Genomic DNA, 57671 nt, shown 5'->3' with positions numbered 1-57671 from the left:
TCGGCAGCTTTACGGCTGCTGCCGATAAGGTCGGTCTGACGCAGCCTGCCGTCAGCCTGCAGGTGAAGCTGCTGGAGCAGCGCCTCGGCGTGAAACTGATCGAGCGCGTCGGACGAAGGGCACAGCCCTCGCCGGCCGGACTTGATCTGCTGCCGCATGCGCGGCGCATCATCGAATCCTGTTCTTTGGCGGAGGATGCGATGACACCTTTTCGCGAGGGATCGGTCGGCCGTGTTCGGATCGGCAGCGGCGGCACGGCCTCGATCCATCTTTTGCCGCAAGCCATCGCCATCGCAAAGAAACGCATGCCTGATCTCGAGATCATCGTGCGCATTGGCAATATCGACGAGATTCTGCGGGATCTCGAAGCCAATGCACTGGATCTCGCAGTAGTGGCCCTGCCCGCCGCCGGCCGTTCGCTTGAAGTCGAACCGTTCCATGAGGATGAGCTTTTGGCCGTCGCCCCCAAAGGAAGCGTAATGCCGGATAGTGGGCCTGATGTGGAATTCATGAAAGACAAGACGCTGTTGCTCTATGAAGGCGGCAACACACGCCGCGCGACAAACGAATGGTTCGGGGCAGGAGGCGTCCGTCCAGAACCGGCCATGGAGTTCGGTAGCGTCGAGGCTATCAAGGAACTGGTCGCCGCGGGTCTCGGATGGTCCATCCTCCCGGACATGGCGCTGAGACGCGACAAGTCCGATCTTCTGGTGACGTCACCGCTCAGACCGAGACTGGTTCGGCAGCTCGGGATAGTCCTGCGCCGGGACAAGCATCTCACCAAGGGCCTTCGGGAGATCATGAAATCGCTGCGTGAAATCCGGGCAATGGAACACATGGAATGACCGCGGCTAGACGCTCGTCGAAGACCTAACCGCGGCCAGATCGGTTATTGGAGCCGCTTGCGGCGCTCAATCTCCTCTTCGGACGGATTCGGCCCGACGAAGGAGCCGGTCTTCACCGGGCCATCCGGCTGATAGGTTGCAAAAATGACGCCGCTAGAGGACGACTGAGTACGCAGCAGTTTCATTGCGGCGGGAACCGCCCCGCCCGCGAATAGCTTCTTGCCACTGCCCAGCACGACCGGAAAGATCACCAGCTTGAACTCGTCGATCAGCCCGTGACGCAACAGGGTCTGGATAAGGTCGCCACTGCCCTGAATGAGAAGGTCCGGTCCCTCGCCTGTTTTCAGCTCTTTGATCGCCGCCACGACATCCTTACCGAGCGACTGGCTTTTGTTCCATTTCAGCTCGGCATCGCCACGCGTTGCGACGTATTTGACAACGCTGTTGAAGCGCTGGCCGATTGGATCGTCGTCGCCGACAAAGGGCCAAAAGGCCGCGAAGATATCGTAGGTCTTGCGTCCGAGCAGCAGATCGAACGGCTTTTCGAACAGTTCGAAGAGCGCCTTGCCAGTTTCCTCGTCGGCGTGAGGGAATACCCAGCCACCATACTCAAAACCGCCGGTCGGATCCTCGTCCGGACCGCCGGGTGCTTGCATGACGCCATCGAGACTGATGAATGTTGCCGCTATAACTTTGCGCATGATGTCCTCCTTTTCTGGCACGGTGCCCAGAGGACGTCCCGTCGGTTTCGATCCCGACATGTCATCGATTATTTTTTAAACACGCAATCTAACGCTCGCGTTGGACTTGTGACCGATTGACTCTTGAACGCCGCCACGGAATCGGCAAAATTCATCCTATCAATATTTTCCTTGAGATACGAACCCGTCTCGGGCCCGCCTCGTTTAATTATGCCTGGATAAAAGCGTGAGCAGCGATTCATCAAGAAGCGCCGCGAAGCCACTGGCTTCGCGTGCGCATGTCAATGCGGTCGGTTGGGGTCAAGGCCTGTCGACGATCGTCCGGATTACCCATATGACGCTGCGCCATCCCTGGCAGACAAGCTTCGCCATTGGGGCAACTTTTGTGGCTGCAACGTTGCAGCTGACGATCCCGCGCCTGTTGGGCCGTGCAGTCGACCAGACACAGACGGCGGTCGCCGGCGGTGCAGCCGGCCAGATTGCCGAAAATGCCTTGATGACAACCGCTCTGCTGCTGCTCGTCATCAGCGTTCTGCGCGGCTTGTTCACGATGGTGCAGAACTACTATAGCGAAGCCGTCGGCCATCATATGGGCTATGAGCTTCGGCTCGCCTGCTATGAGAAGATCCAGCAGCTCTCCTTCAGCTTCCACGACAAGGCCCATTCCGGCGATCTCATCACGGTCGGCCTGCTCGATCTTGAAGGCGTGCGCATGTACTTCTCGACCGCGCTGGTGCGCATGGTACTATTGACCATGCTGATCGGCGTCGGCGCCTATATGCTGCTATCGACCGATGTCGCGCTCGGTCTGCTGGCTCTGAGCTTTGTGCCTTTCGTGGCGTGGCGCTCTTCCGTCACGCAATTGCGACTGCGTTCGACATGGCTAGATCTGCAGGAGCGCCTCTCGGTGCTGACGCGCGTGATGGAGGAAAATCTCGGTGGCATCCGCGTGGTGCGCGCCTTCGCCGGGCAGGCGCACGAACTCATGAAGTTTGACCGGGCCTCGCACAATGCGCTTTCTCTCGCCCACAAGCGTGTCGGCATCCGTGTCGTCAATACCAGCGCCATGAACCTCTCCTTCTTCGTGTCCATGGGTCTGGTGCTCTGGCTTGGCGGCCTGAAGGTCATTAATGGGGAGATCAGCGTTGGCACGCTGGCCTCCTTCCTGACCTTCATGACCATTCTGCAGATGCCGGTGCGCCAGCTCGGCCTGATGGTGAATGCTTTCGCACGTGCCTCGACCTGCGGTTCGCGCCTGTTTGAACTCCTCGATCTCGATATTCCCATCAAGGATGCGCCGGACGCCAAGCCGCTCGTCGTGACCGAAGGCACACTGCGTTTCGAGAATGTCGACTTCAGCTATCCTGGTTCGGAAATGCGGCCGGTGCTGAAGAATATCTGTTTCGAGGCAAAGCGCGGCGAGACGGTCGGCATTGTCGGCCCGCCCGGCAGCGGCAAGTCCACCATTGCCCATCTCATTCCACGCTTTTACGACGTCACGGCCGGGCGGATCACGCTTGACGGCCAGGATATCCGCAAGGCGACGCTGCAATCGCTGCGGCAGAACGTTGCCGTCGTGCAGCAGGATTCCTTCCTGTTCACGACCAGCATCGAGAACAACATCGCCTATGGCGATCCCTGGGCGAAGGAAACCCGCATAGAGCGCGCCGCAGAGTCGGCGCAGCTGCACAATTACATCCTCGGCCTGCCAGCCGGCTATACGACAATCGTCGGCGAGCGCGGCGTGTCGCTGTCCGGCGGGCAGCGTCAGCGCCTGACGATCGCCCGGACATTGATGCTGAAGCCCGCCGTGATGGTATTCGACGATTCCACCGCCGCGATCGACGCAGCAACGGAGCAGCGCATCCGCAGCGCCATGAAGCGTTTCGCCCGGGACCGAGTAACACTGATCGTCGCGCACAGGCTGAGTTCGCTGATGCATGCCGACCAGATCCTTTTCATCGAGGATGGCGCGATCGTCGAGCGCGGCACGCATGAGCAGCTCCTTGCCGCAGGTGGGCGGTACAAGGCGCTCTACGATCTGCAGGTTCGCCCGGAGGATGATGTCGTCAAGACGTCCGGCGGCACGCTCGAAAGGGCGAAAAGGGAGGTATGACAATGTCGGAAACCATCGAAACCGAGCGCAACGATGTGCGCGAGGATGGTCGTCGCCCTCCCCGTGCCGTGGTCGGCTCCCATCGCGTCGAAGAGGAGATCTTCGGGAAGGTCTTCGACAGCAAGATCATCCGCCGCATCTGGGCCTTCGTCAGCCCCTATCGGCGGCAGATTTACATTTCCGTTGCGGCCGTTCTGCTCTTCACCGCATCGCAAATCGTCATACCGCTCGTCATCCGCCATGCGATTGACAGCGCGATGGCGCCCGGAGCCATAGATTATTCCGCACTCTGGTTGTCTCTGGGAGTTTTCACGGCAGCCATCCTCGTCAATTACGGGGCGAGCTATGTGCAGGAAACCTATGTCGGCCAGGTCGCCGAGGAAGTGCTGTTCGATATTCGCCGGGCGATGTTTGCGCATCTGCAGCGCGTCTCGCTATCCTTCATGGACAAAACGGAAGTCGGTCGCCTGATGTCGCGCCTGCAGGGCGACGTTAACTCCATGCAGGAATTCCTTGAAACTTCAGTGCTTTCCGTCGGCGACATAGCACTGCTTTTCGGCATCGTCATAGTTATGTTGTCGCTGGATTTTCGGCTCGGCCTGCTGACGCTTTCCGTCATGCCGATCCTTTTCATCGTGCGGCTGTTCTGGCTGCCGAAGGCACGGGTCGCCTTCATGAACGCACATGAGACCAACTCCGTCACCAGTGGCGCACTGGCGGAAGCGATCCATGGGGTGCGTGCCGTCCAGGGCATGCATCGGCAGAGCGTGAACTTCTCGCTTTTCGACGAAAAAGCCCACGCGAACCTCCAGACGCACCTGACGGCGGCGCGCTACGCCCAGGTCATGGTGCCGATCGTCGACACGCTGACCGGCATGGCCATGGCGATCGTCATCATCGTTGGCGGTTCGATGGTGCTGAACCACAGGCTCGATGTCGGCATCATGGTCGCCTTCCTGTTCTACATTCAGCGCTTCTTCGACCCGATCCGTTCGCTGACCATGCAATATTCGGTCATGCAGCGGGCCATGGCGTCCGGCCAGCGGCTGACCGAGGTGCTCGACGTTCCGGTCGACATCAAGGATGCACCCGATGCGATCGAGCTGTCGCCGGATATGGATGGCTCGGTCGAATTCCGCGATGTGATCTTCGGCTATAATCCCAAGCATCCCGTGCTGAAGAATGTCAGCTTCAGGGTCAACCCGGGAGAAACGGTGGCGCTGATCGGGCCGACGGGCTCTGGCAAGTCGAGCTCGATGGCACTCATCCATCGCTTTTATGATGTGCAGCATGGCCAGGTATTGGTCGGCGGTCATGACGTACGCTCCCTTACCCAGGATTCGCTCGGACGCCAGATCGCCATGGTGCTGCAGGAGCCGTTCCTCTTCACCGGCACGGTGCTGGAGAATATCCGCTACAACAAGACGGAGGCGACGCGCGAAGAGGTCATCGAGGCCGCCAAAGCGGTCGGCGCGCATGAGTTCATCATGCGTCTTCCGGATGGCTACGACTCCGTTCTCGGCGAACGCGGCGGCGGTCTTTCACTCGGCCAGCGACAGCTCGTCAGCTTCGCCCGCGCCCTTGTCGCCGACGCCAAGATCCTCGTACTCGACGAAGCAACGGCGAATATCGATAGCTACACCGAAATGCTGATCCAGAAGGCATTGGTAAAGCTGCTCGAAGGCCGCACCGGTCTCGTCATCGCCCATCGTCTGGCCACCATCCGCGAGGCCGACCGCATTATCGTGCTGCAAAACGGACAGTTGCTTGAAAGCGGCAACCACAATCAGCTGATGGCGAACGGCAAGCTTTACTCGAAGCTCTATAACCTCAATTATGCGTCCTTCGACGATATTCCGGAGGAAGAGGTCTCCGCTTCGGTGCCGGTGGAGTCGCGAACCTAAAGCAATTCCTGGAAAAGTGCATCGCGGCTTTCGTCCAGAATTGCGTGGAAACAATGAGATAGAGCAGTTCAGAGATTTCGTGAAGCGCTGAACTGCTCCAGACATGTCGCACAAGACTGTGAGGACATATTCAACAATGGCCGACCGTATTCTGGTTCTCTACGGTTCCTACCGCTCGGATCGCGTCGGCATCCGTCTCGCGAATTTTATCGTCGCAGGCCTGATTGAGCGTGGAAACGACGTGGAGCTCATCGATGCGCAGGCGGTCGGACTGCCGATGCTCGATCGGATGTACAAGGAATACCCCAAAGGTTCGGCCCCCCCGGCAATGGAGGCGCTTGCGGCAAAAATCCGGGCTGCCGACGCCTTCGTTTTCGTCACCGGCGAATACAACTGGGGTATGCAACCCGGCCTGAAGAACCTGACCGATCATTATCTGGAAGAATGGTTCTGGCGCCCGGCGGCGATTGCCAGCTACTCCGGCGGCCGCCTTTCCGGCGCACATGCGGCGCCCGCCTGGCATGGCACTCTTTCGGAGATGGGAATGGTCGTCATCTCAAGCACACTTGCCGTCGCCAATATTTCGGCGGCATTGGACGTTGACAGTAAACCTACCGGGAATGGAGGCGATGCGTTGGCAAGAGCTTTTCCCCGTTTTGCCGACGACCTCGCCTGGTGGACCGAGGCAGCAAAACAGCAGCGCGCCCGCAAGGCACCTCCTTACTGAAAACCCGCGGCCTAGCCACGGCCAGGTGCATTTCGCTCATTCCCATCTAGCCTCGCGCGCCAGCAGATTGAGTTCCTGCTTCGCGCAGATCTAGCTGCGTGATAGTAACTTGCATGATGATAGTTACTCGTGCTATCTGCCTCGCCCATGCAGAGAACCAGCTTCAGCAACTTCAAATGCCCCGCCGCCCGTGCGCTCGAAAGCGTGGGCGACTGGTGGAGCATCCTGATCCTACGTGATGCGCTGCAGGGATTGAGCCGGTTCGACGAATTCCAGAAAAATCTCGGCGTTGCACCGAACATCCTGACGCGGCGCCTCAAGCATCTCACAGACGAAGGGCTGTTCGAGCGGCGACTCTATCAGGAGCGGCCGCCGCGCTACGAATATGTGCTGACCGAGAAGGGCCGGGATTTCTTCCCTGTGCTGATGGCGCTCTTCACCTGGGGCAATCGGCACTTGCCTACCGAAGAAGTCGCAATGCGCCTCGTCGACGCCAATACTGGTGAGGATCGCGACCCGCTTCTCATCGACCGCGTCACCGGCCGCGCCTTTCAGCCCGAAGACACGATGCTCGTGCCCGGGCCTGCGGCCGATGACACCGTTCATGAACGCATTGCCCAGATGAAAGCATGGTTTCTGGGCTTCGACGCCTGAGATAATAGGAGCAAAAGATGGATCGTATCGTCGTCACCGGCATGGGACTGGTTTCTCCCCTGGGCGTAGGTGTCAAGGCAAGCTGGAAGCGGCTCGTCGAGGGCCGCTCCGGTCTCAGGCTGCTGCCCGAGGAGATGGTGAGCGATCTCGCGGCCAAGGTCGGAGGCGTCGTTCCCGATATCGCTCGAGATCCTGAAGCTGGCTTCGATGCCGATCGCTACGTGCCCATCAAAGACCAGAAGAAGATGGACCGGTTCATCCTGTTCGCCATGGCGGCCGCCGAAGAGGCAATCCTGCAGGCCGGCTGGCAACCGACTGACGTCGGCGCTCTAGAACGGACGGCCACGATCATTGCATCAGGCGTCGGTGGCTTTCCCGCCATCGCCGATGCCGTGCGCACGGCTGAAACAAAGGGCGTGCGGCGTTTGTCGCCCTTCACCATCCCCTCCTTCCTCGTCAACCTCGCCGCCGGCCAGGTGAGTATCCGCTATGGCTTCAAGGGGCCGCTGGGTGCGCCGGTCACCGCCTGTGCCGCCAGCGTCCAGGCGATCGGCGATGCCGCGCGGCTGATCCGCTCAAGAGAGGCCGATGTCGCCATCTGCGGCGGTGCCGAAGCCTGCATCGACAAGGTGAGCCTTGGCGGCTTCGCTGCAGCACGCGCGCTCTCGACCGGCTTCAGCAACCGCCCGGAAGAAGCCTCCCGACCCTTCGACAGCGCTCGTGACGGTTTCGTCATGGGTGAAGGCGCCGGCATGCTTGTCATCGAGACGTTGGAGCATGCGCTCGCTCGCGGCGCAACGCCGCTGGCCGAGCTCGTCGGTTATGGCACTGCCGCCGACGCCTATCACATGACCGCCGGGCCGGAAGATGGCGATGGTGCGCGCCGGGCCATGCTTGCGGCACTTTCCCAGGCTCGCATTTCACCGTCCGAGGTCAAGCATCTGAATGCGCATGCGACATCGACCCAGGTCGGCGACAGAGGCGAGATGGAAGCCATCAAAGCCGTTTTCGGCCGTGACGGTGAGATTGCCGTCAGCGGTACGAAGGCCGCTACCGGCCACCTTCTGGGTGCTGCCGGCGGCATGGAAGCGATCTTCACGATTATGGCTCTGCGTGATCAGGTCGCCCCGCCGACCCGCAATCTGCAGGATCCGGATTCGGCGGCTGAAGGTATCGACATCGTCGGTGGTACCGCGCGACCGATGGCCATGGACTATGCGATCTCCAACGGTTTCGGCTTTGGTGGCGTCAACGCCAGCGCCCTCTTCCGCCGCTGGCAGTAATCGCTTCTGCTTGCGATCAAAGCGCGCTAAGCTTTCTCCATATGATTGGGACGGACATGCGCGCTTTTTCTATTGCCGCTTTTCTCTGCTGCATCGCCTTTGCACCGGTCGCTTACGCGGAAGATCCGGTGCGGACGGCACAGAGCCTTATTGAGCAACAGATCGAGGCTTTTCTGCATGATGATGCCGCCACGGCCTATTCCTTCGCCGCACCCGGCATCAAGGCGCTCTTCCCGGATAAGGACAGCTTCTTCGCCATGGTGAAGAAGAGCTATCAACCGGTTTGTCATCCCGGCAATTATGCCTTCGGCAAAAGCCGCGCGATCGACAATGGCGCAGTCGTCTATCAGGAGGTGCTGATCACAGGCACCGATGACAAGGACTGGACGGCGATCTATCAAATCACCCGCCAGCCGGACGGCAGTTACAAGATCAACGGCGTGCAGATACTCGCGAAAGCAACGAGCGAGAGTATCTGAGCATGGCTCAGCTCAAATAAAAACAGCGCACCTCTGGGAAAGAGGCGCGCTGCTCGAGGTTTGGGCCAGTTGTTGCTAACCGCGAATTCTAAGCGGATTTCCCGCCGGTGTATTGCCATCGAACTCTGGACGCGGCTGCGGAATGACGACCGTCGATGCCGGCATCGGCGTATTCGTGTAGGTAGTTTCGCCGCTCGAAAGCGGTCCCGAAATTGCCATGTCCGTGGGTGCGGGCGTCGGGATCGGAACGGCAGTTGGGATAACGATGGTACTCTGCGGCATGGTCACCGTCGGGTTCGAGACCGGCGTAAATGCCGCAACGGCAGACGTCGTAGACGCCGGCTGCGTTTCCGGCAGGACGAATGGAGATTGCGGCGTGCCCTGCGTGGGCACGTAATTCATCGCAACCTCGTAAGCCGGAAGCGGCGCAGGCGTTTGCAATTCGCCATCGCGACCACGCTTCTCATAGAACGCGTTGCCGCCGGCATAAGCGACGTAGTGCATATTATCGTATGGGAATCTCAGGCCTTCGGTATGAAAGAACATCGCGTCCTTTACCTGGGGATGCCGCTCGCCACGCAGGATCTTCGCGGCAGCAACTTCGAGATCCGGCTTTGCCTGATCCTTGACTTCCCTGGTCATCACACCCGGGGCGAACTGCTTTTCCTGGGCAACGACGCCGCAGATCGTGGGCGGATATGCACCGGAGGTCAGCCTGTTCATCACAACCGTACCGACTGCCATGTAACCACTCGGGTCGGACCGCTCCGATTCGAAGTACATTGCACGCTCGAGACAGTCCTTGTCCTTGGTCGTGTAATTGTACGTTACTTTAGCGCCACGAATGGGCTTGGTGGTATTGCTGGGGGTGGGGGTTGTCTTCTGTGTCGTCGTGCAGCTGGTAGCGGCCAAACCTACAACCAATAGCCCCGAAAGACATGCCCCGAATTTGCGTTGCGCCCTCAACGGCAAGTGCCTCCTATTTTCGGTAGTACAGCCCTTATCGATTAAGAGAATGCGTTTTAGCCGGATTTTTTCAAAATTCCAAGCGGCCACGCAATCAAATCTGCCAATGACGTTTTTCAAAGGCGGATGGACCGTTTATTCCGATTCGCTATTTTTCCCAATGCTTTATTGTTGCCAAGCTCATTCTGAAACACGGCTGGAAACGGAAATTGCTCAAGGCAAGCCCGTTTCAGCCGGCTCAAAATGATGTTCGTTAAGGATAGCAATCAATCGATAATAAATGATTTACCAACAGAGCGAGGTCCATGCGCCAGCCGACTTCGACGAGGATTCGCCCCGGTGCAAAACAATAAAACGACCAATTGCCACGTATGGCCGAAGGTGGTTTCAAGATTTCGCAGCCGCTCGATTTCGCTCGCTCGAACAGCAGATCGACCGCCTCCCGGGACGGCTGCATGAAGCCGATATGATAGGTATTGCGACCGATGGAGACGGTATCGGCGCCGCCGAATTTCCCGACCGGCTGACTGATGACAAGTTCGAGCCCGGCGTCGTCGCCAAGAATGGCGAGGCCATTTGCGCCGCGCGTTTCCACCTCCGTCAGGCCAAAAACGGAAACAAAGAAATCCCGCGTCGCAGCGACATCGGGAACATGCAGATCCAGGTGGTTCAGTCTCATGACAGCTCCAAAAGGCTTTCCCGCGGAGACATGTCGGTCGATCCGGCCACGCCAACGCGAGACACTCGACCACAATGGTCAAGTTCCGCGTCGCGGGCTCTCATCACCAATGGCAAGGAGCAGTGCTTCCAGACTGGAAGGGGTTGGGCCTACCGAAACCAACCCTGCCTTTTTCGACACGCTTCTGTTAGCGCGAAATCGCCATAGCAGCAAGATCGCGTGGCGCATCCTCATCGTAGCACGATCACACCGGCTCGAGATCGCCCCTCGCCCAATTTTCTATCGTTTCCGCCATGAAATCGGCGAAGCGGCCTTCGGCGATCGCCTGGCGGATGCCCTGCATCAGTTCCTGATAGTAGGCTAGATTATGCCACGAGAGCAGCATGCCGCCGAGCGCTTCGTTGGCGCGGACGAGATGATGCAGATAGGCGCGCGAGTAGTCCCGCGAGGCTGGGCAATTGGATTGCTCGTCCAGCGGGCGCATGTCTTCGGCGTGGCGGGCGTTGCGGATGTTGACCTTGCCACGACGCGTGAAGGCCAGTCCGTGACGGCCCGAGCGGGTCGGCATCACGCAATCGAACATGTCGATGCCGCGCGCGACGGATTTCAAAATGTCGTCGGGCGTGCCGACCCCCATCAGATAGCGCGGCTTTTCCGTCGGCAGCTCCGGAAGCGTGATCTCGAGCATACGCAGCATAACCTCCTGCGGCTCGCCGACGGCGAGACCGCCAACTGCATAGCCCTTCAGGTCCATGCCGCTCAGTGCCTTTGCGGAGCGGACGCGCAGCTCAGGCACGTCGCCGCCCTGAACGATGCCGAACATCGCCTTGCCGGGCTGGTTGCCGAAGGCCACCTTACAGCGGTCCGCCCAACGCAGCGACATTTCCATCGCGCGCTCGATTTCTTTCGGCGTTGCCGGCAAGGCGACGCATTCATCGAGCTGCATCTGGATATCGGAGCCGAGCAGGCCCTGGATCTCGATCGAGCGCTCCGGCGACATATGATGCAAGCTGCCATCGACATGCGATTTGAATGTCACGCCCTGCTCATCCAGCTTGCGCAGACCGGACAGCGACATCACCTGGAAACCGCCGGAATCGGTGAGGATCGGGTGCGGCCAGCGGATCAGCTCGTGCAGGCCGCCAAGGCGGGCGACACGCTCGGCGGTCGGGCGCAGCATCAGATGATAGGTATTGCCGAGAATGATATCCGCGCCGGTTTCGCGCACCTGGTCGAGGTACATGGCCTTGACGGTGCCGACGGTGCCGACGGGCATGAATGCCGGCGTGCGGATGGTCCCGCGCGGCATGGAAACTTCGCCGAGGCGCGCGCCGCCGTCGGTCTTCTTCAATTGAAACTGAAAGCTCTCGCTCATCTCGTCCTAGTCTTTCCGGTGGAGCAGGCTGCCATCGCCATAGGAATAGAAGCGATAGCCCGTCTCGATAGCATGGGTATAGGCCGCTCGCATCGTATCGAGGCCGGCAAAGGCCGATACGAGCATGAACAGGGTCGAGCGCGGCAGGTGGAAATTGGTCATCAGCATGTCGACAGCCTTGAAGCGGTAGCCGGGCGTAATGAAAATGCCGGTAGCACCTTGCCAGGGCTGAATAGTGCCGTCGTCAGCGGCGGCACTTTCGATCAGCCGCAGCGACGTGGTTCCGACACAGACGATGCGCCCGCCCCCCGCCTTGACGGCATTGAGCCTTGCGGCGGTGGCGGCATCGACATAGCCGATCTCGAAATGCATCTTGTGGTCGTCGGTATCATCGGCCTTGACGGGCAGGAAGGTACCGGCCCCGACATGCAGCGTCACGAAATGCCGTTCGACGCCCATGGCATCAAGCTCGGCAAACAGGGATGGCGTGAAATGCAGGCCAGCGGTAGGTGCCGCGACGGCGCCCTCTTCACGCGCGTAAATCGTCTGGTAATCGGCGCGATCGCGCTCGTCTTCCGGGCGCTTCGCCGCGATATAGGGCGGCAGGGGAATATGCCCGACCGCGGCGATCGCTTCGTCCAACGCTGGGCCGGATAGATCGAACCGCAGAGTAATTTCGCCGCCCTCGCCCTTCTCCTCGACAGTCGCATCGAGCGAGCCCAGAACGCAGACATTTTCGCCGTGGCCGAACTGGATGCGGTCACCGATCTTGATGCGTTTTCCGGGCCTGGCAAAGGCCTTCCAGCGATCCGGCGCCGCACGCATATGCAGCGTCGCCGAGACCTGCTGGCCAGGGGCGCCTTCGCGATGACGAATACCTTCCAGCTGCGCCGGTATCACCTTGGTATCGTTGAAGACCATGGCGTCGCCGGGGCGCAGGAAAGATGGCAGATCCCGCACCTTATGGTCGCTCAGCGTGTTGGCACTATCATTCGGATCGACGACGAGCAGGCGCGCGCTGTCGCGCGGCTCGGCGGGCCTGAGCGCGATACGCTCCTCCGGCAGATCGAAGTCGAAAAGATCAACACGCATTCAATTGGTCCAGGTAGTTCATTCAGGCAAAGCGAAACCCGCCCCTCACGCCAGCGGCGCAAGAGGCGGGTTTCAGGAATAATCACGATCAGACGTCGGCGGCAACCCGCGCGGATACGATCGAATCCGGATCCTTTACCGGCTCACCGCGCTTGATCTGGTCGACGAATTCCATGCCGGAGATGACCTGCCCCCAGACGGAGTACTGCTTGTTCAGCCAGGGAGCATCTGCGAAGCAGATAAAGAACTGGGAATTGGCCGAGTTCGGGTTCTGCGAACGGGCCATCGAACAGGTGCCGCGAATATGCGACGTTGCGGAGAACTCGGCCTTCAAATCCGGCTTGGAAGAGCCGCCCATGCCGGCACGGCCAGGATTGAAGGTTTCGCTGCCCTGCTTGCCAAACTGCACGTCGCCGGTCTGGGCCATGAAGCCGTCGATGACGCGATGGAAGACGACGCCGTCATAGGCCTTTTCGCGCGCAAGTTCCTTGATGCGGGCGACATGCTCGGGAGCAACCTGCGGCAGAAGCTGAATGACAACCTGGCCCTTGGTGGTTTCCAGGATGAGGGTGTTTTCTGGATCCTTGATCTCAGCCATGTTCGTTTCCTTGTTCTCTGTGTTTGCGCATGATCCTGGCCGGATCATGCAGCTTGCCTTGGCATGATCTCATCCAAAAGCCGCGCCGCGCCTTTTGGAATCACGCCTGTGAAATCACTTCTTGGTGACGGTGACCTTGATCATCTTGTCCGGGTTGCTCACTTCGCCGTTCTGGCCTTCGCCGCGCTTGATCTTGTCGACGAGCTCCATGCCCGAGATGACCTTGCCGACGACCGTGTACTGGCCGTTCAGGAAATCGCCATTGGCGAACATGATGAAGAACTGAGAGTTGGCGGAGTTCGGGTCCTGGGCGCGCGCCATGCCGACGGTGCCGCGCGTGAATGGAACCTTGGAGAATTCGGCCGGAAGGTTCGGCAGATCGGAACCGCCGGTGCCGGCCTTGTTCGGATCATAACCCTTGGAGGCATTGCCATACTGGACGTCGCCGGTCTGAGCCATGAAACCATCGATGACGCGATGGAAGACGACGTTGTCGTAGGCACCCTTCTTCGCCAGCGCCTCGATCTGGGCAACGTGCTTCGGAGCAACCTCCGGCATCAACTGGATGACCACCGGGCCGTCCTTGAGCTGGATGGTCAAAAGATCTGCGGCTGCGGCCGAGAACGCGCTGCCTGCGAAGGCGGCAAGGCTCAGGAATCCTGCCAATGCAATATGAAAGAGTTTCATGGATGCTCCGTTCGGGATTGGATTTTGGCTCAGCTGTTGCCGCTGGCCTTATTTTTGAGTTTGCCGTTCAGCGCTTCCAGAACCGCCGACGGCACGAAGGCGCTGACATCGCCGCCCATGGATGCGATCTGCCGCACCAATGTGGCGGTTATGGGCCGAGAGGCCGTGCCGGCGGGCAGAAACAGCGTTTGGATATCCGGCGCCATCTGCCGGTTCATGCCAGCCATCTGCATTTCATAATCGAGATCGGTGCCATCGCGCAGGCCACGCACCAGCAAGGTCGCGCCATGGGCACGGGCGGCATCGACGACCAGATTGTCGAAAGCAACGACGGAAATATCGCCCGCCTTCTGCGGCAGAGTCTCACCGAGCGATCTGCGGATGAGTTCCGCCCGCTCCTCGAAGGAGAAAAGCGGCTTCTTGCCGGGGTGAATGCCGATCGCAACGATCACCTTGGCGGCGACGTTCAACGCCTGCACGAGGACATCCAGATGTCCGTTGGTCATCGGGTCGAAAGACCCAGGATAAAAGGCTGTCGTCATTACCAGGCCGGCTCGTTGTTTCGACGCCTTTTGTCATGGATGAGGCCGTATCGCAAGTGATTTGCAACCCGGCGGCCGCCTCTGAACTGCAGATGAACGCGCCGTTCAAGCCCGTTTCAGCTCGACAATGCTTTACTGACATCAACATCGAAACGGGCCTGCTCAACGGCTCGCCGAATTCGGTTTCAGGGACATCATGCCATGCTCGTCTTCATTATCGCAGGCGCCATCATCGGTTCATTTTTCGTCGAATACCTCGTTCATCTTTTCGCCGACAATTATGAGATCGAATGGGATTCCGCCTCGGGAAACGGCAAGAAACTCGATTTTGCCCAAGAAATCGCCACCGCCATGCGCAAAACGCAATGCGAATCTGAACGCCAGATGAACAAGGCATTCAAGGTCGCTTCAGGAGCGCATTGCTAGATAGCTCTCAATATCGGCGGAACCATTTGGGAAACGCCGCGTTAACAGTCCGAAACTCAGATCGCATATTGCGGCAAGAAGGAAGAAGAGTATGCCCGACAAGATCACCCTCATTAACGTTGTTTGGATGGCCATGATTTCGGGAATGCTCGCAGCTACCGTTGCGCTTTACGATCAGAAACCCGACCAGTCGAAGATCTACGGTCCCTTTGCTTCGGCTCGTCCCTTTGTTGCCTCAAGCCAGTACTAAGGGATCTGAACGCTAGTCCCACCAAAGGAGGGAGCGATCATGTTCACAATTTTGACGCTGCTTACACTTTTCATCAGCATCATGTTTGTCGTGTCAGTCGCATCCACCATTTCGGCGCTTCATCGCGAAAGCGAAGAGAGCAAGAGGCTACATAAGCGTCATAAGACGCTCTGATCTCCGCGTACCGAGCATCTCTCCCCGCCATATGCTCGGATGGACCCTGAACCGGACGCTACCCCGCCAGCGTCCGGTTTTTTATTGCCATTATGGTCGCGGCGCTTTCCCTTCAGGCCCTGCCGCCAAGACGCAAAAGCATGATTTTGCAAGAGGAAGCGCACCAGCCGCTTCAATCATGCTATGGTGATCGCGGTTCATCGAGGCATCAAGATGCGCATTGTCCTGACAGGCAGCTCCGGGCGACTTGGCCGGGCAATCTTTAATGCGTTGGCGCCAAGCCATAGGGTGATAGGCATCGATCATTCGCCGTTTTCGACGACGCATCTCCTCGGAGATTTTACCGATGTGGCGTTGCTGCGCCAGGCGCTGACGGGTGCGGATGCAGTCATCCATTGCGCGGCCCTGCATGCCCCTCATGTGGGCGCAGTTTCCGACGATGAATTTCGCCGCATCAATGTGGACGGAACACGGCAGCTGGCGGAAGCGGTACTGGCTGCCGGTGTCAAGAGACTGGTGTTTACCAGCACGACCGCACTTTATGGTCGCGCCGTCGTTCCCGGTCATTGCACATGGGTCGACGAAGACACCGTACCACAACCGAAAAGCATCTATCACCGCACGAAACTGGAAGCCGAGCAGGTCCTTAAAGGCATGACTGGCCCGGATTTGCAGGTCCGCGTTTTACGCATGTCTCGAAGTTTTCCGGAATCAGCCAATGTGATGGCTGTTCATCGCCTGCATCGCGGTGTCGATATCCGCGATGTCGCGGATGCCCATGTCGCGGCCCTGACGAATTGCGGCAAGGAGTTTCAACGACATATCGTTTCCGCCGGCGCGTTGTTCAAACCGGAAGATTGCGAGGCGCTCGCAGTGGACGCCGCTTCCGTCATTCAACTGCGAGCGCCCGGCCTTGCTGCGAAATTTGTACAGCGAAACTGGCCGCTGCCCGACAAAATCGATCGCATCTACGCATCGAAATCTGCCGGCACGGTTCTCGGCTGGCATTTCCGTTTTGGCTATGACGAGGTTTTCGCGCAGCTGGATCGGGAAAGCCTGGAGGTTCTGCCACCCTTTTCGCAGGGCAACGGACAAGCGGAATAATAGAACGGCCGGACAATCGGCGATGAACTCAAGATTGAGCAACGTTCCCCAAAAAGCAATCGCATGAGCCTATTACCAAGCTCATGCGATTGAAATCCTTCAGTTTCTTGGGTCAGCCGGTCAGCCAGCGGTTTGTGCAGCCCGGTTCAGCGAATTTTTATTCTTCGCTGCTACCCTCGCTACCGGCATCTCCTGCCTCACCGGCAGCAACATCGTCCTCGGCTGCCGAAGCATCATCCTCATCGCCTTCCGGCTCGCTGATACGCTCGACGGATACGACCTTTTCGTCCTTGGCCGTCGAGAAGATGGTGACGCCCTTGGTGGCGCGGCTGGCGATGCGGATGCCGCCGACGGGCACGCGGATCAGCTGACCGCCATCCGAGACGAGCATGATCTGATCGCCGTCCTCGACCGGGAAGGCAGCAACAAGTTCGCCGATCTCGCCCGTCTTCGACGTGTCGGTAGCGCGAATACCCTTGCCGCCGCGACCGGAGATACGGAAATCATAGGAAGACGAACGCTTGCCGAAGCCTTTTTCCGAGACCGTCAGAACGAACTGCTCGAGAGCCTTAAGCTCCTCGTAACGTTCGTCACTGAGCTGCCCCTCTTCGGTGACCTCTTCGCCGACCAGCGCAATCTCCTCGTCATCGCCCGTTGCGGAGCGGCGCTCGCTGACGGAGCGTTTGAGATAGGCCGCGCGCTCCCATGGCTCGGCATCCACATGGCGGACGATCGTCATCGAGATGATGCGATCGCCGGATGCAAGGCTGATGCCGCGAACACCGATGGAGTTGCGGCCGGCAAAGACGCGTACATCCGAAACCGAGAAGCGGATGCACTGGCCGAGCGCCGTAGTCATCAGCACGTCGTCATGCTCGGTGCAGGTCTCGACGGAGAGGATTTCATCACCCTCTTCCTCGAGCTTCATGGCGATTTTGCCGTTACGATTGACCTGCACGAAATCCGACAGTTTGTTGCGGCGCACGGTTCCGCGCGTCGTCGTGAACATCACGTCGAGATTGTCCCAGCTGTCTTCATCCTCCGGCAGAGGCATGATCGTGGTGATGCGTTCGCCGGGTTCCAGCGGCAGCATGTTGATCAGTGCCTTGCCGCGCGATGTCGGCGTGCCGATCGGCAGACGCCAGACCTTTTCCTTGTAGACGATACCGCGGGACGAGAAGAACAGAACCGGCGTATGTGTATTGAGAACGAATAGCCGGGTAACGAAATCCTCGTCGCGGGTCGTCATTCCGGAGCGGCCTTTGCCACCACGGCGCTGCGCACGATAGGTGGTCAGCGGCACCCGCTTGATATAGCCGAGATGGGAAACGGTGACGACCATGTCCTCGCGGGCGATCAGATCCTCGTCGTCCATCTCGAGGCCGCCATCGACGATCTCGGTGCGGCGCGGAGTTCCGAACTCATCACGAACCGCGGCAAGCTCTTCTTTTACAATGGTTTGGATCCGAGCGCGCGACGAAAGAATATCAAGGTAGTCCTTGATTTCTGCACCGATCTGGTTGAGTTCTTCATCGATTTCGTCACGGCCGAGAGCGGTGAGACGTGCCAGACGCAGTTCGAGAATGGCGCGCGCCTGCTCTTCGGATAGATTGTAAGTGCCGTCCTCGTTGATGCGGTGACGCGGGTCGTCGATTAGCCGGATAAGCGACTCGACATCGGCCGCATTCCAGCGGCGTGTCATCAACTCTTCGCGGGCCGATTGCGGATCGGGCGCTTGCCGAATGACGCGGATGACTTCGTCGATATTGGCGACCGCAATCGCCAGACCGACCAAGACGTGGGCGCGATCACGCGCCTTGCGCAGCAGATACTTCGTGCGGCGGCTGATGACTTCCTCGCGGAAAGCCACGAAAGCGCGCAGCATATCCATCAGGTTCATCAGCTCGGGCTTGCCGCCATTCAGCGCCACCATGTTGCAGCCGAAAGAGGTCTGCAGCGGCGTATAGCGATAAAGCTGGTTCAGGATGACGTCGGCGTTGGCATCGCGCTTGAGTTCGACGACGACGCGATAGCCCTGGCGGTCGGACTCGTCGCGCAAATCCGAGATGCCCTCGATGCGCTTCTCGCGCACGAGTTCGGCCATCTTCTCGATCATCGACGCCTTGTTCACCTGATAGGGAACCTCGGTGATGATGATCTGCTCGCGATCGCCGCGCATCGGTTCGATGGTCGCGACACCGCGCATGACGACCGAGCCGCGCCCCGTCTCATAGGCGGAGCGGATGCCGGCGCGGCCGAGGATCTTTGCACCGGTCGGGAAATCCGGACCGGGGATGATCTCCATCATCTCGGGCAGCTCGATCGCCGGATTGTCGATCAGCGCGATACAGCCATTGATGACCTCGGAGAGGTTGTGCGGCGGAATGTTCGTCGCCATGCCGACGGCGATGCCGCCGGAGCCGTTGACCAGCAGGTTCGGGAAGCGTGCCGGCAGAACCTTCGGCTCCTCCGTCGTCGCATCATAGTTTTCCTGGAAATCGACCGTTTCCTTGTCGATATCCTCGAGAAGCTCGTGGGCGACCTTCGTCAGGCGGGATTCCGTATAACGCATCGCCGCCGGCGGATCGCCGTCGATCGAGCCGAAATTGCCCTGCCCGTCGATGAGCGGCACGCGCATCGACCAGTCCTGCGCCATGCGCACCAAGGCGTCATAGATCGAAGCGTCGCCGTGCGGGTGGTAGCTACCCATGACGTCAGCGACGGGACGGGCCGACTTCACATATTTGCGGTTCCAGTGATAGCCGCTCTGATGCGCCGCATAAAGGATGCGCCGATGAACGGGCTTCAGACCATCACGGACGTCGGGAAGCGCGCGGCTGACGATCACGCTCATGGCGTAATCGAGATACGACCGCTGCATTTCCTCCATGATGGAAATCGGCTCGATGCCTGGCGGGAGCTTCCCGCCGCCGGGTGGTGTTTGCTCAGTCAAAACAGATCACGATCTCTTTTAGAATCACTGCGAAATTTATAGCCGAAAGGCCTGGCGAGCGCCAATTTGGGCCGGTGTTTTTGAACAGGTTTTGCCCCTTTAAGCCATGGAATCGAACATTTCCATGGCGAAATCCATCGACGCCGATGCATGACCCTTTGCGAAAGCCCGTTCCTCGCATAACAATGCTTGATAACAGCGATAAAACAAGCTTCGGGGACTATATGGCGAGCGCAGATACGCTGATCAATGCCTTCACGACTCTGCTCGTAACTGTCGATCCGCCGGGGCTCGCGCCGCTTTTCATCGGACTTACGGCCGGCATGAACCGGGCGGAACGCAAGCAGGTGGCGCTACGCGGATCGCTGATCGCCTTCTTCATCCTTGCGGCCTTTGCCTTATTCGGCGCGAGCGTGCTTGGTGTGCTCGGCATCTCCATCGGTGCCTTCCGTATCGCCGGCGGCCTGCTGCTGTTCTGGATCGCCTTCGAAATGGTGTTCGAGCGGCGGCAGGACAGGAAAGAGAAGACGACGGAGGTCGCCATTACGAAGGATCACATCCGCAATATCGCGGTCTTTCCCCTCGCCTTACCATTGATCGCCGGTCCCGGCGCCATCTCGGCCACCATTCTGTTGGCCGGCTCGCTGCAGACGACGCTCGACCGCGCGCAACTGATCGGCGTCATCGCCGTCAATCTGGCCCTGGTCTTTGCGGCGCTTGCCATTTCAGACAGGCTCGACCGAATGCTCGGCGCCACCGGCCGCGCCATTCTCACCCGGCTGCTGGGGGTTATCCTTGCGGCGCTTGCCGCGCAGTTCGTTGTAGATGGGGCAAAAGCGGCGCTACAAGCAGGTTAAAGCTTTTATCGCCATCACCGCGCTACACAGAACATCGCGTTTCGGTGTGCGCTGAATAAGGATCGGCAATGTTTCTCAAAAACATAATCCGCGGATTCTTCAAGAAATATGGATATACCTTTATAAAGACGGAGTACTTGGTAGATGAAAAAGACACTCAATATGCGTCCATCAACATCGTTACCGAGGATGATCTACAGAAAAAGATTCTTTTTATTTATCTCGCTGACGAGGTATCCAGAACTCACATTTTAACGAAAGAGAATATCAAGGATACCATAGCGATCTGCCAATTAATCCTAGAAGAATTAAACAATCAATCGGAAGGCTCGAATCCGCTCGATAGGTGAACCTTCTATCTGGACGCGCTGCACGTAAAATAGCTCACCCGAAGGTGAGCTATTGGATAGTTTAGCTGGCAAGCATATCGATCAGAACGGGATGTCATCATCCAGATCGCGCGAGAAGTTACCTCCGCCCTGGCTGCTGCCACCACGGCTACCACCGCCGCCGCGGGAAGAGCCCTGCGAAGAGGACGACTGGCCATAATCGTCGCCGCCGCCGTAATCGCCGCCGTAGCCGCCACCAAAATCACCGCCGCCGCGACCGCCGCGGCTTCCACCTTCCATGGAACCGCCGCCCTCGCCGCGGCCATCGAGCATCGTCAGCGTCGAATTGAAGCCTTGCAGCACGATTTCGGTCGAATACTTGTCCTGGCCGTTCTGATCCTGCCACTTGCGAGTCTGCAGAGCGCCTTCGATATAGACCTTGGCGCCCTTCTTCAAATACTGTTCGGCGACCTTGCAGAGGCCTTCATTGAAGATGACGACGCGATGCCATTCCGTCTTTTCCCGGCGCTCGCCGGAATTACGGTCGCGCCAGGTTTCCGACGTTGCGATATTGAGATTGGCGATCGGGCGGCCATCCTGCGTGCGGCGAATTTCGGGGTCCGCCCCGAGATTCCCAATCAGAATTACCTTGTTCACACTACCGGCCATGACACCACCCTGCTTGCCGCCCATCGACGGCTTTGAAATTCTATCGGAACACCTTAACCCATAGCAGGCGTCAGGTGCTATTTATGCGGCCTTCCCAGTTCCGTTCATCCACAAAGAAATCGCCGCGATAATTTTGTTCTTTCTTTGTTCTAATTTATCCCTATGATGATGTCAACGGAATCGAAAACCGGCTCCACCCCTTCATTTCAGCCTCGACTCGCGGGCTGACATCACTAAATAAAGGCAGACTCCAAGGGACCTGCATACGACGATGAGCGAACTGAAGACTATTTCCATACGTGGTGCGCGCGAGCACAATCTCAAGGGCATCGATCTTGACCTGCCACGCAACAAGCTGATCGTCATGACCGGCCTTTCCGGTTCCGGCAAATCGTCGCTCGCCTTCGACACCATCTATGCCGAGGGCCAGCGCCGCTATGTCGAAAGCCTTTCGGCCTACGCACGCCAGTTCCTCGAGATGATGCAGAAGCCGGATGTCGACCAGATCGACGGCCTCTCGCCAGCGATCTCGATCGAGCAGAAGACCACTTCGCGCAATCCGCGCTCGACGGTCGGCACGGTCACCGAAATCTACGACTATATGCGTCTGCTGTTTGCCCGCGTCGGCGTTCCCTATTCGCCCGTGACGGGCCTGCCGATCGAGAGCCAGACGGTCAGCCAGATGGTCGATCGCGTTCTTGCCTATGAGGAGGGCACCAGGCTTTACATTCTGGCACCGCTCGTGCGCGGACGTAAGGGCGAATACAAGAAGGAACTGGCGGAGCTCATGAAGAAGGGCTTCCAGCGCGTCAAGGTCGACGGCCAGTTCTACGAGATCGCCGATGTGCCGGCGCTCGACAAGAAATACAAGCACGACATCGATGTCGTGGTCGACCGCATCGTCGTGCGTCCGGACATGGCGGCGCGTCTTGCCGACAGCTTCGAAACCTCGCTGCGTCTTGCCGACGGTCTTGCCGTCGCGGAATTCGCCGACAAACCGTTGCCGCCTGAGGAGACCGCTGCGGGCGGCTCAGCCAACAAGTCGCTGAACGAAACGCATGAGCGCGTACTGTTCTCGGAGAAATTCGCTTGCCCGGTTTCCGGATTCACCATTCCAGAAATCGAGCCGCGCCTGTTCTCGTTCAACAATCCCTTTGGCGCCTGTCCGTCCTGCGACGGCTTGGGTTCGCAGCAGAAGATTGACCCGGAACTGATCGTGCCGGAGCCGGAACGCACGCTGCGCGATGGCGCGATCGCTCCGTGGGCCAAGTCGACCTCACCCTATTACAATCAGACGCTGGAGGCGCTCGGCAAGCACTATGGCTTCAAGCTCGGCAATCGCTGGAACGAACTGTCCGACAAGGCCAAGGATGTCATCCTGAACGGCACGGAAGACAAGATCGAATTCCATTATGCCGATGGTGCGCGCTCCTACACCACGCACAAGAATTTCGAAGGCATAGTGCCGAACCTCGGGCGCCGCTGGAAGGAAACGGATTCTGCCTGGGCGCGCGAGGAGATCGAACGCTTCATGTCGGCTGCCCCATGCCCGGCCTGCAACGGCTATCGCCTGAAGCCGGAAGCCCTGGCGGTCAAGATCGACAAGCTGCACATCAGCCAGGTGGCGGAGATGTCGATCCGCGTTGCCCGCGATTGGTTCGATGCGCTGCCGGGCACGTTCACTGACAAGCAGAACGAGATTGCTGTCCGCATCCTCAAGGAAATCCGCGATCGCCTGCGTTTCCTCAATGATGTCGGTCTCGAATATCTGAGCCTATCGCGCAATTCGGGCACGCTGTCCGGCGGCGAAAGCCAGCGCATCCGGCTGGCATCGCAGATCGGTTCGGGATTGACGGGCGTTCTCTATGTTCTTGACGAGCCCTCCATCGGTCTGCATCAGCGCGACAATGCCCGTCTTTTGGAGACGCTGAAGCATCTGCGGGATATCGGCAACACCGTGATCGTCGTCGAGCATGACGAGGATGCGATCCTGACGGCCGACGATGTGGTCGATATCGGGCCGGCTGCGGGCGTGCATGGCGGCCAGGTGGTGGCGCATGGCACACCGCAGGACATCATGGCGAACCCGAAGTCACTGACCGGTAAATATCTGTCCGGCGAGCTCGGCGTGCCGGTTCCCAATGAACCTCGTAAGCCCAAGAAGGGCAAGGAAATCAAGGTTGTCGGCGCGCGAGGCAACAACCTGAAGAACGTCACGGCGTCCATCCCGCTCGGTGTTTTCACTGCAGTGACCGGCGTGTCCGGCGGCGGCAAGTCCACCTTCCTGATCGAGACGCTTTACAAGTCGGCGGCACGCCGCGTTATGGGTGCGCGCGAAATCCCGGCCGATCACGACCGCATCGACGGTTTCGAGCATATCGACAAGGTCATCGATATCGACCAGTCGCCGATCGGCCGCACGCCGCGCTCGAACCCCGCGACTTATACCGGCGCCTTCACGCCGATCCGCGACTGGTTTGCCGGCCTGCCGGAAGCCAAGGCACGCGGCTATCAGCCGGGCCGCTTCTCGTTCAACGTCAAGGGCGGCCGCTGCGAGGCCTGCCAAGGTGACGGCGTCATCAAGATCGAGATGCACTTCCTGCCTGACGTCTATGTCACCTGCGACGTCTGCCACGGCAAGCGTTATAATCGCGAGACGCTTGATGTCACCTTCAAGACAAAGTCGATCGCCGACGTGCTCGACATGACCGTCGAGGAAGGCGTCGATTTCTTCGCGGCCGTTCCCGCCGTGCGCGACAAGCTGCAGAGCCTGAAGGATGTCGGCCTCGGCTATATCAAGGTGGGACAGCAGGCCAATACGCTTTCGGGTGGCGAGGCGCAGCGCGTCAAGCTAGCCAAGGAACTATCGAAGCGATCGACGGGCCGCACGCTCTACATTCTCGACGAACCCACAACCGGGCTGCACTTTCACGACGTCGCCAAACTTCTGGAAATGCTGCACGAACTGGTCAATCAGGGCAATTCCGTCGTCGTCATCGAGCACAATCTCGAAGTCATCAAGACGGCCGACTGGATCCTTGATTTCGGTCCGGAGGGCGGCGATGGCGGCGGCGAGATCGTGGCTGTCGGCACGCCGGAGACGATCGTCAAGGAAAAGCGCTCCTATACGGGGCAGTTCCTGAAGGAGTTACTGGAGCGGCGTCCGGTGAAGAAGGTTGCTGCGGCGGAGTAAGGTTACCCGGCCGAATGGCCAAGGAGGAGAGAATGACCAAAGCGGGCGAAATCCGCACAGGCATCGGCGGCTGGACCTTCGAACCCTGGCGCGGGACCTTCTATCCCGACACGCTGAAGCAGAAGGACGAGCTGAATTATGCCAGCCGCCAGCTGAAAGTGATCGAGGTCAACGGCACCTATTACAGCACGCAGAAGCCTGAAGTGTTTGCCAAATGGGCCGCCGATGTTCCCGACGGCTTTATTTTCTCCCTGAAGGCGACGCGTTTCGTCACCAACCGCCGCGTCCTTGCCGAAGCGGGCGAGTCAATGCAGAAGTTCCTGGAATCCGGCATCAGCGAGCTCGGCGATCACCTCGGCCCGCTGCTCTGGCAGTTCGCACCGACGAAGAAATTCGATCCGGATGATTTCGAGGCTTTCCTCAAGCTGCTGCCGGCGAAGCAGGATGGTCTTGCGCTGAGACACGTCGTCGAGGTCCGGCACGATTCCTTCAAGGTGCCGGAGTTCGTCGCGCTGCTCGAAAAATACAATGTCGCGCCCGTTTGCGCCGAGCATTTCGAGTATCCGATGATTGCGGATGTCACGGCCGACTTCGTCTATGCCCGCCTGCAGAAGGGATCGGACGATATCAAGACCTGCTATCCGCCGAAGGATCTGAAAGCCTGGGCGGATCGTTTGAAAAGCTGGGCCGCTGGCAAGGTACCGGACGATCTGCCGCTGATCGATGCAAAGCGTAAGGTCAAGGCCGAACCGCGCGATGTCTTCGCCTTCATGATCCATGAGGGCAAGGTAAATGCGCCGCCCGGTGCGATCGCTTTGCAGCAGGAAGTGGCGAAATAGCGCTATAGCGGTTTGACGGCTGCGACGAGGTCTTCGGCGGTCAGCCCCTTGCCGGCATGTTGACCGGCAAGACCATGTAGCCAGACGCCGGCGGCGGCTGCCTCGAAGGCCGGCGCCCCCTGCGCCATCAGGCCACCGACAATGCCGGCAAGTACGTCGCCGGAGCCGGCGGTAGCAAGCCAGGGTGGCGCGTTGGCGTTGATCAGTGCCCTGCCGTCCGGAGCGGCGATCACGGTATCGGCACCCTTGTAGATGATGGCAGCATGGGCTCTGATTGCCGCCGCCCTCGCCTTATCGACCTTGCTCAATGTTTCGTCCGCGGCGATATCGGGAAAGAGCCGGCTGAACTCCCGCTCGTGGGGTGTCAGCACCAAGCGTGTCGGTCCTTCAGCAAAGGCATCGAACAGTCGTTGCGGCTCGTCGCGGAACGAGGTGATACCGTCGGCATCCAGCACTAGGTGGCGATTCGCGAGCGCGAGGCAGAATTGCCGTGCCTTTTCGCCGGCGCCGAATCCAGGCCCAAGAATGAAGGTCGAAAGGCGTTTATCGGCAAGCCATTCGAGCAATGAGGCTTCATCCGCGATGGAATGCAGCATGATTGCCGTCAGCAAGCCTGCATTGACATCAAGCGCCTCCGGCGGCGAGGCGATGGTGACGAGCCCTGCCCCCACCTTCAATCCGGCCATGGCCGACATGCGCGCAGCACCTGTCGCGTTCGGCCCGCCGGAGAAGACGATGAGATGGCCGCGCTTGTATTTGTGCGTCTCGACGCCTGCCGAGGGTATGGCCGCCTGCCACTGCGCCGGCTTGTTTTCGCCGAGCGAGCGGTCGGCATGGGCGCGGACGATACGGTCGGGAATGCCGATGTCGAAGACCTCCAGCTCGCCGCACAGATCGCGACCGGGCAAGAGAAGATGGCCCGGCTTACGCGTCATGAAGGTCACCGTGCGCGCGGCGTGGAAGGCTGCACCGAGAACCTGACCGCTACGGCCATCGAGACCCGACGGAAGATCGACTGAAATCACGGGAATATCAGCAGCCGCGACGCGAGCGATAACCGCGGCCACGTCATCCGGAACCGGCCGCGACAGGCCCGCGCCGAAGATCGCATCGATCACGACGTCGCCCGCTAGTGGAATAAAGTCATCGATCGTCTTGCCCTCGACCGGGCAATCAGCAAAAGCACTGGTAGCATCGCCCTTGAGCCGCTGGGGATCGCCAAGATGGAAAAGCCGCACGTCGGCGCCGGCCTGTTTCAGCGCGCGCGCTGCCACATAGCCGTCGCCGCCATTGTTTCCCGGCCCACAGAGAACGGCATATCGGACGGCTCCGGGAAAGTGCCGGAGCGCGACGGCAGCAACCGCCTGCCCTGCCTTCTCCATAAGCCCGTAGGAATCGATGCCGGATGCGGCTGCGGCGCGGTCGACGGCAGACATGGCGTCGGGGGTGAGGAGCAGATCGGTGAGCGGCATCATCATGGTGGATATTATAGATGCGAAATCTGCCTCAAAAACAACCGCTATTGCGGTGGTCAGTATGATTGATAAATATGCATTTGCATAATAATTAAACAATAATATTCAAGGCCTTGCCGAAGCACAAACCTGCCGTGCGTGGCTCTTTTTTGCGAAATTTTGCTTATCCCACGCATTTCCGCGCGAAATCGCTTCCATTTTTCCGAAAAATCCTCATCAATTCATCGTCTCGGTGCGAATTCGCCGAGATTTTTTACAGCGGTTCGTCATCAATTGGCATGGTACGTGCATTACGTTGGCCGAGCGGGGAGTAGTCCTGCTGTATCAGGAGAAGCGGAGAGACATTTTCTCATGAAAAAGATCGAAGCGATCATTAAGCCCTTCAAGCTCGACGAAGTGAAGGAAGCCCTTCAGGAAGTCGGCCTGCAGGGTATCACCGTCACGGAAGCGAAGGGCTTCGGTCGTCAGAAGGGCCACACGGAACTTTACCGTGGCGCCGAATACGTCGTCGACTTCCTGCCGAAGGTGAAGGTCGAAGTTGTATTGGCGGACGAAAATGCGGAAGCGGTGATCGAAGCCATACGCAAGGCTGCGCAGACAGGCCGTATCGGCGACGGAAAGATTTTCGTTTCCAACGTGGAAGAAGTCATTCGAATCCGCACCGGCGAAACGGGCATCGACGCCATTTAATCCGCCCGGCCCATTCTCGGCCGCGGCTCGTTTAATCGTCATCTAAGTCAAGGGAAGTAATTTAATGGCGACCGCAAGCGAAATTTTAAAACAAATCAAGGATAACGACGTCAAGTTCGTCGACCTGCGCTTTACGGATCCGAAGGGCAAGCTACAGCATCTGACCATGGACGTGATCTGTGTCGACGAAGACATGTTCGCCGATGGCGTCATGTTCGACGGCTCCTCGATTGCCGGCTGGAAGGCCATCAACGAATCCGACATGGTGCTGATGCCCGATCCGGAAACGGTCCATATGGATCCGTTCTTTGCGCAGTCCACCATGGTGATCCTCTGCGACATCCTCGACCCGGTCTCCGGCGAAGCCTATAACCGCGACCCGCGCGGCACCGCCAAGAAGGCGGAAGCCTATCTCAAGGCCTCCGGCATCGGTGATACCGCCTTCTTCGGCCCGGAAGCCGAATTCTTCGTTTTCGACGACGTCAAGTACAAGGCTGACCCGTACAATACGGGCTTCAAGCTCGACTCCAGTGAACTGCCGTCCAACGACGACACCGACTACGAGACGGGCAACCTCGGCCACCGTCCGCGCGTCAAAGGCGGCTACTTCCCGGTGCCGCCAATCGACAGCTGCCAGGACATGCGCTCCGAGATGCTGACGGTTCTCACCGAAATGGGCGTCGTCGTCGAAAAGCATCACCACGAAGTCGCAGCCGCACAGCACGAGCTCGGCATCAAGTTCGACACGCTGGTGCGCAACGCCGACAAGATGCAGATCTACAAATATGTCGTGCATCAGGTCGCCAATGCCTACGGTAAGACGGCAACCTTCATGCCGAAGCCGATCTTCGGCGACAACGGCTCGGGCATGCACGTTCACCAGTCGATTTGGAAGGGCGGCAAGCCGACCTTCGCCGGCGACGAATATGCAGGCCTGTCCGAAAGCTGCCTCTATTACATCGGCGGCATCATCAAGCATGCCAAGGCGATCAATGCCTTCACCAACCCGTCGACGAACTCCTACAAGCGTCTCGTCCCGGGCTACGAAGCTCCGGTTCTGCTTGCCTATTCGGCTCGCAACCGTTCCGCCTCCTGCCGCATTCCGTTCGGCTCGAACCCGAAGGCAAAGCGCGTCGAAGTCCGCTTCCCTGACCCGACCGCCAACCCCTATCTGGGCTTCGCAGCCATGCTGATGGCCGGCCTCGACGGCATCAAGAACAAGATCCATCCCGGCAAGGCCATGGATAAGGATCTCTACGATCTGCCACCGAAGGAGCTGAAGAAGATCCCGACGGTGTGCGGCTCGCTGCGCGAAGCGCTGGAAAGCCTGGACAAAGACCGCAAGTTCCTGACCGCTGGCGGCGTTTTCGACGACGACCAGATCGATGCCTTCATCGAACTGAAGATGCAGGAAGTCATGCGTTTCGAAATGACCCCGCATCCGGTCGAATACGACATGTACTACTCGGTCTGATATCGGGCACGAAAGCCCCGGTCTGCCGGGGCTTTCTCCATGATTGGGAAGCCGGTGGCAGGTCTCCCGCCCGATAGCGTCTTCGCATTGAGCGATCACATGCTGCTCGACCGAATAACTCGGGCCGAATGTGACATTTCGATGAAGGAATGGGGCAAAATCCTTGATATCAGTGGTGAAAGTCACCACATGATTGCTTGAAAGGAAGTCGTGCCATGAAACAACGAAACGCAAAATTCAATATTGGCGACGTGGTTCGACACCGGATGTTCCCCTTCCGTGGTGTCATCTTCGATGTCGATCCGGAATTCGCAAATACAGAGGAATGGTGGAATTCCATCCCCGCAGAAGTGCGTCCCGATAAGGATCAGCCCTTCTATCACCTTCTCGCCGAAAACGACGAGACGGAATATGTCGCATACGTGTCGGAACAGAACCTCATCAACGATGAGAGCGGCGTTCCCCTGCGCAATCCGCAGGTCGCTCAGATCTTCGATCAAGCCCCGACGGGGCAGCTCAAGCCCAAAATGAGCTTCGCCCATTAAACGCCAGTAAAACCTATCCTATTCGAAAGGGAAGGCGCTCCCAACGCCTTTCCTTTTTATTTGGCTTCCCAGCATCGTATGCGGTCATTAGCGCAAAGAAAAAGCCCGGATCGCTCCGGGCTTTTTCTCATGAAACGAGACTATCGTCCACTTACTGCTGCTTGGCAGCCTTCTGTGCGTCTTCGAGCTTCTTGCGTGCTTCCTCGGCCTTCTTCTGCATGCTGTCCTGCAGGCTCTTCTGGCTTTCAGCGAGCTTCGAATCGGAGATCGCCGGGCCGTCATAAGCGGCGCCGAAGCCGGTCAGCGAGATCTTGATCGGGTTCGGAGCGCGGCGGAAGTTCACCGAGGTGAAGGTGACGTCCGTGCCCTTCTTCAGCGAAGCGATCATCGCGTCCGTCACCGGCACTTCCGCGGTGCACTTGTCCGGAAGGCAGACGGCGTAGTCGAGCTTCTGGCCCTTGCCGCCATCGACCTGCATGGTGATGCCGGGCGGGATCAGGCGGGCGGTCGGAACCGAGATCTGCAGGATCTTGCGGTTGACCTTGCCATCGACGGAGATGAGGCCGACAGCCGTCACGAGCTGACCGTTGTTTGCCATGATCAGATTCTGCACGATGCAGATATCGGCATCGTCCTGCTTGGTGCAGGTCTTGTACCAGCCCAGACGCGGCTGATTGGGATCACCACCACCATCGGCGGGAGCTGCGTTGGACGCATCCTGCGCGAAAGCGGCAGCCGGCATCGCCGCGCCAATCATGAGAGCCAGAGCAGAGAGACCTGCCCGCATTTTGTTGTCAGTCTTGAACATCATAGCGAAACCGCCTCCTGAAATCCGCTTCGGGACGACAGCACGCCGTCCCATGCAATTCGGGTCAAACCGTCGTCCACCTGTCGAATGAATAAGGCAAATACATGACCCGAGAAACCCGGCACCCCTGTTACATCGCACTGGCACGGATATCCAGCTTTTCTTTGGCCTTTTCTGCCAAGTCCTAAGATTTCCGCAGTCGCGTGTTGAATTCGGCACGCTCATGATAATGTTCGGCCGAATCGTACCCGTCCCGGAAAGGATGCCATGCAAGCGCTCCGGATCGCTGCCCTCCTGTTCTTCGCAACCTTGTGCAACGCCGCGGCGGCTCAGCCGCTTTACGGCATCGCCATGCATGGAGATCCGGCGTTGCCGGCGGACTACAAGCATTTCCCTTACGTCAATCCGGATGTCAAAAAGGGCGGCCGCGTCAGCTATGGCGTCGTCGGCACTTTCGACAATCTCAATCCCTTCATCCTGAAAAGCATGCGCACAACCGCACGCGGCATGTGGGACCCGGAATATGGCTACCTCCTCTACGAATCGCTGATGGTGCGCTCGCGCGACGAGCCTTTCACCCTTTACGGATTGTTGGCGCAGACGGTCGAATGGGACGAAAGCAGGAGTTTCATCCGATTCAACCTCAATCCCGAAGCCAAATGGTCGGACGGGCAACCTGTAACGCCGGAAGATGTGATCTTCACATTCCAGTTGCTGCGCGACAAAGGTCGCGTGCCATTTTCGTCGTGGCTTGAGACCATCGACAGCATGGAAAAAGTCGGCGAGCACACCGTACTGATCCGCTTCAACGCGAAGGCCAATCGCGAAACTCCGCTGATCATCGCCTCGTCGCTGCCGATTCTGCCGAAGCACGCCGTCGATCCCGATGGTTTCGACCAGACTTCGCTTCGTATTCCCGTCGGTTCCGGCCCCTACAGGATCAAAAGTATCGATCCCGGCCAGCGCATCGTCTTCGAGCGCCGTAACGACTATTGGGGCAAGAATCTCCCGTCAAAAATTGGCATCGACAATTATGACGAGATCGCCGTCAATTATTTCCTGCAGGACACCACTCTGTTCGAAGCCTTCAAGAAAGGCGATGTCGATATCTATCCGGACGGCAGCCCCAGCCATTGGCAGCAGGCTTACAACTTCCCGGCAGTAACCTCCGGCGCCATCGTCAAGGAGACCTTTAGGCCGAAAACGCCAAGCGGCATGCTCGGTTTCGTCTTCAATACACGGCGGCCGATGTTTGCCGACAAGAATGTGCGCAAGGGACTGACGCTTGCCTTCGATTTCGAATGGATGAACCGCAATCTCTACTCGGGCGCCTACCAGCGCACGCAGAGCTATTGGCAGAATTCCGATCTTTCGTCCTTCGGTGTTCCCGCGGATGCGCGCGAACTCGCGATGCTGGGTCCGATCAAGGACCGCATAGATCCGGACGTGCTCGATGGCACCTACAGGCTTCCCGTCAGCGACGGTTCCGGGCGTGACCGCAAGATCCTGCGTAAGGCGGTAGCCTTGCTCAAGGAGGGTGGCTATACGATCCGCGGCGAGAAGATGGTCGATAAGAACGGCCGCCAGCTCAGCTTCGAGATATTGACGCAAAACGCAGACCAGGAGCGCATCGCGATCCCCTACCGCCGGTCTCTGGAACTGCTTGGTATCGCGGTGACAATTCGTACGGTCGATGATTCACAGTATCAGCTGCGGACGATCAACTACGACTACGACATGATCATCAAATCCTATCCCTCGTCGTTGTCGCCAGGAATCGAACAGGTGGCCCGCTGGGGTTCCGCCGCCGCGAAAATGCCAGGCAGCTTCAACTTTGCCCTCGTCGAAGATCCCGACGTAGATACGTTGATATCGCATTTCCTGACCGCACACTCAGCCGAGGATTTTCGCGACGCCGTGCGTTCGTTCGATCGGATGCTGATCTCCGGCTATTATCTTGTGCCGCTCTATCATGTCGACCAGCAATGGGCTGCGCGGCGCAGCCGCATCGATCATCCCGCGGCTTTGCCGCTCTATGGCTACTATTTACCCGCGTGGTGGGACGCCTCGGCGCAATAGCATCGCAATGGTTCCCTTTCGGTAACCGGTTGAAGCCATCGGTGCAAAGGCCTAGATGGAGGGGAACAGCCCGAAAACCGAAAGGATGAAACCATGGAACGCATCACGATCGACATCGTCTCGGACGTCGTCTGCCCATGGTGCTATCTCGGCAAGGCCCGCCTGGAGCTGGCAATTGCCGAGGTACAGGACGAAATAGGCGTCGACCTCAACTGGCGACCCTATCGGCTCAATCCCGACTATCCACCAGAGGGCGTTGACCAGAAGAAGGCGCTCGAGCAGAAGCTCGGCGGCGCTGAACGCGTCGCTGAGGGACACAAGATGCTGACCGAGCTCGGCCGCGAAGTGGGCATCAAGTTCGATTTCGACGCCATCAAGATCGGCCCGAACACGCTCGACGCCCATCGCCTCATCCATTGGTCCGTCACCGAAAGCCGCGAAAAGCAGGACAAGGTGGTGGATGCTCTCTTCAAGGCGAATTTCGAACAAGGTCGCAATGTCGGCGATCACGCAGTGCTGCTCGACATTGCCGAAGAAGCCGGGCTCGACCGTTCGGTCATATCAACGCTGCTTGCCTCCGACGCGGATCGCGATCTCATCATCGGCGAAATCGACGCCGCCCAGAAGATCGGCGTCAACGGCGTGCCCTTCTTCATCTTCGACCAGCAATATGCCGTCAGCGGCGCCCAGACGCCGGATGTGCTTGCCGGCGCGCTGCGCGATATCGCCAGGATGAAGGCGGAAGCACGCGCCGGGATGAATTAATCACGATCCGCAGAGGCGCCATTCTGGAGGGAATGGCGTCGGCAGGGCGTCTTTCGAATTTTTGCTGAAACGATCTCAAAACGGCTAGCCCCGCCGCTGCAAAAACCCGAAAACCAATGCCGTGTTAATCCGGATATTCTCGAGGCCTATAAATCCACGGCCGTCAGATCGTTATATTCGCCGTCCGCGATTCCATGAGGAGCCAATTCGCAAAATCCTGGATCGGACCGTCGCTCAATCGGATCGGCTCCGGCAGGATGAGACAGAAGGTCTTGGAGATCGACTGACCATCGGGCCATGGCGCAACGAGGCGACCTTCTGCCAACTCCGTCTCGACATAGAGACGTGGCACCAGGGCGACGCCCAGCCCAGCGAGCGCAGCTTCAATCAGCATGACGTGAAGATCGTAGCGCGGGCCGATCGCAGGATTGGTCAGCACAATCCCGGCCTCCTGCGCATAGCGCTGCCAGGCGTCCGGATTCTGGCGTCGATGAAGGCGCGGCAGTTCATCGAGAGATGGCGGCGCTTCCGCGCCACCGAGAAGCGTCGGATGGCAAACCGGAACCAACGTCTCCTGCAACAGCCGATGCATTCTCATTCCGGTCCAGGCAGGGTGATCGAAATGGATCGCTGCATCAAACCCACTTCCACTAAGGACAAAAGGCTCCATCCGTTCGGCAAGATGCACGATAATATTCGGGTGCTTTTCGCGGAACCGCCCAAGACGGGGAATAAGCCAGCGCGCGGCGAAGGTCGGGATGGTGGCGATATCGATATTCGCGCCGCCATTGGGCTGCCCCATCAGATATTGACTATCGCGCTCCAGCCGATCCAGTGACTCACGAACCTGTACGGCATAGCGCTCTCCATTCGGCAAGAGCCGAACACGATTGCCGACCCGCTCAAACAGCGTGACACCGAGAAAGGCTTCGAGCCGGCTTATCTGGCGGCTGATCGCTCCTTCGGTCAGAGCCAACTCCTCGGCAGCGCGAGCGAAGCTTCCATGGCGAGCCGACGCCTCGAACGCCAGGAGCGCAGAATTGCTTGGAATTTTGCGACGCATGGGCGGCTCCCGACGTGATGGTTCGGCACTCGAACGGCTGTGACCTTGATATTTGGTCACTAAAGCATGAGCCGATATCGATATATCACCGATAAATGGCGCTCTATCATGATCAAATATCAATGAGAAACAAGACCGAAAACCGGTGCTTGTAGTTAAAGGTGATACGATGATCTACACGGTAGAATGCAGCTTTGCTGATCCAGCCAGCGAAGCGGAATGGAACGACTTCTATAGCCTGGATAAGCTCCCAGCCCTGATTTCAGTGACTGGCTTTCACACCTCGCAGCGCTTGAAGGCAATCAGCCGCGGTTGCCCGGTTTATCTTGCCTTGCATTCGATCAATGGCCTCGATGTTCTGACGGGTGAGGAATATCGCCAGAAGGGTGGTGGAAATTTTGCGCGTTGGCAGCAGCACATCACCGATTGGCACCGAAACCTTTATGATGGCATCGAGCGAGCGCCGGTAATCGGTGAAGACGAATATCTGGTGCTAAGCGCTTATGGCCCCGAGCCGCTCACCCGGCTGGGCCTCACCCCGTCCGCAATGCATGCGGTGGCAATGGAGAAGCTCCCGGAGCACCGTTGGCTCGCCAAGGTGAAGCGTTCCGCGATTACAGACATTCGGCATCTGCCCGGAGATGTTCAGGTCTACGAACCGATGACGACACAATTGACGAGTGGCAAGAATGCCGCCTCCGAGACAGCGCGGTAGGTTCTGATGCCGAACATCACAATCTTCATCTCCGCAGAAAGCATGCCGGATGACGAAGCACTTGCCGATCTCACGGAGCAATGCACCGAACTTTGCACGGGCATCCTTCGAGCTGCATTGGCCAACGTGCATGTCATCTATGTCGCTGTCCGCTCCGGCCGAGGACATCAGGTCTTTGCAGACATCCGATATCGCCTTGAACCCTTTCGCACGCCGGCGGTCATGGAGCGCTTCATGCAAGGCCTGGATAACGCCATCAAATACAAGCTCGCCCTCACCGCGCGCATCCGTTGCTTCGGCTATGGAGCTGCGTGCCTCTATGCGCGAAATTGAGCGCCCGGTTGGAGAAAACAATGACTAATCCAGCTTTTCCCAGCCAGCAGGTTGGCGACTTAACAATTACCGCCATCAGCGACGGCTACCTTGCCGCCAGCCTCGACCTCCTCTCGAATATCGACCCGGCAGACGCCTCCCGGATGCAGGCGAATACGGGGATAGAGGACCCTGCCTCGATCCATATCAACTGCTACATGGTGCGTGGTGGCGGCCGCACGGTCCTGATCGACGCGGGAGCAGGTGGCTTCAGGCAATGGGGTGGCCGGCTGGAAACCAATCTCGCTCTGGCCGGCATCCAGCCTCTCGATATAGACACGATCCTGCTGACACATGCCCATCCGGATCACATCGGAGGGCTGATGAATGCTTCCGGAGACGCCACCTTCCTGAACGCCGAGCTTGTCGTCCACAATCGCGAAATCGCCTTCTGGCAGGATGACGGCAACTTGAGCCGAGCGCCGGAGCGCGCCCGCGGCAACTTTCTCCTCGCGCGTCGAACGTTCGATGGCTATTGCAGCAGGCTGCGCTCTTTCAATGCCGGTGAGGTGCTTCCCGGCATCACTGCGATGCCACTTCCCGGCCATACCCCAGGGCACACGGGCTATCGTCTCAATTCCGGCGGCAAGAATCTGTTGATCTGGGGAGATATCGTCCACTTTCCCTCGATCCAGATCGCACGCCCGGATGTATCGATCGCGTTCGATCAGGATCCACATCTGGCAGCATCGACGCGATCGAGGCTATTGGATCTCGTCAGCTCGGAGCGGCTGTTGATCGCCGGTATGCACCTGGGCGAACTCGGCTTCGCGCATATCGAGCGAACGGCCGGAGCCTACGGCGTGACTTATGCGGGATCTCATCATCAGCGAAATTGATGCCGCTCAAAAATCAGCAATATGCCGTCAGTGGCGCGCAAACCCCGGATGTGCTTGCCGGCGCCCTGCGCGATATCGCCAAGATGAAGGCGGAAGCACGCTCGGGATGAACTAGGCGGGACTCCGCTTTCTCGATCATAGCCGCAAGGGCTTCCGCGAATCGCCGATCGCGGAAGCAGCTGAGCCATAACCGGCATCACGTCTTTGCCAGCAGTCCCGAAGCCATCGCCCGGAAGGCCTCTATCGCTTTGGGCAGCACGTCCGCCGGGTTATCGCTGGCGGCAACCCAGAGGGCAGCATTCAGCGCTGCGCCGGATATGAGCCGGGCTGCCGCCTCGGCATCGACCGGCTTGACCACCTCTTGTTCCAGAAGCTTTGACACCGTCAGCCGGGTGGCAGCAAGGCAGCTGTTCTGACTTGGCCATTTCGAAGGATCGCCTAAAACAGCCGGCCCGTCGAGCAGGACGATGCGCTGGACCTCCAGATCAAGCGCCATCTTGATATAGGCCTCGCCTTCCACAAGCAGTCCTTGCCAGTCACCGTCGGCCTGTGCGCCGATCTCCTTCGCCCGCAACGCCATTTCATTGTCGATCTGATCGACGACGGCGGCGAGCAATCCACGCTTGTCGCCGAAATTATGATAGAGGGCGCCCCTTGTCAGGCCGACATCCGCGGTCAACTCGTCCATGGATGCTGCCGCGAATCCTTTTTCGGCAAAGGCTTTTCGTGCGGCGGCAATCAACTTGTTCCGATTTTCTTCCATCGTTTCCAGGCGTTTTGCCATATTATCCTCAATTTCACATACGTTTCGTATTTGAAATATTGACATACGCCGCGCATATGAATATTTCACATACGCACCGTATATCAAATCAGACGACGGATTGGAAGCTTCGCGCCAGCTCGCGTCTTTCCCATCTTTTCACGTCAACACGAATGAGAGCCGACACCATGACGACGCGTAACGCAATCTTTCCGAAGAACAGACATGCGCTTTATGAGGAGCACGGCTATTCCGCTGCAATCCATTCGGGCGACCTGCTGTTCGTCTCCGGCCAGGTCGGTAGCCGTGCGGATGGAAGCCCGGAGCCGGATTTCGAAAAGCAGGTTCAACTTGCCTTCGACAATCTGGGAGCAACCCTGGAAGCCGCAGGCTGCACCTTCGACAACATCATCGATGTCACCACGTTTCACACCGATCCGGAGCAGCAGTTCGGCGCTATCATGACCGTCAAGAACCGGATCTTCGCCGAAAAGCCTTATCCGAACTGGACGGCAGTTGGCGCCAACTGGCTGGCGGGCTTCGATTTTGAGATCAAGGTCATCGCACGCATTCCGGATGCTGGGGAGATGCGTGAGCCACAGGCGGCTTGAGGGAATGGTCAGAATTTCGACCCGCAGCGGAAAATGGCCGTCGCGGGCCGGACGTTGCCTCAAAGCTAGATTGGCGCAGCCGCGCTTCCAGCCGTTGCGAGATGTGTGGAAGTCGCTATTTTTCCTCATTGATGAAAACCGCGGATTTCGATCATGAACGTATCCACCCGTCCCGATCTGAGCGATATAAAACTGGGAGACTGGGTGGATCGCCGTTTGCCCTCGGCGTTGAGGCCTTACACGCGACTTGCGCGGCTGGATCGGCCCGTCGGCATTTGGCTGACGCTTTTTCCCTGCTGGGCAGCGCTCATCCAAGCCTCATATGATTTTCCAGATCTCAGACAGCTGGCCATGTTTTCGCTGGGCGCGTTGCTGATGAGAAGCGCAGGCTCGACGGTCAACGACATCGCAGATCGGAAATTCGACGGCCATGTCGAGCGCACCCGCTTCCGCCCCTTAGTAAGCGGTCAGATCGGGGTATTGCAGGCCGTGCTGTTTCTTGCGGCCGAACTGGCACTGGCTGCCTCGCTGCTGTTCTTTCTGACGCCCTTGACGCGCCTCGTCGCGATCAGTGTCTTGCCGCTCGTGTTTGCCTATCCGCTCTGCAAGCGTTTCACATATTGGCCTCAGGCCATTCTTGGTGCGGCATTCAATTGGGGAATGCTGATGGCCTGGTCGGAGATCACAGGCACGATTTCCGTCGGTGCGGTTCTGATGTGGCTCGGCGCTATCGCCTGGCAGATCGGATACGATACCGTTTACGCCTATGTCGACGTTCGCGACGATACAAGACTGGGCTTGAAATCGACCGCCATCCTGTTCGGCTCGCGCGGTAAAGCATGTATCGGCCTGTTCTATGCCATTGCCGTCGCTGCATGGTCCACCGGTGGGTGGCTGACGGGCATGTCATTGCCCTACGTCGTCGGAATGCTCTTCATAGCCGCACATCTCGGCTGGCAGATCTGGCGCCTCGATCTTTCACGCCCCGAGATCAATTACCGGCTGTTTCTGGCGAATATTCTAACGGGTATGTTGCTGGCCGCAGCGGCCTTTGCTGGAACTCTATAAGCGAGCCAAAAGGAAGAGATCCGGATTTTCGGCTCAGCGCCCACCTTCTATTTCGCCAATTCCGCCAGTTGCGTCATGACCACGGCCGCACCCTGCAGCCGCTTCTCCGGTGTCGGCAGGTCGCGGGTCAGGAACACGCTCTGGTCGGGACGGATCTTTGCCATGGTGCCCTGCTTGGCGATATAGCCGACGAGGTTGGCGGGGTTCGGGAATTCCTTGTTGCGGAACTGTACGACGACACCCTTCGGGCCGGCATCCAGCTTCTCGACATTGGCGATGCGGCAGAGCGACTTGATGTAGACGATCTTGAGGAGATGCTGCACCTCGATCGGCAACGGGCCGAAACGATCGATCATTTCGGCACCGAAACTGTCGATCTCTTTCAGCTCGGTGATCTCGCCGAGGCGGCGATAGAGCGCCATGCGCAGATGCAAGTCGGGCACATAATCATCGGGGATCATGACCGGCGTGCCGACGGAGATCTGCGGCGACCAGCCGGTATCCTGGATTTCGTCGACGCCCTTGACCTCGGCGACAGCCTCCTCGAGCATCTGCTGGTAGAGCTCGAAGCCGACTTCCTTGATATGGCCGGACTGTTCCTCGCCCAGCAGATTGCCGGCGCCGCGAATATCGAGATCGTGGCTTGCCAGCTGGAAGCCGGCGCCGAGCGTGTCCAGCGACTGCAGTACTTTCAGCCGGCGCTCCGCCGTCGTCGTCAGAACCTTGTTGACCGGCAGCGTGAAGAGCGCAAAGGCGCGCACTTTCGAACGGCCGACGCGCCCGCGGAGCTGATAGAGCTGGGCCAAGCCGAACATATCGGCGCGATGGACGATCAGCGTGTTGGCCGTCGGCACGTCAAGGCCGGATTCGACGATGGTGGTGGAGAGCAGCACGTCATAGCGGCCTTCGTAGAAGGCGTTCATGATGTCTTCCAGTTCGCCGGCCGGCATCTGGCCATGGGCGACCGCTACCTTCAGCTCCGGCACATCGGATTGCAGGAAGGCGTGGATATCGGCGAGATCTGCGAGACGCGGACAGACATAGAAGCTCTGGCCGCCGCGATAATGCTCGCGCATCAGCGTTTCGCGGATCACAAGGGAATCGAAAGGAGAAATGAAGGTGCGCACCGCCATGCGGTCGACCGGCGGCGTGGTGATGAGCGACAGTTCGCGTACGCCGGTCATCGCGAGCTGCAAAGTGCGCGGGATTGGGGTGGCGGAGAGCGTCAGCACATGCACGTCGCTCTTCAGCTCTTTCAGGCGCTCCTTGTGCTTCACGCCGAAATGCTGCTCCTCATCGATGATAAGCAGGCCGAGATTGGCGAACTGGATGCCGGCGCCGAGCAGCGCATGCGTGCCGACGACGATATCCGTCTTGCCTTCGGCGACTTCCTTCTTGGTCAGCGCCAGATCCTTGGCGCCAACCAGGCGGGATGCCTGCTGTACCCGGATCGGCAGGCCGCGGAAACGCTCGGAAAAGGTCTTGAAATGCTGCCGGGCAAGCAAGGTCGTCGGCACCACGACAGCGACCTGCACGCCGTTCATGGCAGCGACGAAGGCAGCACGAAGCGCCACCTCTGTCTTGCCGAAGCCGACGTCGCCACAGACAAGGCGATCCATCGGCCGGCCGGCGCCAAGATCCTCGCGCACCGCCTCGATGGCGTTCATCTGATCGTCGGTCTCATCATAGGGGAAGCGCGCGGCGAATTCGTCGTAGAGCCCTTCGGGAGAGGTCAGCACCGGCGCATGGCGCGTCAGGCGCTCGGCCGCAACACGGATCAAGTCACCAGCGATATCCAGAAGGCGCTTCTTGAGCTTCGCCTTCCGCATCTGCCAAGCGCCGCCGCCGAGCTTGTCGAGCTGCGCCTCAGTGCCCTCGCCGCCAAAGCGCGAGAGTAGATCGATGTTTTCGACCGGCAGGAACAGCTTGGCATCGTCGGCATATTGCAGCTCGAGGCAGGCATGCGGTGCACCGGCAGCCTCGATGGTCCTGAGGCCAACGAAACGGCCGATGCCATGCTCGGCGTGAACGACGATCGAGCCTTCGTCCAGGCCTGCCACTTCAGAGATGAAATCAGCGGCGCGCTTGCGGCGCTTGGAGCGGCGCACCATGCGGTCGCCGAGAATATCCTGCTCGCCGATGACGATCAGATCGCCGGTCTCGAAACCGGCTTCGAGGCTGAGTACGGCGGCAGCCGCCTCGCCCTTCGCCAGACCGCTGATATCCTTGAAGGCCTCGATCGTCTTGACGCGCGCCAACCCGTGTTCGGAAAGCACCTGCAGGAGGCGATCGAGCGAACCTTCGGTCCAGGCCGAAATCAGCACCTTGCCGCCCGCCGCCCGCTTGTCGGCAATATGCTTGACGACCGCATCGAAGACGTTGACGCGCTCGCTATCGGCCGTGTCAGTCGCTGACCGCGCCCAGCGCGGCCCCTGGCGGGCATCAAGCTCGATCACGCGGCGGGCCTCGCCCTCATGCTCGTTGAAGGGCGAGATGCGGATGGCGCCGAAGGCATCGAGTGCATTGCCGAAGGCCTTGCCGTCGAGATACAGCTGGCCCGGCGTGACCGGTTTATAGGGCGTGCCCTGCGTCATCTGCCCCTTGGTCTGCTGGCCGGAATGCAGGCGGGCATCGTAATAGTCGAAGACGAGCTTGGACCGCTCCTCGGCCGCCTCCCGCACGGTGTGATCCGTCACCAGCCGGAAGCCCTTGAGGTAATCGAAAACAGTCTCCAGCTTCTCGTAGAAGAGCGGCAGCCAATGTTCCATGCCGGCGTATCGCCGACCTTCGGAGACGGCAAGATAGAGCGCATCGTCGCGCGTGGCGGCGCCGAAGGCGGAGAGATAATTCTTGCGGAAGCGGCTGATCGTATCCGGCGTCAGCGTCACTTCACTCATCGGATTGAGATCGAGCGAACGCACCTGCCCCGTCGTACGCTGGCTTGCCGGATCGAAGCTGCGGATGCTTTCCAGCGTATCGCCGAAGAAATCCAGGCGTACCGGCTCTTCCGTGCCCGGAACGAAGACGTCGAGAATGCCGCCGCGAACAGCATATTCGCCGACCTCGCGCACGGTCGCGACGCGATCGAAACCGTTACGCTCCAGGCGCGCCGCGATGTCGTCCATCCGGACCTGGTTGCCTGGTCGCGCCGAAAAGGCCAGACTCTCGATAATGTCCTGCGGCGCTACCTTCTGCAGCATGGCATTGACGGTCACCAACACGATCGCCGCATGCGGCTTGCGATGATGCGCGATCAGGCCGGACAAAGCCGCCAGGCGCCGCGCCGAGGTATCGGAACTCGGGGAAACGCGGTCGTAGGGAAGACAATCCCAGGCAGGCAGGGTGAGAACCGGGATTTCGGGCGCGATGAAGCCGAGCATCTGTTCGACATCGGCCATATGCTGGCCGTCAGACATGACATAGGCGATCGGCTGGCCGGCCTTTGCCATTTCGGCAATCAGGAATGGCTCCAGGCCGGCCGGGACATGACCGATCGTCATCGGCTCGCTGGCGGCGAGCAGCTTCTTCGCATCGAAACCGGGGATCATTTCGTTAATCCGAACCTTTCGGCGATCTCTTCGAAATCGGGCTTGTAGGAGGTCAGGCGCTCAAAGAGAGGCGTCTGCAGATGCTGCGGCGTCGGTTGACTGCCCAGAATCCACTTGAGGAGATCATTGTCCTCCTCGGCCATAATGCGCTCGAGCTCATCCAGTTCAGCTTCAGCGAGGCCCGGCAGCTCATTATCGGCAAACTGGCCGAAGACCAGATCCATCTCGCGGATGCCGCGATGCCAGCAACGGAAAAGGATGCGCCGACGGCGAGGATCGAGATCGGCACTGCTGAGGGTCAGCCCAGTCATCAAAAACACCTTTATGTTGATGGGTCTCTATAAAACCAGCATCGAAAGGTGGGAACCGGTTTTTCAGAAAAAAGCGGCAGAAGTGCAATTTTCGGGGGAATGGTGGTCACATAAAGGCTGTGCCCGTTGCTGCCCCTTGCCAAATGCGCCCCGGCCGTCGCATTTTGCCGGCCATGCGCCCCGCTATCCTCGACCCGCTATTTGCCTCCATCTCTTCGCTATCAGGCGTCGGGCCGAAGGTATCCGAGCTGCTGGTTAAGCTGCTCGACCGCGAGACGATCGACGATTGTCGGGTCATCGACCTCATTTTTCACGCGCCGCATTCGATCATCGACCGACGCGAGCAGCCCGGTATCGCGAGGGCGCCGCAGGGTGCCATCGTCACCATTACCGGCCGTGTCGACCGACATCAGCCGCCGCCCAATCCGCGTAGCAACGTTCCCTATCGCGTCTATCTGCACGACGAGACGGGAGAATTGGCGCTGGTCTTCTTTCGCGGCAAGGCGCAATGGCTCGAAAAACAGCTGCCGATCGATGAAACCGTCACCGTCAGTGGCAAGGTCGATTGGTTCAACGGCCGACCGTCCATGGTGCATCCCGACTATATCATGCGCGAGAGCGAGGCAGAGAACCTGCCGCTCGTCGAACCGGTCTATCCGCTGACCGCCGGGCTTACACCGAAGTTCCTGCGCAAGACCATCGAGGCGGCGCTGCCGCGCATTCCGCAGCTGCCAGAGTGGGATGACATAGCCCTTACGCAGAAGCAGGGTTTCCCCTCTATCTCCGACGCCTTCCGCATGCTGCATGCGCCGAGGGATGCGGCGGATATCGATCCGCAATCTCGCGCGCGCCGCCGGCTTGCCTATGATGAATTCCTGGCGGGGCAATTGTCGCTCTCTCTGGTGCGCCAAAGGCTGCGCAAGGTTGCGGGGCAGCCGGTGCATGCAACTGGAGAAATCAGCCGCAAGATACTGGAATCCCTTCCCTTCTCGATGACGAACAGCCAGCGCGATGCGGTTGCCGATATTCTCAAGGATATGGCGGGCACCGAGCGCATGCTTCGGCTGCTGCAAGGCGACGTCGGTGCGGGAAAGACGCTCGTGGCACTGATGGCGATCGCCGCCGTCATAGAAAGCGGCGGCCAGGCCGTGCTGATGGCACCGACCGAAATTCTGGCTCGCCAGCATCATGCAACGATTTCAAAATTTGCTGCAAGTGCAAACCTTTCCGTCGAAGTTCTTACAGGTCGCACGAAGGGACGCGAGCGAGATGCGATCCTGGAGCGCATCGCCTCCGGAGAGGCGCAGATCATCATCGGCACCCATGCGCTTTTCCAGGACAGCGTCGCCTATGCCAACCTCACGCTGGCTGTGGTCGACGAGCAGCACCGCTTCGGCGTTCACCAACGCTTGCGCCTGACCGCGAAGGGTATCTCTCCCCATATGCTTGTCATGACCGCAACGCCCATACCGAGAACGCTGGTGCTTGCCGCTTTCGGGGATATGGATGTTTCCAAGCTCACCGAGAAGCCGGCGGGACGCAAACCGATCCAAACGATCACCATTCCGAATGAACGGACCGGCGATATCGTCGCGCGTCTGAGAAGCGCGCTATCCGAAGGTAAAAAAGCCTATTGGATATGCCCACTTGTGGAGGAATCCGAAGAATCCGATTTAATGTCCGTCGAAGAACGCCATGAGACATTGACCAAGGTGCTCGGACCGGGCATCGGCCTGATCCATGGCCGGATGAGCGGCTCGGAAAAAGACGCCGTGATGATGGCCTTCAAGAATGGCGAGATCCGCCTGCTGGTCGCCACGACCGTCGTCGAAGTGGGCCTCGACGTGCCGGACGCAACCATCATGGTCATCGAACATGCGGAGCGCTTCGGCCTGGCGCAGCTGCATCAGCTACGCGGCCGCGTCGGACGTGGCGACGAAGCCTCGACCTGCATTCTGCTCTACAAAGGGCCGCTTGGCGAAACCGGGCATGCGCGGCTGTCGATCATGCGCGAGACGGAAGACGGCTTCCGCATTGCCGAGGAGGATTTGAAGCTGCGCGGCGAAGGCGAGCTTCTCGGCACGCGCCAGTCCGGCACACCAGGCTTCCGCATCGCCAGCCTGGAAGCCCATGCCGATCTTCTGGAAATCGCCCGCAAGGACGCAGCCTATCTCATCGAGCGCGATCCGGAGCTGACCAGCGAGCGTGGCGCAGCCGTTCGCACCCTGCTATACCTTTTCCGCCGTGACGAGGCGATCCGCTTCCTGCGAGCAGGCTGAGTGAATGGGCGCAGCGACTGCGCCCATCCCTGTTTCAAGAGATCACTTAGCTGCGAGGCCTGGAATGGTGACCTGGAATACCTGGAACATGGTATCGACATCGGCGCCGCTATCATCTTTGTAGGCGGCTCCAACCTGGAAACCATCCTGGGTGATGAAGTCGTTGTCATTGGCGACGAACAGGAAGTAATCGTCGGGCAGCTTCGGATCCTGAACGCTGACGATCGACATGGCCTCCCATTTTTCCGAGAGGTTGTTGCGGTCGTTCGGCGCGCCGTTATGCAGACCAAAGCGCGCTAGATCGGCGCTATCGTTGATATCGATGAAATTGCTGACTGCCGCCGGCTTGACTGAAGGATCAAGAACGCCCTTCGGCGCGACCGCCGTGTCGCCGTCGAACTTGCCGCCGGCAATATCGGTGGCAGCGGACACGTCGACGGCCACAATGCTGCGATAGAGCGACTTGTCGCCCTTCTGGCCATAGCCATTGTTGCTGTCGCGCGCCAGCATCAGGAAGCTTGTCGGTGAGAGCGCCACGATTTCGCTTTGGGCAGCGACGGCCGTCTTGCCCTTGTCATTGGTGAAGACCGGCAGAGGCACGACATATTCGTGCACCAGTTTCAGATGATCGAGATCGGTGGCATCGTAAACCAGCGCGCGGGTGTTCTGCCGCGTCGAGCTGGAATCTCCGCCATCCTGGCGAGTCGCGGACTGAAGCACGACGATCAGGAACTTGCCGTCCGGCGTCAGGGACATGCCTTCGAAGCCCTGATTATTTTGGCGCCCGCTGGTCGGATCCTTCGGATCGGGCGCGGCTTCGCCGGGACCGGGATTGTTCGAGGAAAAATTCACGAGGCCCTTGCGCATCGGCAGAAGCGCGGCCGGCGGAGCCGTGGCCGAGATCATCCGCCCATCCGCCGAGAAGCGGTAGATATAGGGACCGTATTCATCGCTGATGAACATCGAACCATCCGGCAGCCGGGCAATGGCTTCGTTATCGAGCGAGATCTTGCCGTTCGGTGCCTGCGGCAAAAGCGGCATACCGCCTTCCGCCTGGCGAACGCCGTTGGCGGGGTCAAGGCCGGTGGTTTCGTTGCCCTTGTTGTCTCTTAACAGCAGCGTATCGGCGAGCTTGCCTTCGAGGCCTGACTGTTCCTGGCCGGCTGGAGGCGTCGCACCGGGAGCAACCGGCGTCAGCTTGATATCGAGGGTGTTGAGACGCGCGCGGTAATCGGTGGTGCCGGCGACATTGTAGCCGCGGTCCGGCAGCAGCCACAGAGAACCGTTATAGCTGCCGTCGGCATTGCGAACCCAGCTCTTGCCATCGATCGACATGCCCGAACCGGAACCGAAGGTTTCACCGAACTTGTCGCGCAGATTGGCCGGTATACGGCCGACCGCGACGCGGCCCTTGTTGACCAGCGTCACGCCTTCAACCGTCACGGAATTATCCGCCAGCGCCAGCATCGGTGCCGTGAAAACAAATGTGGCAACCGCCGCCGACAGCAGCGGCAAGCTCTTCGAACGCATATATCTCAAGATAATATCCTCCTGATAAAAACCTTTGTGAAGGCAACGACATCCATCTCCCGCCTGTTTGCGGACCGCGTTGAAGAGCCGCAGCTCGGCGCCCGTGCCCCGAACATTCGATGTTGAGATACATGCGATTATCTGCCCCGACAGACGATCTAAGGCGTCAATATGATAGAGGCATGACAGTTCGCGCAGAACGCGAAGCTATTGATCCAACCATTGGAAGATGAGCAATTTAGCTCAAAGATTTCATCGGGACCTGTGGACGCAAGCTCTTTGTTGCCAGCAGTTCTTCCTTGTATTCCGGCGACACAAGGCCACCCGAGATCAACAGCTTGGCGCCATCTTCAGGGCTCATATTGAGCACGGTGATCTTTTCGCGCGGAACGAAGACAAGGAAGCCGGCCGTCGGCACGGGCGTCGGCGGCAGGAAGACCGCCACCATGTCCTGCCCCATGGCGTTGAATTTCGAAGCAATCTCACCCTTGGCATCGGTCGATATGAACACCATGGACCAGAGGCCCGGGCTTGGATATTCGATCAGCCCGACCTTCTTGAAGGATGTGCCCTGCTCTTTCAACACAGTCTCGAAGATCTGTTTGACGCTCTTATAGATGGTCCGCACCAGCGGCACGCGGTTGACGATCGATTCTCCGAAGCGGACGATGCTCTGACCGATCAGGTTCTTGGCCAGAAAGCCGACGATCGTGATGAAGATCATCGCGATCACCAGGCCGGTACCGGGAACGGCGAAGTTCAGATAGCTTTCGGGATCGTAGCGCGCGGGAATATAAGGGCGAACCCAGCTATCGGCCCAATGGACGACGGACCAGGTCAGCCACAGTGTAATGGCGATCGGAGCGCAGATAATCAGGCCGGCCAGGAAATTGTTTCTGATCCGCGTGGTTACGGACATTTTGATGAGTTTTTCAGTCATTCGCCGCTCGAAAACTCCGTTCCGCCGCCTACCGCTTTCAGGCAAATCCTCCCCACCATCTCAGTATAGGAATCGTGCCAGAAATCAGCGCGGCATACAACCCGCCAGCCGCGTTCGCGAGCCGAACAAACGCCCAACTCACGACGACGTGACAGCAAATGCGGGACGGAAGTTGTCCTATTCCACGGTGACCGATTTGGCGAGATTGCGCGGCTGATCGACGTCCGTGCCCATGAAGACGGCAGTATGATAGGCAAGCAATTGAATCGGCAGCGAGAATATGATTGGCGCGATGATCTCATCAACGACGGGCAAGGTGATCGTCGCCATGGTCGGCAACGTCGAGGCTGCCGCGCCAAGCTCATCCGTGATGAAGATGATTCGGCCGCCGCGCGCCGCCACTTCCTGCATGTTGGAAACGGTCTTGTCGAAGAAGCGGTCATGCGGAGCAATGACGATGACGGGCATATTCTCGTCGATCAGTGCGATCGGCCCGTGCTTCAACTCGCCAGCTGCATAGCCTTCGGCGTGGATATAAGAGATTTCCTTCAACTTAAGCGCGCCTTCCATGGCGAGCGGGAAGCTGGTGCCGCGACCCAAATAGAGCACGTCCTTGAACTTCGAGATTTCGCGCGACAGGCTTTCCATCTGCGGCTGGATGATATTCAGCACATTCGCCATGATACGCGGCATCTCGACGAGATGGCGCACCATTTCCTGTTCATCCTTGGCGCTGACCGTGCCTCGAGCGACGCCTGCCCCTATCGCGAGCGATGCGAGAACCGCTAACTGGCAGGTGAAAGCTTTCGTCGAGGCGACGCCGATCTCGGGACCTGCCAGGATCGGAAACACCGCGTCGGATTCACGCGCGATGGTCGATTCCCTGACATTGACCACGGCGCCGATCTTCAGGCCGTTGTCCCGGCAATAGCGCAGCGAAGCCAAGGTATCCGCGGTTTCGCCGGACTGGGAAATGAACAGCGCCGCCTGCGACGGCGACAACGGCATTTCGCGATAGCGGAATTCGGAGGCCACGTCGATTTCGACCGGCAGGCGCGCATAGCGCTCGAACCAGTATTTGCCAATTAAGCCGGCAAGATAGGCGGTGCCGCAAGCCGAAATCGCGAGGCCGGACACGCCGCCGAAATCGATCGTCGAGACACCCGGGCGCACGCGATGGCTGGTGAAATCAACGTAATGGCTCAGCGCATGCGAGATGACCTCCGGCTGCTCGTAGATTTCCTTTTCCATGAAGTGGCGGTGGTTGCCCTTGTCGACCACGTAGGCGGTCGCCTGGGAAATCTGCCGCGGCCGGCTCACTTCCTGGCCACTGAAATCGAGAATGGTCGCCCCGGCATGGGTGACGATGGCGCAGTCGCCATCGACAAGATAGGTGATTTCGTTGGTAAAAGGCGCAAGTGCGATGGCATCCGAGCCAAGGAACATCTCGCCCTTGCCGTAACCGACGGCAAGCGGCGGGCCGGAACGCGCCGCCATCAGCGTGCCGGGATCGTTTTGAAACATCACGGCCAACGCGTAGGCACCCGTCACGCGGTTCAGCATTTTCAGCATGGCCGAACGTGCGTCTAGGCCCTCGCGAACGTATTTCGCCAATAGATGGGCGACGACTTCCGTATCCGTCTGCGAGGCGAACTCCTGGCCTTCGGCCCTCAGCTCTTCACGCAGCTCGGAGAAGTTCTCGATAATGCCGTTATGAACGACTGCAACGCCTTCGACGAAATGCGGATGGGCATTGGTTTCATTCGGAACGCCGTGCGTTGCCCAGCGCGTGTGCGCAATGCCCGTCGTACCGGGCAAAGGATCCGACTCGAGACGCTTTTCCAGATTGAAGAGCTTTCCCTCCGCGCGGCGGCGATCCATCACGCCGTCATGGATCGTCGCAACACCGGCCGAATCATAACCGCGATATTCGAGCCGCCGCAGTGCATCCACCAGGCGGTCCGCCACCGGCTTCGTTCCGACGATCCCAACAATGCCGCACATACAACTCTCCGTCTGGCCTCAGATAATGAGGGCAAGTCCTAATCATTCCTGCAATTTTCTCAATTGCCACAACGGTCACTTTCGATTTCCGACCGTTACGTCGGTCACCTAAGGGTTTAGTGACCACCCTTCTTCGCCGCCTTGATGGCAAGAGCTCGTTCGCGGATCACCTTGGCCCGCTCCGGCTTTACTTCCTGGCGAGCGCGGCCGAAGGCCAGCGCATCCGCCGGAACATCATCGGTGATGACACTGCCGGAAGCAATATATGCGCCGTCGCCGATGCGGATGGGCGCGACCAGCGATGAGTTCGAACCGATGAAAGCATTGGCGCCGATATGCGTCTCATGTTTGTTGACCCCATCATAATTGCAGGTGATCGTGCCCGCACCGATGTTGCTGCCGGCGCCGATCGTCGCATCGCCGATGTAGGTAAGATGATTGACCTTGGCGCCCTCGCCGATCTTGCCGTTCTTGACCTCGCAGAAATTGCCGACCTTGGCACCGCCGGCCAGATTCGCACCCGGACGCAGCCGCGCAAACGGCCCAACCGTCGCGCCGGCGCTGACATGGGCGCCCTCGATATGCGAGAAGGCATGGATGACCGCGCCGCCCTCGATCACCGCACCGGGACCGAAGACGACATTCGGTTCGATCAACGCATCCTGGCCGATCACGGTGTCATAGGCGAGGAACACGGTTTCTGGCGCGACCATGGTCACGCCCGACAGCATAAGCTCCTGCCGGCGCCGCTCCTGCCAGAGGCGCTCGATGAAGGCGAGCTCGGCCCGATTGTTGCAGCCGGTCATTTCGACCTCGGGCGCATCGACCGCAACGGCGCGGCCACCCAGTGAGCGGGCGATCTCGACGAGATCGGTCAGATAATATTCGCCCTTGGCATTGTTATTGCCGATGCGGTCGAGAAGCTCCAGCGCCTTGCGGCCGTTGATCGCCATCAGCCCACTATTGCACCACTTTATCGCCAGTTCGGCATCGGTGGCGTCCTTGGCTTCTCGAATGGCGATCAGTTCGCCGTTCTTGACCAGCAAGCGGCCATAGACGTTGGGATGCTCCGTATGAAAGCCGATGACGACGATGTCATTGCCATCGGCCAGTCCCTGGCGGGCCGCACGAAGCGGCACATCCGTCAGCAGAGGGACGTCTCCATAGGCAACGATAATATCGTCATATCCGCGGGCAATCGCCTCGCGCGCCGCCAACACGGCATGGCCCGTGCCGAGCCGCTCCTTCTGCAGATAGGATTCGACGGTAATATCGCCGATCGACGCTGCGGCACTGACCTCATCCGCATCGCGTCCGACCACCAGAGCCGCGGCTGAAATCCCGGTCCTGGCGATCGCCTCCATGACATGGGCGATCATCGGACGTCCGGCAATCGGGTGCAGGACCTTCGACATCGACGACTTCATGCGGGTACTGTCGCCGGCGGCGAGGATGATGGCGAGGCAGCTGCGTTCCATTTCAAGCTCCGAGATATACGGTCAAGCGCCGCCCGGGGGCCGGGCGACTCCCCTCATATCAACAAGTCGAGCGAGGAACCACGGCGAATTTGAAGGCGACCTTCAGGCTTCGGCAAGAGCCTCGAAAGCTTCGAGAACATGTTGGCGCCCATCGATGATCACAAATTCCATCGCCTTATGGGCCGAAAGTCCATCACGCGCCGCTATCGCGTCCACTATGGCCATATGCGTATCCGCAATATTGGCGAAGCCATTGGTCGAAGGCGGCGCGCTCATGCGGAACATGCCGACGAGTGCGGCTTCGATAAGTCCGCCCAGCGATCGCATGAATGGGTTCTGCGAAGCCTCCGTAATTGCCAGGTGGAAATGCAGATCGGCGACCGCCAGGCTATCGGAAGTATGATGCGGCGCTGCCATGGCAGCGGCAAGACTGCGAAGCAGTTCGATGTCCTCTCGACTGGCCCTTTCCGCCACGAGGCTTGCGGCAAAAGGCTCGAATGCCATGCGTATATCGTAAAGATGGAGAAGGAACTCCTTGTTGACGCCGCTTTCGAAATGCCAGTTGAGCACCTCATTGTCGAACATGTTCCAATGGATCTTCTCGGTGACGCGCGTGCCGACGCGCGCACGCGGCACCACAAGCCCCTTTGCGGCCAAAGTCTTCATACTCTCACGCAGGACCGTGCGCGATACCTTGAATCGTTGCAGAAGCTCGCTGTCGCCGGGAAGAATGCTTCCGATCGGAAAAGCGCCAGAGACGATCGCCTTACCCAGTTCATCGACCACCTGAGCGTGGCTCGTGCGCGATTTTCCCTCTGGTTTTCCGGTGTCAAGCAATCGGTCGCGCAAGCGCTCTGTCCCTCCCTCAGGCATATCGTCGATTCAAGCGGGAAAGCAACAGAAGTCCCTTCTGCATCAGAATAAAGGCAAACAGCAACAAGCCGATCAATATCTTCGTCCACCAGCTGGAAAGCGTTCCATCGAAGGTGATGTAGGTCTGAATCAAGCCCTGTATGAGAATTCCGATGAGTGTTCCTCCGACGAACCCCGCTCCTCCCGTCAGCAGTGTTCCGCCTATAACCACGGCAGCGATCGCATCGAGTTCGACGCCGACCGTGGCAAGCGAATATCCCGCTGACGTATAAATGGAAAAAACGATTCCGGATAGACCGGCAAGAAAGCCGGACAGAGCGTAGATCTGGATGGTCGTTCTTCCCACGGGCACGCCCATCAGTTCCGCGGTCTGCGCACCCCCACCCAGCGCGTAGACATTGGCACCAAAACGGGTGCGATGCGCCAGCACAATGCCGCCGGCAAAGACGAGCAGCATGAGACCGCCGATCAAGGTCAGCCGGCCGCCGCCGGGCATCAGCCAATAGAAATCATTGAGCTGAGAATAGAAGTCATGCTCTATCGGAATGCTGTCGATCGACAGCACGAAGGCGATACCCCGCGCCAGGAACATGCCGGCCAGTGTCACGATGAAGGGCGGCATGCTGAGATAGTGGATAATGGCGCCCATGCCGGCGCCAAAAATTGTCGTGATCACAAGAACCAGAGCGAAAGCGATCAGGGGATGGATCGTGGTATCGCGAAGGACGATCGCCAGGAACACGCCGGTAAAGGCAATGACCGATCCGATGGACAGATCAATTCCGCCGGAGATGATGACGAATGTCATGCCGACAGCTGCAATACCGAGAAAGGCATTATCGGTCAAAAGGTTGCCAACCACGCGTGTCGACAGCATGTTGGGATACTGTGTCACGCAGCCGGCATAAGCCAGAATGAAGATGACGATGGTCGCAAGCAGCGGGAGATATTTCGAATTCACTTTGCCTGCTCCTTTTGCACCATCTGCCCCTCGGCGCGCCGGCGCCAGAAGAATGCGGTTGCGGACTGCATGGCGGGCGATTGGATGACCAGAATGACGATGACGATGATCGCCTTGATCACCAGATTGAATTCGGGCGGAAAGCCGGAGAGCAGGATGCCTGTATTGACCGATTGAATGATCATCGCGCCGATCAGCGAACCGACGATGCTGAACCGGCCGCCAAGCAGCGAATTGCCGCCGACCACGACCGCAAGGATCGCATCCAGCTCAAGCCACAGACCGGCATTGTTGGCGTCCGCACCCTTGATATCGGCCGTGACGATGATGCCGGCGATGGAGGCACAAAGGCCGCTCAATGCATAAACCGCAATCAGCAGGACCGGGGTCCGGATACCGGACAAGGTGCTTGCCCGGCGATTGATGCCAATGGCTTCGACCAGCATTCCGAGAGCTGTGCGCCGCACCAAAGCGATCACCAAAAGCGCAGCGACAAGCCAGATCACTACCGGCATCGGCAGAGCGGCGAAGGAGCCGCTGCCGAGGAAGATCAGCCCGTCATTGTTGAAGGTGAGGATCGCCCCCTCAGTGATCAATTGCGCAATGCCGCGGCCGGCCACCATTAGCACCAGCGTTGCGATGATGGGCTGGATATCGAGTACGGCGACGAGGAATCCGTTCCAGAGCCCACATACCAGACCGATGCCGATCGTCAAGAGCAGCGTATAGGAAAGCGAGTAGCCGGCAACAATCGAAGAAGCCGCGACAGCACCGCAAATCGCGATGACCGCACCGACGGATAGATCGATCCCTTTCGTGGCGATGACCAGCGTCATGCCGATGGCGAGCAGCGCTACCGGCGCACCACGATTGAGCACGTCTACCAAGCTCCCGTAGAGCCTTCCATTCTGAACTTCCAGATGAAAGAAATGTGGGAACATGATGAAATTCAACAGAAGAATAACCGCGAGCGCAATGAGCTGAGGCATCAGTCGAAGCAAGGAGGTTTTGATTGGCGAGCTCATGCGTCCTCCCGCGTCTTTTGAGCGGTGGCGATGGCCTCGACGATATTTCCAGCCGTTATCTCACTTCCGGCCAACTCAGCAATATGTTCGCGGTCGCGCAGGACAATGACGCGCGAACTATAGGCGACAAGCTCCTCAAGTTCGGATGAAATGACCACCAGGGACATTCCCTGCCGGCAAAGATCCTCGATCAATCGAATGATTTCCGCATGGGCACCGACATCGATCCCGCGCGTCGGTTCATCCAGAATGAGGAAGCTCGGATTGGTTGCCAGCCATCGCGCAAGGATCGCTTTCTGCTGGTTGCCACCAGAAAGGAGCCTGATCGGCTTTTCCCGGTCGGTCGTGCGGATATCCAGCGCCTTGATGTAGCGATCGGCGATGGCGTTCTGCTCGCTGCGCGGCAAGGGCCTTGCCCAGCCGCGCCTTGCCTGCAACGCCATGACGATATTTTCGCGAATGGAGAGATCACCGATGATCCCATCGGTCTTGCGATCTTCCGGGCAAAAGCCGAAGCCGCTCTTGATCGCGGCGCGCGGACTGGAAAGCGCAATAGTCTTGCCTTCGATCTTCGCCTCGCCGCTGTCGGCGCGCTCGACGCCGAAGAGCACTTCGGCGGTCTCCGTCCGTCCGGAACCAAGCAGGCCGGCAATGCCGACCACTTCGCCGACGCGCACCTCCATGTCGAAAGGCTTGATCTTGCCGCGCTTGCCGAAATTCGTGAAATGATATCTGACCGGGCCGCTTTCCGTCTCGCTCTGCTTTATCGTGCTTTCAGTCTCGGCGAGTTCGCGACCGAGCATCATGGCGATCAGGGTCTGCCGCGGAAGACCGTCCGCCTCGCGCGTGCCGACCAGCCGGCCGTTGCGGAGAACAGTGATGCGATCGCAGATTTCGTAAACCTGCTCCAGGAAATGCGTGATGAAGACAATTCCCAGCCCGCGCTGTTTCAATCGCCTGACGATACCGAACAGCATCTCGACTTCATGCGTATCCAGGCTCGCAGTGGGCTCATCGAGAATGAGGACCTTGCCAGAAAGATCGACGGCGCGGGCGATAGCGATCACCTGCTGTATGGCAACCGAAAAGCGATCGAGCTGGCGGCTGACATCGATATCCAGGCCATATTGTGACAGCAGATCTCTTGCCATCTTATTCATGACGCGGCTGCTGACCATCCCGAAGCGCCGCGGCTGGCGACCCAGAAACAAGTTTTCCGCTACGCTCAGATTGGGCAGCAGGTTCACTTCCTGGTAGACGGTTCCAATACCGAGCTTCTGCGCGGCAAGCGTGTCATGCGGATCGATCTCGGCTCCATCGAGAACCAGAGTACCCGCATCGCGGCGATAGGCACCCGTCATGCATTTGATCAGGGTCGATTTTCCAGCACCGTTCTCGCCGAGAAGCGCATGAACCTCGCCGCGCATCAAAGTGAAATCGACATGATCGAGAGCGGTCGAACCGGGGAAATATTTACAAAAACCTGTCGCCGTCAGAAGTCGCTCTACGTCGTGAGCCATGAAGCGCGAATTTCCTTGGAATGAATCAAATTGCGAAAGCGATAGCCGGCGCGTTCCGTGGGTGCGCCGGCATCTTGCATAATATATCGCACCGGCGCGGTATTGCCGATCCGGTGCGATGGGCTTTCGTCTTAGTAGCCGAGGTCCTTCTTCTGCTCGTAGACCTTCTGCGGATCATCGGCCTGCGTGTAGAGCTTGGATTCCGTCTGGATCCACTTCGGCGGCTCTTTCTTGGTCTTCAGGTAGGCATCGAGCGCATCGAAGGCCGGACCAGCCATGTTCGGCGTCAGCTCCACGGTTGCGTTGGCTTCACCGGCAGCCATGGCCTTGAAGAGATCCGGAACCGAATCGATCGACACGGTCAGGATGTCCTTGCCCGGCTTCAGGCCGGCTTCCTTGATCGCCTGAATGGCGCCAACGGCCATATCGTCGTTATGGGCGTAGAGCGCACAAATGTCCTTGCCTCCATTCTCTGCCTTCAGGAAGCTTTCCATGACTTCCTTGCCCTTGGCGCGGGTGAAATCGCCGGTCTGGCTGCGAACGATCTTCAGGTTGTCGTGGCCCTTGATGGCTTCCTCGAAGCCCTTCTTGCGGGCGATGGCCGGCGAGGAACCGGTCGTGCCTTGCAATTCGACGATGTTGCACTTCTTGTCGCCGACTGTCTTCACGAGCCAATCGCCGGCAACCTTGCCTTCATGAACCAGGTCGGATGTGACAGCAGTCAGATAAAGATCCTTCGGCGCGGCGACCGTGCGGTCAAGCAGGATGACCGGGATCTTCGCTTCCTTGGCTTCCTTCAGAACGGCATCCCAGCCGGTTTCGACGACGGGCGCCAGCAGGATCGCATCGACGCCTTGCGCGATGAACGAGCGGATCGCCTTGATCTGGTTTTCCTGCTTCTGCTGCGCGTCAGCGAATTTCAGGTCGATGCCGCGCTTCTTGGCTTCCTGCTTGGTCAACGTGGTCTCAGCCGCGCGCCAGCCAGACTCCGAACCAATTTGCGAGAAGCCGACAACCAGGTCTTTAGCCGACGCCGACGTAAACATGCAGGCAGCGAGAATCGTAGCACTAACGAGTGCGGTCTTAAACTTCATGATTATCTCCCAAAGGCCATCTCCTCAGGCCCACTGTCAAAAAATCATATAGTAATACTTTTGTAAATCGACATTCGATGATGCAGTGCAACAAAAAAGGGCGCTCGAGGCACCCTTTTCTCAACTTTAACTATTCGATGGAACTTACTTCGAAGCCGGCAGCTTGTCGTCCACGCCTTCGATGTAGAAGTTCATGCCGAGCAGCGTGCCGTCATCAGCCTTTTCGCCGGCCTTGAGCCAGGGGGTGCCGTCCTGCTTGTTGATCGGACCGGTGAAGGGAGCCAGCTCGCCGGACTTGATCTTGGCTTCGGTTTCCTGAGCCATCTTCTTCACGTCGTCAGGCATGTTCGTATAGTCCGCCATCTTCAGGATGCCGTCCTTCAGACCGTCCCAGCTCTGTTCGGACTTCCACGTGCCATCGAGCAGCGCATGAACGCGCTTGGAGTAGTAGTTGCCCCAGGTATCGACGATCGCCGTCAGCTGCGCCTTCGGGCCAGCCTTGATCATGTCGGAAGCCTGCCCGAACGCGTGAATGCCGCGCTCTTCCGCCACCTGCATCGGCGCCGTCGTATCGGTGTGCTGCGTCAGGATATCGACGCCCTGGTCGACCATGGCCTTGGCAGCATCGGCTTCCTTGCCCGGGTCGAACCAGGTGTTGACCCATACGACCTTGAGCTTGAAGCTCGGATCGATCGAACGGGCGCCCTGCTCGAAGGAGTTGATGCCCATGACGACTTCCGGGATCGGGAAGGACGCGATGTAGGCGGCACCATGATTCTTCGACGTCTTGGCGGCGATCTGACCCAGGATGTAACGGCCTTCATAGAAACGCGAGTTGTAGGTCGCTAGATTCGGGCCGCTCTTGAAGCCGGTCGCATGCTCGAACTTCACCTTCGGGAACTTGGCGGCAACCTTGACGGTCGCGTCCATGAAGCCGAACGAGGTGGAGAAGATCAGCGAGCAGCCGGAACGGGCAAGACGCTCGATGGCGCGCTCGGCATCCGGGCCTTCCGGAACGTTTTCGAGATAAGGCGTCTCGATCTTGTTGCCGAATTCCTTCTGGATCTGCTGGCGGCCGAGATCATGCGCCTGCGAATAGCCGCCATCCGTGTGCGAACCGACATAGACGAAGCAGACCTTGGTCGGTGCTGCTTCCGCAGCGGCAGCGAAACCAATGATGGCAGCGGCTGTCGTTGTGAGGGCGAGTGCTAGTTTTTTCATGGTTACCCCTACTGGTTTGACATGTTTTGCAGAAATCGGTCCGGCTGTTGCAATCAGCGCTCCGGAACGAAGGCCTTGCCGAGCGACGCTGGCGTGTTGATCAAGGTCGCGCGGCGATTTTGAGAGATGATGACGAGAACCACAATAGTCGACGCATAGGGCAGCATCGACAGGAATT

Annotated in this window: 52 protein-coding genes and 1 pseudogene (2 of these 53 running past the window's edge); 26 read left to right on the top strand and 27 right to left on the bottom strand. The window is 59.0% G+C overall.

Annotation, left to right across the window (positions count from 1 at the left end; genetic code table 11):
• A protein-coding gene (locus tag PH558_RS15465; RefSeq protein ID WP_483314159.1) for a LysR family transcriptional regulator crosses the window boundary here: on the top strand, positions 1–845 show its 3' portion. The gene continues 46 nt to the left of window position 1, outside the view; only the last 845 of its 891 coding nucleotides appear in the window; its start codon lies beyond the left edge, outside the window; its stop codon occupies positions 843–845.
• Positions 846–889: 44 nt separating this feature from the next.
• Here the strand turns inward: PH558_RS15465 and PH558_RS15460 are convergent, their stop codons facing one another.
• Positions 890–1546: a dihydrofolate reductase family protein gene (locus tag PH558_RS15460; protein WP_285205244.1), complete on the bottom strand. Its 657-nt coding sequence runs from the start codon at positions 1544–1546 to the stop codon at positions 890–892.
• Positions 1547–1772: 226 nt separating this feature from the next.
• Between PH558_RS15460 and PH558_RS15455 the strand changes: the two genes are divergently transcribed.
• From PH558_RS15455 to PH558_RS15430, 6 genes are all read left to right on the top strand, one after another.
• Complete coding sequence (locus PH558_RS15455; protein ID WP_285205243.1) at positions 1773–3662, top strand: ABC transporter ATP-binding protein; 1890 nt, start codon at positions 1773–1775, stop codon at positions 3660–3662.
• Positions 3663–3664: 2 nt separating this feature from the next.
• Complete coding sequence (locus tag PH558_RS15450; RefSeq protein WP_285205241.1) at positions 3665–5566, top strand: ABC transporter ATP-binding protein; 1902 nt, start codon at positions 3665–3667, stop codon at positions 5564–5566.
• Between the two features lie 136 nt (positions 5567–5702).
• Positions 5703–6293, top strand: a complete 591-nt coding sequence (locus PH558_RS15445; RefSeq protein WP_095434887.1) for an NADPH-dependent FMN reductase — start codon at positions 5703–5705, stop codon at positions 6291–6293.
• Between the two features lie 147 nt (positions 6294–6440).
• On the top strand, positions 6441–6947 hold the full coding sequence (locus PH558_RS15440; RefSeq protein ID WP_095434886.1) for a winged helix-turn-helix transcriptional regulator: 507 nt from the start codon (positions 6441–6443) through the stop codon (positions 6945–6947).
• Positions 6948–6964: 17 nt separating this feature from the next.
• Complete coding sequence (gene fabF, locus PH558_RS15435) at positions 6965–8230, top strand: beta-ketoacyl-ACP synthase II (RefSeq protein WP_285205240.1); 1266 nt, start codon at positions 6965–6967, stop codon at positions 8228–8230.
• Between the two features lie 56 nt (positions 8231–8286).
• A complete protein-coding gene (locus PH558_RS15430; RefSeq protein WP_285205237.1) occupies positions 8287–8709 on the top strand; it encodes a DUF4864 domain-containing protein in 423 nt (140 codons plus the stop codon).
• A 75-nt stretch (positions 8710–8784) separates the two neighbouring features.
• Here PH558_RS15430 and PH558_RS15425 read toward each other — a convergent pair whose 3' ends face one another.
• Positions 8785–9675: a cell wall hydrolase gene (locus PH558_RS15425; RefSeq protein WP_285205236.1), complete on the bottom strand. Its 891-nt coding sequence runs from the start codon at positions 9673–9675 to the stop codon at positions 8785–8787.
• Between PH558_RS15425 and PH558_RS15420 the strand changes: the two genes are divergently transcribed.
• Positions 9560–9922, top strand: a complete 363-nt coding sequence (locus PH558_RS15420) for a hypothetical protein (RefSeq protein ID WP_285205389.1) — start codon at positions 9560–9562, stop codon at positions 9920–9922. The genes PH558_RS15425 and PH558_RS15420 overlap by 116 nt on opposite strands.
• A gap of 6 nt (positions 9923–9928) precedes the next feature.
• Here PH558_RS15420 and PH558_RS15415 read toward each other — a convergent pair whose 3' ends face one another.
• The 6 genes from PH558_RS15415 to coaD all read right to left on the bottom strand — a co-directional run bounded on the left by PH558_RS15415 (position 9929) and on the right by coaD (position 14648).
• Complete coding sequence (locus tag PH558_RS15415; RefSeq protein ID WP_285205233.1) at positions 9929–10354, bottom strand: VOC family protein; 426 nt, start codon at positions 10352–10354, stop codon at positions 9929–9931.
• Between the two features lie 244 nt (positions 10355–10598).
• A complete protein-coding gene (gene tgt, locus PH558_RS15410) occupies positions 10599–11729 on the bottom strand; it encodes a tRNA guanosine(34) transglycosylase Tgt (protein ID WP_095434882.1) in 1131 nt (376 codons plus the stop codon).
• A gap of 6 nt (positions 11730–11735) precedes the next feature.
• Positions 11736–12821 carry a tRNA preQ1(34) S-adenosylmethionine ribosyltransferase-isomerase QueA gene (gene queA, locus PH558_RS15405; RefSeq protein ID WP_285205231.1) on the bottom strand — a complete coding sequence of 362 codons (1086 nt, stop codon included), beginning with the start codon at positions 12819–12821 and terminating at the stop codon, positions 11736–11738.
• Positions 12822–12909: 88 nt separating this feature from the next.
• Positions 12910–13419 (bottom strand): peptidylprolyl isomerase, encoded by a 510-nt coding sequence (locus tag PH558_RS15400; RefSeq protein ID WP_092715425.1) that lies wholly within the window; start codon positions 13417–13419, stop codon positions 12910–12912.
• A gap of 114 nt (positions 13420–13533) precedes the next feature.
• Positions 13534–14106: a peptidylprolyl isomerase gene (locus tag PH558_RS15395; RefSeq protein ID WP_112421537.1), complete on the bottom strand. Its 573-nt coding sequence runs from the start codon at positions 14104–14106 to the stop codon at positions 13534–13536.
• 29 nt (positions 14107–14135) lie between these two features.
• The gene (gene coaD / locus PH558_RS15390; protein ID WP_285205229.1) at positions 14136–14648 is read right to left on the bottom strand and encodes a pantetheine-phosphate adenylyltransferase; all 513 of its coding nucleotides are present in this window, start codon (positions 14646–14648) and stop codon (positions 14136–14138) included.
• A 201-nt stretch (positions 14649–14849) separates the two neighbouring features.
• Between coaD and PH558_RS15385 the strand changes: the two genes are divergently transcribed.
• The 3 genes from PH558_RS15385 to PH558_RS15375 all read left to right on the top strand — a co-directional run bounded on the left by PH558_RS15385 (position 14850) and on the right by PH558_RS15375 (position 16602).
• Positions 14850–15074, top strand: coding sequence for a hypothetical protein (locus PH558_RS15385; RefSeq protein WP_285205226.1), 225 nt, complete (start codon positions 14850–14852; stop codon positions 15072–15074).
• A 91-nt stretch (positions 15075–15165) separates the two neighbouring features.
• Positions 15166–15324, top strand: a complete 159-nt coding sequence (locus PH558_RS15380; RefSeq protein WP_015339886.1) for a hypothetical protein — start codon at positions 15166–15168, stop codon at positions 15322–15324.
• Positions 15325–15711: 387 nt separating this feature from the next.
• Positions 15712–16602, top strand: coding sequence for an NAD-dependent epimerase/dehydratase family protein (locus PH558_RS15375; RefSeq protein WP_285205224.1), 891 nt, complete (start codon positions 15712–15714; stop codon positions 16600–16602).
• A gap of 157 nt (positions 16603–16759) precedes the next feature.
• Here the strand turns inward: PH558_RS15375 and gyrA are convergent, their stop codons facing one another.
• On the bottom strand, positions 16760–19555 hold the full coding sequence (gyrA, locus tag PH558_RS15370; protein ID WP_095434879.1) for a DNA gyrase subunit A: 2796 nt from the start codon (positions 19553–19555) through the stop codon (positions 16760–16762).
• A 224-nt stretch (positions 19556–19779) separates the two neighbouring features.
• On the opposite strand from gyrA, the gene PH558_RS15365 reads away from it, so the two are divergent.
• Complete coding sequence (locus PH558_RS15365) at positions 19780–20412, top strand: MarC family protein (protein ID WP_095436274.1); 633 nt, start codon at positions 19780–19782, stop codon at positions 20410–20412.
• A 431-nt stretch (positions 20413–20843) separates the two neighbouring features.
• On the opposite strand, the gene PH558_RS15360 is transcribed toward PH558_RS15365, so the two are convergent.
• Positions 20844–21410: a single-stranded DNA-binding protein gene (locus PH558_RS15360; protein WP_095436273.1), complete on the bottom strand. Its 567-nt coding sequence runs from the start codon at positions 21408–21410 to the stop codon at positions 20844–20846.
• 271 nt (positions 21411–21681) lie between these two features.
• Here PH558_RS15360 and uvrA point away from each other — a divergent pair, with 271 nt between their 5' ends.
• Positions 21682–24603 carry an excinuclease ABC subunit UvrA gene (gene uvrA, locus PH558_RS15355; protein WP_285205206.1) on the top strand — a complete coding sequence of 974 codons (2922 nt, stop codon included), beginning with the start codon at positions 21682–21684 and terminating at the stop codon, positions 24601–24603.
• A 32-nt stretch (positions 24604–24635) separates the two neighbouring features.
• Positions 24636–25442 carry a DUF72 domain-containing protein gene (locus PH558_RS15350; RefSeq protein WP_095434876.1) on the top strand — a complete coding sequence of 269 codons (807 nt, stop codon included), beginning with the start codon at positions 24636–24638 and terminating at the stop codon, positions 25440–25442.
• Between the two features lie 2 nt (positions 25443–25444).
• Here the strand turns inward: PH558_RS15350 and PH558_RS15345 are convergent, their stop codons facing one another.
• Positions 25445–26920, bottom strand: a complete 1476-nt coding sequence (locus PH558_RS15345) for an NAD(P)H-hydrate dehydratase (RefSeq protein WP_285205202.1) — start codon at positions 26918–26920, stop codon at positions 25445–25447.
• Between the two features lie 348 nt (positions 26921–27268).
• Here PH558_RS15345 and PH558_RS15340 point away from each other — a divergent pair, with 348 nt between their 5' ends.
• From PH558_RS15340 to hspQ, 3 genes are all read left to right on the top strand, one after another.
• Positions 27269–27607 carry a P-II family nitrogen regulator gene (locus PH558_RS15340; protein WP_015339877.1) on the top strand — a complete coding sequence of 113 codons (339 nt, stop codon included), beginning with the start codon at positions 27269–27271 and terminating at the stop codon, positions 27605–27607.
• 64 nt (positions 27608–27671) lie between these two features.
• Positions 27672–29081, top strand: coding sequence for a type I glutamate--ammonia ligase (gene glnA / locus PH558_RS15335; protein WP_095434874.1), 1410 nt, complete (start codon positions 27672–27674; stop codon positions 29079–29081).
• 215 nt (positions 29082–29296) lie between these two features.
• The gene (hspQ, locus tag PH558_RS15330) at positions 29297–29626 is read left to right on the top strand and encodes a heat shock protein HspQ (protein WP_069612159.1); all 330 of its coding nucleotides are present in this window, start codon (positions 29297–29299) and stop codon (positions 29624–29626) included.
• Between the two features lie 151 nt (positions 29627–29777).
• Here hspQ and PH558_RS15325 read toward each other — a convergent pair whose 3' ends face one another.
• Positions 29778–30437 (bottom strand): invasion associated locus B family protein, encoded by a 660-nt coding sequence (locus tag PH558_RS15325; protein ID WP_092715437.1) that lies wholly within the window; start codon positions 30435–30437, stop codon positions 29778–29780.
• Between the two features lie 264 nt (positions 30438–30701).
• Here PH558_RS15325 and PH558_RS15320 point away from each other — a divergent pair, with 264 nt between their 5' ends.
• Together PH558_RS15320 and PH558_RS15315 are read left to right on the top strand one after the other, a co-directional pair.
• Positions 30702–32513 (top strand): extracellular solute-binding protein, encoded by a 1812-nt coding sequence (locus PH558_RS15320; RefSeq protein ID WP_285205196.1) that lies wholly within the window; start codon positions 30702–30704, stop codon positions 32511–32513.
• 93 nt (positions 32514–32606) lie between these two features.
• Positions 32607–33278: a DsbA family oxidoreductase gene (locus tag PH558_RS15315; protein WP_095434872.1), complete on the top strand. Its 672-nt coding sequence runs from the start codon at positions 32607–32609 to the stop codon at positions 33276–33278.
• A gap of 163 nt (positions 33279–33441) precedes the next feature.
• Here PH558_RS15315 and PH558_RS15310 read toward each other — a convergent pair whose 3' ends face one another.
• Positions 33442–34341, bottom strand: coding sequence for a LysR substrate-binding domain-containing protein (locus tag PH558_RS15310; RefSeq protein ID WP_285205193.1), 900 nt, complete (start codon positions 34339–34341; stop codon positions 33442–33444).
• Between the two features lie 169 nt (positions 34342–34510).
• On the opposite strand from PH558_RS15310, the gene PH558_RS15305 reads away from it, so the two are divergent.
• From PH558_RS15305 to PH558_RS15290, 4 genes and pseudogenes are all read left to right on the top strand, one after another.
• On the top strand, positions 34511–35056 hold the full coding sequence (locus PH558_RS15305) for a sugar ABC transporter (protein ID WP_285205190.1): 546 nt from the start codon (positions 34511–34513) through the stop codon (positions 35054–35056).
• Positions 35057–35062: 6 nt separating this feature from the next.
• The gene (locus PH558_RS15300) at positions 35063–35389 is read left to right on the top strand and encodes a hypothetical protein (RefSeq protein ID WP_285205187.1); all 327 of its coding nucleotides are present in this window, start codon (positions 35063–35065) and stop codon (positions 35387–35389) included.
• Positions 35390–35409: 20 nt separating this feature from the next.
• Complete coding sequence (locus PH558_RS15295) at positions 35410–36267, top strand: MBL fold metallo-hydrolase (RefSeq protein WP_285205184.1); 858 nt, start codon at positions 35410–35412, stop codon at positions 36265–36267.
• Between the two features lie 11 nt (positions 36268–36278).
• Positions 36279–36377 (top strand): annotated as a pseudogene (locus PH558_RS15290) (disulfide bond formation protein DsbA); the annotation flags it as partial.
• A gap of 86 nt (positions 36378–36463) precedes the next feature.
• Here PH558_RS15290 and PH558_RS15285 read toward each other — a convergent pair.
• The gene (locus PH558_RS15285) at positions 36464–37051 is read right to left on the bottom strand and encodes a TetR/AcrR family transcriptional regulator (protein WP_285205183.1); all 588 of its coding nucleotides are present in this window, start codon (positions 37049–37051) and stop codon (positions 36464–36466) included.
• A gap of 167 nt (positions 37052–37218) precedes the next feature.
• Between PH558_RS15285 and PH558_RS15280 the strand changes: the two genes are divergently transcribed.
• Complete coding sequence (locus PH558_RS15280) at positions 37219–37641, top strand: RidA family protein (protein WP_285205182.1); 423 nt, start codon at positions 37219–37221, stop codon at positions 37639–37641.
• Between the two features lie 153 nt (positions 37642–37794).
• Positions 37795–38709, top strand: coding sequence for a 4-hydroxybenzoate octaprenyltransferase (ubiA, locus tag PH558_RS15275; protein WP_285205181.1), 915 nt, complete (start codon positions 37795–37797; stop codon positions 38707–38709).
• Positions 38710–38756: 47 nt separating this feature from the next.
• On the opposite strand, the gene mfd is transcribed toward ubiA, so the two are convergent.
• Together mfd and PH558_RS15265 are read right to left on the bottom strand one after the other, a co-directional pair.
• Positions 38757–42257 (bottom strand): transcription-repair coupling factor, encoded by a 3501-nt coding sequence (mfd, locus tag PH558_RS15270; protein WP_285205180.1) that lies wholly within the window; start codon positions 42255–42257, stop codon positions 38757–38759.
• Entirely contained in the window at positions 42254–42568 is a 315-nt protein-coding gene (locus tag PH558_RS15265; protein WP_095434863.1) for a succinate dehydrogenase assembly factor 2, read from the bottom strand. Before PH558_RS15265 ends, mfd begins: the two co-directional genes overlap by 4 nt.
• A 173-nt stretch (positions 42569–42741) precedes the next feature.
• Here PH558_RS15265 and recG point away from each other — a divergent pair, with 173 nt between their 5' ends.
• Complete coding sequence (gene recG / locus PH558_RS15260; RefSeq protein ID WP_285205179.1) at positions 42742–44847, top strand: ATP-dependent DNA helicase RecG; 2106 nt, start codon at positions 42742–42744, stop codon at positions 44845–44847.
• Positions 44848–44889: 42 nt separating this feature from the next.
• Here the strand turns inward: recG and PH558_RS15255 are convergent, their stop codons facing one another.
• The 11 genes from PH558_RS15255 to PH558_RS15205 all read right to left on the bottom strand — a co-directional run.
• Positions 44890–46377, bottom strand: coding sequence for an esterase-like activity of phytase family protein (locus PH558_RS15255; RefSeq protein WP_285205380.1), 1488 nt, complete (start codon positions 46375–46377; stop codon positions 44890–44892).
• A 238-nt stretch (positions 46378–46615) separates the two neighbouring features.
• Positions 46616–47317 carry a DUF502 domain-containing protein gene (locus tag PH558_RS15250; protein WP_285205178.1) on the bottom strand — a complete coding sequence of 234 codons (702 nt, stop codon included), beginning with the start codon at positions 47315–47317 and terminating at the stop codon, positions 46616–46618.
• A 177-nt stretch (positions 47318–47494) separates the two neighbouring features.
• Positions 47495–49321 carry a glutamine--fructose-6-phosphate transaminase (isomerizing) gene (gene glmS, locus PH558_RS15245; RefSeq protein ID WP_285205177.1) on the bottom strand — a complete coding sequence of 609 codons (1827 nt, stop codon included), beginning with the start codon at positions 49319–49321 and terminating at the stop codon, positions 47495–47497.
• A 116-nt stretch (positions 49322–49437) separates the two neighbouring features.
• On the bottom strand, positions 49438–50799 hold the full coding sequence (glmU, locus tag PH558_RS15240) for a bifunctional UDP-N-acetylglucosamine diphosphorylase/glucosamine-1-phosphate N-acetyltransferase GlmU (protein WP_285205175.1): 1362 nt from the start codon (positions 50797–50799) through the stop codon (positions 49438–49440).
• Between the two features lie 102 nt (positions 50800–50901).
• Positions 50902–51648: a FadR/GntR family transcriptional regulator gene (locus PH558_RS15235; RefSeq protein ID WP_113409182.1), complete on the bottom strand. Its 747-nt coding sequence runs from the start codon at positions 51646–51648 to the stop codon at positions 50902–50904.
• 16 nt (positions 51649–51664) lie between these two features.
• Positions 51665–52633, bottom strand: a complete 969-nt coding sequence (gene yjfF, locus PH558_RS15230) for a galactofuranose ABC transporter, permease protein YjfF (protein ID WP_095434857.1) — start codon at positions 52631–52633, stop codon at positions 51665–51667.
• Positions 52630–53658: an ABC transporter permease gene (locus tag PH558_RS15225; RefSeq protein WP_285205173.1), complete on the bottom strand. Its 1029-nt coding sequence runs from the start codon at positions 53656–53658 to the stop codon at positions 52630–52632. Before PH558_RS15225 ends, yjfF begins: the two co-directional genes overlap by 4 nt.
• A complete protein-coding gene (gene ytfR / locus PH558_RS15220) occupies positions 53655–55178 on the bottom strand; it encodes a galactofuranose ABC transporter, ATP-binding protein YtfR (protein WP_095434855.1) in 1524 nt (507 codons plus the stop codon). The genes PH558_RS15225 and ytfR overlap by 4 nt, the downstream gene beginning before the upstream one ends.
• A 131-nt stretch (positions 55179–55309) precedes the next feature.
• Positions 55310–56272 carry a galactofuranose ABC transporter, galactofuranose-binding protein YtfQ gene (ytfQ, locus tag PH558_RS15215; protein ID WP_069612140.1) on the bottom strand — a complete coding sequence of 321 codons (963 nt, stop codon included), beginning with the start codon at positions 56270–56272 and terminating at the stop codon, positions 55310–55312.
• 144 nt (positions 56273–56416) lie between these two features.
• On the bottom strand, positions 56417–57493 hold the full coding sequence (locus PH558_RS15210) for a BMP family ABC transporter substrate-binding protein (RefSeq protein ID WP_095434854.1): 1077 nt from the start codon (positions 57491–57493) through the stop codon (positions 56417–56419).
• A 53-nt stretch (positions 57494–57546) separates the two neighbouring features.
• Positions 57547–57671 carry the 3' portion of an ABC transporter permease gene (locus PH558_RS15205; protein ID WP_285205167.1) on the bottom strand. 796 nt of this gene lie beyond the right edge of the window, so 125 of the gene's 921 nt are visible here — the last part of the coding sequence; the start codon falls outside the window, past its right edge; it ends in the stop codon at positions 57547–57549.

The sequence above is a fragment of the Rhizobium pantanalense genome (assembly GCF_030182525.1).
Classification (GTDB): Bacteria; Pseudomonadota; Alphaproteobacteria; order Rhizobiales; family Rhizobiaceae; genus Rhizobium.
The sequence above is the reverse complement of the archived record's forward strand: the minus strand, read 5'-3'. Positions and strand labels throughout refer to the sequence as shown.

Bases quoted from the DNA above. Each gene is read 5' to 3' on its own strand.
- PH558_RS15320 (WP_285205196.1), top strand. From the start codon at position 30,702: ATGCAAGCGCTCCGGATCGCTGCCCTCCTGTTCTTCGCAACCTTGTGC.
- coaD (WP_285205229.1), bottom strand. From the start codon at position 14,648: ATGACGACAGCCTTTTATCCTGGGTCTTTCGACCCGATGACCAACGGA.
- PH558_RS15460 (WP_285205244.1), bottom strand. From the start codon at position 1,546: ATGCGCAAAGTTATAGCGGCAACATTCATCAGTCTCGATGGCGTCATG.
- hspQ (WP_069612159.1), top strand. From the start codon at position 29,297: ATGAAACAACGAAACGCAAAATTCAATATTGGCGACGTGGTTCGACAC.
- PH558_RS15395 (WP_112421537.1), bottom strand. From the start codon at position 14,106: ATGAAACTCTTTCATATTGCATTGGCAGGATTCCTGAGCCTTGCCGCC.
- PH558_RS15305 (WP_285205190.1), top strand. From the start codon at position 34,511: ATGATCTACACGGTAGAATGCAGCTTTGCTGATCCAGCCAGCGAAGCG.
- PH558_RS15345 (WP_285205202.1), bottom strand. From the start codon at position 26,920: ATGATGATGCCGCTCACCGATCTGCTCCTCACCCCCGACGCCATGTCT.
- glnA (WP_095434874.1), top strand. From the start codon at position 27,672: ATGGCGACCGCAAGCGAAATTTTAAAACAAATCAAGGATAACGACGTC.
- PH558_RS15385 (WP_285205226.1), top strand. From the start codon at position 14,850: ATGCTCGTCTTCATTATCGCAGGCGCCATCATCGGTTCATTTTTCGTC.
- tgt (WP_095434882.1), bottom strand. From the start codon at position 11,729: ATGAGCGAGAGCTTTCAGTTTCAATTGAAGAAGACCGACGGCGGCGCG.
- PH558_RS15340 (WP_015339877.1), top strand. From the start codon at position 27,269: ATGAAAAAGATCGAAGCGATCATTAAGCCCTTCAAGCTCGACGAAGTG.
- PH558_RS15250 (WP_285205178.1), bottom strand. From the start codon at position 47,317: ATGACTGAAAAACTCATCAAAATGTCCGTAACCACGCGGATCAGAAAC.
- PH558_RS15440 (WP_095434886.1), top strand. From the start codon at position 6,441: ATGCAGAGAACCAGCTTCAGCAACTTCAAATGCCCCGCCGCCCGTGCG.
- PH558_RS15295 (WP_285205184.1), top strand. From the start codon at position 35,410: ATGACTAATCCAGCTTTTCCCAGCCAGCAGGTTGGCGACTTAACAATT.
- PH558_RS15360 (WP_095436273.1), bottom strand. From the start codon at position 21,410: ATGGCCGGTAGTGTGAACAAGGTAATTCTGATTGGGAATCTCGGGGCG.
- PH558_RS15365 (WP_095436274.1), top strand. From the start codon at position 19,780: ATGGCGAGCGCAGATACGCTGATCAATGCCTTCACGACTCTGCTCGTA.
- queA (WP_285205231.1), bottom strand. From the start codon at position 12,821: ATGCGTGTTGATCTTTTCGACTTCGATCTGCCGGAGGAGCGTATCGCG.
- PH558_RS15315 (WP_095434872.1), top strand. From the start codon at position 32,607: ATGGAACGCATCACGATCGACATCGTCTCGGACGTCGTCTGCCCATGG.
- ytfR (WP_095434855.1), bottom strand. From the start codon at position 55,178: ATGGCTCACGACGTAGAGCGACTTCTGACGGCGACAGGTTTTTGTAAA.
- PH558_RS15280 (WP_285205182.1), top strand. From the start codon at position 37,219: ATGACGACGCGTAACGCAATCTTTCCGAAGAACAGACATGCGCTTTAT.
- PH558_RS15265 (WP_095434863.1), bottom strand. From the start codon at position 42,568: ATGACTGGGCTGACCCTCAGCAGTGCCGATCTCGATCCTCGCCGTCGG.
- ytfQ (WP_069612140.1), bottom strand. From the start codon at position 56,272: ATGAAGTTTAAGACCGCACTCGTTAGTGCTACGATTCTCGCTGCCTGC.
- PH558_RS15375 (WP_285205224.1), top strand. From the start codon at position 15,712: ATGCGCATTGTCCTGACAGGCAGCTCCGGGCGACTTGGCCGGGCAATC.
- PH558_RS15400 (WP_092715425.1), bottom strand. From the start codon at position 13,419: ATGGCTGAGATCAAGGATCCAGAAAACACCCTCATCCTGGAAACCACC.
- PH558_RS15310 (WP_285205193.1), bottom strand. From the start codon at position 34,341: ATGCGTCGCAAAATTCCAAGCAATTCTGCGCTCCTGGCGTTCGAGGCG.
- PH558_RS15325 (WP_092715437.1), bottom strand. From the start codon at position 30,437: ATGATGTTCAAGACTGACAACAAAATGCGGGCAGGTCTCTCTGCTCTG.
- PH558_RS15380 (WP_015339886.1), top strand. From the start codon at position 15,166: ATGCCCGACAAGATCACCCTCATTAACGTTGTTTGGATGGCCATGATT.
- PH558_RS15210 (WP_095434854.1), bottom strand. From the start codon at position 57,493: ATGAAAAAACTAGCACTCGCCCTCACAACGACAGCCGCTGCCATCATT.
- mfd (WP_285205180.1), bottom strand. From the start codon at position 42,257: ATGATCCCCGGTTTCGATGCGAAGAAGCTGCTCGCCGCCAGCGAGCCG.
- PH558_RS15285 (WP_285205183.1), bottom strand. From the start codon at position 37,051: ATGGCAAAACGCCTGGAAACGATGGAAGAAAATCGGAACAAGTTGATT.
- ubiA (WP_285205181.1), top strand. From the start codon at position 37,795: ATGAACGTATCCACCCGTCCCGATCTGAGCGATATAAAACTGGGAGAC.
- PH558_RS15415 (WP_285205233.1), bottom strand. From the start codon at position 10,354: ATGAGACTGAACCACCTGGATCTGCATGTTCCCGATGTCGCTGCGACG.
- recG (WP_285205179.1), top strand. From the start codon at position 42,742: ATGCGCCCCGCTATCCTCGACCCGCTATTTGCCTCCATCTCTTCGCTA.
- glmS (WP_285205177.1), bottom strand. From the start codon at position 49,321: ATGTGCGGCATTGTTGGGATCGTCGGAACGAAGCCGGTGGCGGACCGC.
- PH558_RS15450 (WP_285205241.1), top strand. From the start codon at position 3,665: ATGTCGGAAACCATCGAAACCGAGCGCAACGATGTGCGCGAGGATGGT.
- PH558_RS15255 (WP_285205380.1), bottom strand. From the start codon at position 46,377: ATGCGTTCGAAGAGCTTGCCGCTGCTGTCGGCGGCGGTTGCCACATTT.
- PH558_RS15445 (WP_095434887.1), top strand. From the start codon at position 5,703: ATGGCCGACCGTATTCTGGTTCTCTACGGTTCCTACCGCTCGGATCGC.
- PH558_RS15225 (WP_285205173.1), bottom strand. From the start codon at position 53,658: ATGAGCTCGCCAATCAAAACCTCCTTGCTTCGACTGATGCCTCAGCTC.
- PH558_RS15300 (WP_285205187.1), top strand. From the start codon at position 35,063: ATGCCGAACATCACAATCTTCATCTCCGCAGAAAGCATGCCGGATGAC.
- PH558_RS15430 (WP_285205237.1), top strand. From the start codon at position 8,287: ATGCGCGCTTTTTCTATTGCCGCTTTTCTCTGCTGCATCGCCTTTGCA.
- fabF (WP_285205240.1), top strand. From the start codon at position 6,965: ATGGATCGTATCGTCGTCACCGGCATGGGACTGGTTTCTCCCCTGGGC.
- PH558_RS15350 (WP_095434876.1), top strand. From the start codon at position 24,636: ATGACCAAAGCGGGCGAAATCCGCACAGGCATCGGCGGCTGGACCTTC.
- glmU (WP_285205175.1), bottom strand. From the start codon at position 50,799: ATGGAACGCAGCTGCCTCGCCATCATCCTCGCCGCCGGCGACAGTACC.
- uvrA (WP_285205206.1), top strand. From the start codon at position 21,682: ATGAGCGAACTGAAGACTATTTCCATACGTGGTGCGCGCGAGCACAAT.